This is a genomic window from Mycobacterium sp. 4D054 (assembly GCF_052245755.1).
In the GTDB taxonomy this organism is placed as follows: domain Bacteria; phylum Actinomycetota; class Actinomycetes; order Mycobacteriales; family Mycobacteriaceae; genus Mycobacterium.
This window is the reverse complement of record NZ_JBQQCF010000020.1, coordinates 1-54,304: the sequence shown is the minus strand read 5'-3', so window position 1 is coordinate 54,304 and position 54,304 is coordinate 1. Positions and strand designations below refer to the sequence as shown.

General features: G+C 69.0%; 59 protein-coding genes and 1 pseudogene (1 of these 60 cut by a window edge). 31 read left to right on the top strand and 29 right to left on the bottom strand.

The genetic code is table 11. The annotated features are described in order from the left end of the window. On the top strand, positions 1-438 hold the 3' end of the coding sequence (locus ACTWP6_RS16195; RefSeq protein ID WP_443188225.1) for a Rieske 2Fe-2S domain-containing protein. The gene continues 1,125 nt to the left of window position 1, outside the view; 438 of the gene's 1,563 nt are visible here — the last part of the coding sequence; its start codon lies off the left edge, out of view; its stop codon occupies positions 436-438. Further along, positions 435-782, top strand: coding sequence for a hypothetical protein (locus ACTWP6_RS16190; protein ID WP_260755824.1), 348 nt, complete (start codon positions 435-437; stop codon positions 780-782). The genes ACTWP6_RS16195 and ACTWP6_RS16190 overlap by 4 nt, the downstream gene beginning before the upstream one ends. Here the strand turns inward: ACTWP6_RS16190 and serS are convergent. Next, entirely contained in the window at positions 779-2,038 is a 1,260-nt protein-coding gene (gene serS / locus ACTWP6_RS16185; protein ID WP_443188224.1) for a serine--tRNA ligase, read from the bottom strand. The two genes, ACTWP6_RS16190 and serS, sit on opposite strands and share 4 nt — an antisense overlap. Before the next feature lie 124 nt (positions 2,039-2,162). Here serS and ACTWP6_RS16180 point away from each other — a divergent pair, with 124 nt between their 5' ends. The 3 genes from ACTWP6_RS16180 to ACTWP6_RS16170 all read left to right on the top strand — a co-directional run bounded on the left by ACTWP6_RS16180 (position 2,163) and on the right by ACTWP6_RS16170 (position 4,177). Then, entirely contained in the window at positions 2,163-3,542 is a 1,380-nt protein-coding gene (locus tag ACTWP6_RS16180) for a septum formation family protein (protein ID WP_260755826.1), read from the top strand. Between the two features lie 4 nt (positions 3,543-3,546). Next, the gene (locus ACTWP6_RS16175; protein WP_260755827.1) at positions 3,547-3,900 is read left to right on the top strand and encodes a metallopeptidase family protein; all 354 of its coding nucleotides are present in this window, start codon (positions 3,547-3,549) and stop codon (positions 3,898-3,900) included. A gap of 76 nt (positions 3,901-3,976) precedes the next feature. After that, positions 3,977-4,177: a hypothetical protein gene (locus tag ACTWP6_RS16170; protein ID WP_260755828.1), complete on the top strand. Its 201-nt coding sequence runs from the start codon at positions 3,977-3,979 to the stop codon at positions 4,175-4,177. Here the strand turns inward: ACTWP6_RS16170 and ACTWP6_RS16165 are convergent. After that, positions 4,157-4,852, bottom strand: a complete 696-nt coding sequence (locus ACTWP6_RS16165) for a histidine phosphatase family protein (RefSeq protein ID WP_443188223.1) — start codon at positions 4,850-4,852, stop codon at positions 4,157-4,159. The two genes, ACTWP6_RS16170 and ACTWP6_RS16165, sit on opposite strands and share 21 nt — an antisense overlap. Beyond that, on the bottom strand, positions 4,849-5,784 hold the full coding sequence (gene pheA, locus ACTWP6_RS16160; RefSeq protein WP_260755830.1) for a prephenate dehydratase: 936 nt from the start codon (positions 5,782-5,784) through the stop codon (positions 4,849-4,851). Before pheA ends, ACTWP6_RS16165 begins: the two co-directional genes overlap by 4 nt. Before the next feature lie 111 nt (positions 5,785-5,895). Here pheA and ACTWP6_RS16155 point away from each other — a divergent pair, with 111 nt between their 5' ends. The 4 genes from ACTWP6_RS16155 to ACTWP6_RS16140 all read left to right on the top strand — a co-directional run bounded on the left by ACTWP6_RS16155 (position 5,896) and on the right by ACTWP6_RS16140 (position 9,549). Then, positions 5,896-6,708: a DUF2470 domain-containing protein gene (locus ACTWP6_RS16155; protein ID WP_260755831.1), complete on the top strand. Its 813-nt coding sequence runs from the start codon at positions 5,896-5,898 to the stop codon at positions 6,706-6,708. 37 nt (positions 6,709-6,745) lie between these two features. Then, a complete protein-coding gene (locus tag ACTWP6_RS16150; RefSeq protein WP_443188222.1) occupies positions 6,746-7,513 on the top strand; it encodes a CPBP family intramembrane glutamic endopeptidase in 768 nt (255 codons plus the stop codon). A 48-nt stretch (positions 7,514-7,561) separates the two neighbouring features. Continuing rightward, entirely contained in the window at positions 7,562-8,857 is a 1,296-nt protein-coding gene (locus tag ACTWP6_RS16145) for an LCP family protein (RefSeq protein WP_443188221.1), read from the top strand. A gap of 137 nt (positions 8,858-8,994) precedes the next feature. Further along, positions 8,995-9,549, top strand: a complete 555-nt coding sequence (locus ACTWP6_RS16140) for a ferritin (RefSeq protein WP_443188220.1) — start codon at positions 8,995-8,997, stop codon at positions 9,547-9,549. Here ACTWP6_RS16140 and ACTWP6_RS16135 read toward each other — a convergent pair. The 3 genes from ACTWP6_RS16135 to ACTWP6_RS16125 are packed head-to-tail and all read right to left on the bottom strand — an operon-like array spanning position 9,546 to position 11,801. Continuing rightward, positions 9,546-10,367 (bottom strand): glycerophosphodiester phosphodiesterase, encoded by an 822-nt coding sequence (locus ACTWP6_RS16135; RefSeq protein WP_260755834.1) that lies wholly within the window; start codon positions 10,365-10,367, stop codon positions 9,546-9,548. The two genes, ACTWP6_RS16140 and ACTWP6_RS16135, sit on opposite strands and share 4 nt — an antisense overlap. 4 nt (positions 10,368-10,371) lie before the next feature. Beyond that, positions 10,372-11,445 carry a DUF4328 domain-containing protein gene (locus ACTWP6_RS16130; RefSeq protein ID WP_260755835.1) on the bottom strand — a complete coding sequence of 358 codons (1,074 nt, stop codon included), beginning with the start codon at positions 11,443-11,445 and terminating at the stop codon, positions 10,372-10,374. A 14-nt stretch (positions 11,446-11,459) separates the two neighbouring features. Beyond that, positions 11,460-11,801 (bottom strand): rhodanese-like domain-containing protein, encoded by a 342-nt coding sequence (locus tag ACTWP6_RS16125; RefSeq protein ID WP_260755836.1) that lies wholly within the window; start codon positions 11,799-11,801, stop codon positions 11,460-11,462. 365 nt (positions 11,802-12,166) lie between these two features. Here ACTWP6_RS16125 and ACTWP6_RS16120 point away from each other — a divergent pair, with 365 nt between their 5' ends. Then, a complete protein-coding gene (locus ACTWP6_RS16120; protein WP_260755837.1) occupies positions 12,167-12,325 on the top strand; it encodes a hypothetical protein in 159 nt (52 codons plus the stop codon). Positions 12,326-12,338: 13 nt separating this feature from the next. Here the strand turns inward: ACTWP6_RS16120 and ACTWP6_RS16115 are convergent, their stop codons facing one another. Then, positions 12,339-12,680 carry a S26 family signal peptidase gene (locus ACTWP6_RS16115; protein ID WP_313901351.1) on the bottom strand — a complete coding sequence of 114 codons (342 nt, stop codon included), beginning with the start codon at positions 12,678-12,680 and terminating at the stop codon, positions 12,339-12,341. A 22-nt stretch (positions 12,681-12,702) separates the two neighbouring features. Between ACTWP6_RS16115 and sodN the strand changes: the two genes are divergently transcribed. The 3 genes from sodN to ACTWP6_RS16100 all read left to right on the top strand — a co-directional run bounded on the left by sodN (position 12,703) and on the right by ACTWP6_RS16100 (position 14,750). Continuing rightward, entirely contained in the window at positions 12,703-13,125 is a 423-nt protein-coding gene (sodN, locus tag ACTWP6_RS16110; protein ID WP_260755838.1) for a superoxide dismutase, Ni, read from the top strand. Between the two features lie 161 nt (positions 13,126-13,286). After that, entirely contained in the window at positions 13,287-13,820 is a 534-nt protein-coding gene (locus ACTWP6_RS16105; protein WP_443188219.1) for a peptidase, read from the top strand. Positions 13,821-14,351: 531 nt separating this feature from the next. Continuing rightward, positions 14,352-14,750, top strand: coding sequence for a helix-turn-helix domain-containing protein (locus ACTWP6_RS16100; RefSeq protein WP_260755840.1), 399 nt, complete (start codon positions 14,352-14,354; stop codon positions 14,748-14,750). A gap of 20 nt (positions 14,751-14,770) precedes the next feature. On the opposite strand, the gene ACTWP6_RS16095 is transcribed toward ACTWP6_RS16100, so the two are convergent. The 3 genes from ACTWP6_RS16095 to ACTWP6_RS16085 are packed head-to-tail and all read right to left on the bottom strand — an operon-like array spanning position 14,771 to position 17,475. Continuing rightward, positions 14,771-15,958, bottom strand: coding sequence for a hypothetical protein (locus ACTWP6_RS16095; RefSeq protein WP_260755841.1), 1,188 nt, complete (start codon positions 15,956-15,958; stop codon positions 14,771-14,773). After that, positions 15,955-16,446, bottom strand: a complete 492-nt coding sequence (locus ACTWP6_RS16090; RefSeq protein ID WP_443188218.1) for an ImmA/IrrE family metallo-endopeptidase — start codon at positions 16,444-16,446, stop codon at positions 15,955-15,957. Before ACTWP6_RS16090 ends, ACTWP6_RS16095 begins: the two co-directional genes overlap by 4 nt. Positions 16,447-16,506: 60 nt before the next feature. Continuing rightward, complete coding sequence (locus ACTWP6_RS16085; protein ID WP_443188217.1) at positions 16,507-17,475, bottom strand: hypothetical protein; 969 nt, start codon at positions 17,473-17,475, stop codon at positions 16,507-16,509. Positions 17,476-17,688: 213 nt separating this feature from the next. Here ACTWP6_RS16085 and ACTWP6_RS16080 point away from each other — a divergent pair, with 213 nt between their 5' ends. The 7 genes from ACTWP6_RS16080 (at position 17,689) to rraA (ending at position 22,188) form a co-directional block, all read left to right on the top strand. Then, positions 17,689-18,345 (top strand): DUF6474 family protein, encoded by a 657-nt coding sequence (locus ACTWP6_RS16080; RefSeq protein WP_443188216.1) that lies wholly within the window; start codon positions 17,689-17,691, stop codon positions 18,343-18,345. A gap of 5 nt (positions 18,346-18,350) precedes the next feature. Continuing rightward, positions 18,351-18,863: a hypothetical protein gene (locus ACTWP6_RS16075; protein WP_443188215.1), complete on the top strand. Its 513-nt coding sequence runs from the start codon at positions 18,351-18,353 to the stop codon at positions 18,861-18,863. 37 nt (positions 18,864-18,900) lie between these two features. Then, entirely contained in the window at positions 18,901-19,458 is a 558-nt protein-coding gene (locus tag ACTWP6_RS16070; protein WP_443188214.1) for a copper resistance CopC family protein, read from the top strand. 14 nt (positions 19,459-19,472) lie between these two features. Continuing rightward, positions 19,473-20,378 carry a copper resistance D family protein gene (locus ACTWP6_RS16065; RefSeq protein WP_443188213.1) on the top strand — a complete coding sequence of 302 codons (906 nt, stop codon included), beginning with the start codon at positions 19,473-19,475 and terminating at the stop codon, positions 20,376-20,378. 76 nt (positions 20,379-20,454) lie between these two features. After that, on the top strand, positions 20,455-20,883 hold the full coding sequence (locus tag ACTWP6_RS16060) for a hypothetical protein (protein ID WP_443188212.1): 429 nt from the start codon (positions 20,455-20,457) through the stop codon (positions 20,881-20,883). 48 nt (positions 20,884-20,931) lie between these two features. After that, complete coding sequence (locus tag ACTWP6_RS16055) at positions 20,932-21,693, top strand: MerR family transcriptional regulator (RefSeq protein ID WP_260755849.1); 762 nt, start codon at positions 20,932-20,934, stop codon at positions 21,691-21,693. A 12-nt stretch (positions 21,694-21,705) separates the two neighbouring features. After that, positions 21,706-22,188, top strand: coding sequence for a ribonuclease E activity regulator RraA (gene rraA, locus ACTWP6_RS16050; protein ID WP_260755850.1), 483 nt, complete (start codon positions 21,706-21,708; stop codon positions 22,186-22,188). A 9-nt stretch (positions 22,189-22,197) separates the two neighbouring features. On the opposite strand, the gene ACTWP6_RS16045 is transcribed toward rraA, so the two are convergent. After that, entirely contained in the window at positions 22,198-23,673 is a 1,476-nt protein-coding gene (locus ACTWP6_RS16045) for a flavin-containing monooxygenase (protein ID WP_260755851.1), read from the bottom strand. Positions 23,674-23,749: 76 nt separating this feature from the next. On the opposite strand from ACTWP6_RS16045, the gene ACTWP6_RS16040 reads away from it, so the two are divergent. Continuing rightward, a complete protein-coding gene (locus ACTWP6_RS16040) occupies positions 23,750-24,391 on the top strand; it encodes a TetR/AcrR family transcriptional regulator (protein WP_260755852.1) in 642 nt (213 codons plus the stop codon). Positions 24,392-24,415: 24 nt separating this feature from the next. Next, complete coding sequence (gene dinB, locus ACTWP6_RS16035; RefSeq protein WP_260755853.1) at positions 24,416-25,627, top strand: DNA polymerase IV; 1,212 nt, start codon at positions 24,416-24,418, stop codon at positions 25,625-25,627. 86 nt (positions 25,628-25,713) lie between these two features. On the opposite strand, the gene ACTWP6_RS16030 is transcribed toward dinB, so the two are convergent. Further along, positions 25,714-26,721, bottom strand: coding sequence for a PHP domain-containing protein (locus tag ACTWP6_RS16030; RefSeq protein WP_260755854.1), 1,008 nt, complete (start codon positions 26,719-26,721; stop codon positions 25,714-25,716). Between the two features lie 156 nt (positions 26,722-26,877). Between ACTWP6_RS16030 and ACTWP6_RS16025 the strand changes: the two genes are divergently transcribed. Further along, the gene (locus ACTWP6_RS16025) at positions 26,878-27,258 is read left to right on the top strand and encodes an ArsR/SmtB family transcription factor (RefSeq protein ID WP_260755855.1); all 381 of its coding nucleotides are present in this window, start codon (positions 26,878-26,880) and stop codon (positions 27,256-27,258) included. Continuing rightward, positions 27,255-28,901, top strand: a complete 1,647-nt coding sequence (locus tag ACTWP6_RS16020; protein WP_260755857.1) for a SulP family inorganic anion transporter — start codon at positions 27,255-27,257, stop codon at positions 28,899-28,901. The genes ACTWP6_RS16025 and ACTWP6_RS16020 overlap by 4 nt, the downstream gene beginning before the upstream one ends. 1 nt (position 28,902) lies before the next feature. On the opposite strand, the gene ACTWP6_RS16015 is transcribed toward ACTWP6_RS16020, so the two are convergent. Further along, positions 28,903-29,472 (bottom strand): TIGR03086 family metal-binding protein, encoded by a 570-nt coding sequence (locus ACTWP6_RS16015; protein WP_443188211.1) that lies wholly within the window; start codon positions 29,470-29,472, stop codon positions 28,903-28,905. Between the two features lie 52 nt (positions 29,473-29,524). Between ACTWP6_RS16015 and ACTWP6_RS16010 the strand changes: the two genes are divergently transcribed. Continuing rightward, positions 29,525-30,385: an LLM class F420-dependent oxidoreductase gene (locus tag ACTWP6_RS16010; RefSeq protein ID WP_443188210.1), complete on the top strand. Its 861-nt coding sequence runs from the start codon at positions 29,525-29,527 to the stop codon at positions 30,383-30,385. A gap of 479 nt (positions 30,386-30,864) precedes the next feature. Here the strand turns inward: ACTWP6_RS16010 and ACTWP6_RS16005 are convergent, their stop codons facing one another. Both ACTWP6_RS16005 and gltB read right to left on the bottom strand, forming a co-directional pair. Further along, positions 30,865-32,331 (bottom strand): glutamate synthase subunit beta, encoded by a 1,467-nt coding sequence (locus ACTWP6_RS16005; RefSeq protein WP_443188209.1) that lies wholly within the window; start codon positions 32,329-32,331, stop codon positions 30,865-30,867. Further along, the gene (gene gltB, locus ACTWP6_RS16000) at positions 32,324-36,931 is read right to left on the bottom strand and encodes a glutamate synthase large subunit (protein WP_443188208.1); all 4,608 of its coding nucleotides are present in this window, start codon (positions 36,929-36,931) and stop codon (positions 32,324-32,326) included. Before gltB ends, ACTWP6_RS16005 begins: the two co-directional genes overlap by 8 nt. A gap of 630 nt (positions 36,932-37,561) precedes the next feature. On the opposite strand from gltB, the gene ACTWP6_RS15995 reads away from it, so the two are divergent. Beyond that, on the top strand, positions 37,562-38,362 hold the full coding sequence (locus tag ACTWP6_RS15995) for a PaaI family thioesterase (RefSeq protein ID WP_443188207.1): 801 nt from the start codon (positions 37,562-37,564) through the stop codon (positions 38,360-38,362). Positions 38,363-38,428: 66 nt separating this feature from the next. Here the strand turns inward: ACTWP6_RS15995 and ACTWP6_RS15990 are convergent, their stop codons facing one another. The 8 genes and pseudogenes from ACTWP6_RS15990 to ACTWP6_RS15955 all read right to left on the bottom strand — a co-directional run bounded on the left by ACTWP6_RS15990 (position 38,429) and on the right by ACTWP6_RS15955 (position 44,633). Next, on the bottom strand, positions 38,429-38,977 hold the full coding sequence (locus ACTWP6_RS15990; protein WP_260755863.1) for a Dps family protein: 549 nt from the start codon (positions 38,975-38,977) through the stop codon (positions 38,429-38,431). Positions 38,978-39,055: 78 nt separating this feature from the next. Further along, complete coding sequence (locus ACTWP6_RS15985; RefSeq protein WP_443188206.1) at positions 39,056-39,967, bottom strand: DNA-3-methyladenine glycosylase family protein; 912 nt, start codon at positions 39,965-39,967, stop codon at positions 39,056-39,058. A gap of 9 nt (positions 39,968-39,976) precedes the next feature. Continuing rightward, on the bottom strand, positions 39,977-40,351 hold the full coding sequence (locus tag ACTWP6_RS15980; protein ID WP_260755865.1) for a DUF427 domain-containing protein: 375 nt from the start codon (positions 40,349-40,351) through the stop codon (positions 39,977-39,979). 15 nt (positions 40,352-40,366) lie between these two features. Next, positions 40,367-41,749, bottom strand: coding sequence for an NAD(P)/FAD-dependent oxidoreductase (locus ACTWP6_RS15975; RefSeq protein ID WP_260755866.1), 1,383 nt, complete (start codon positions 41,747-41,749; stop codon positions 40,367-40,369). 31 nt (positions 41,750-41,780) lie between these two features. Next, positions 41,781-42,552, bottom strand: a pseudogene (locus tag ACTWP6_RS15970) (class I SAM-dependent methyltransferase). Positions 42,553-42,593: 41 nt separating this feature from the next. Next, a complete protein-coding gene (locus tag ACTWP6_RS15965) occupies positions 42,594-43,649 on the bottom strand; it encodes an NAD-dependent epimerase/dehydratase family protein (RefSeq protein WP_260755867.1) in 1,056 nt (351 codons plus the stop codon). Continuing rightward, the gene (locus ACTWP6_RS15960) at positions 43,646-44,152 is read right to left on the bottom strand and encodes a nuclear transport factor 2 family protein (RefSeq protein ID WP_260755868.1); all 507 of its coding nucleotides are present in this window, start codon (positions 44,150-44,152) and stop codon (positions 43,646-43,648) included. The genes ACTWP6_RS15965 and ACTWP6_RS15960 overlap by 4 nt, the downstream gene beginning before the upstream one ends. A gap of 67 nt (positions 44,153-44,219) precedes the next feature. Further along, positions 44,220-44,633, bottom strand: a complete 414-nt coding sequence (locus ACTWP6_RS15955; RefSeq protein ID WP_260755869.1) for a hypothetical protein — start codon at positions 44,631-44,633, stop codon at positions 44,220-44,222. Between the two features lie 110 nt (positions 44,634-44,743). On the opposite strand from ACTWP6_RS15955, the gene msrA reads away from it, so the two are divergent. Continuing rightward, a complete protein-coding gene (gene msrA, locus ACTWP6_RS15950; protein ID WP_260755870.1) occupies positions 44,744-45,253 on the top strand; it encodes a peptide-methionine (S)-S-oxide reductase MsrA in 510 nt (169 codons plus the stop codon). 77 nt (positions 45,254-45,330) lie between these two features. Here msrA and ACTWP6_RS15945 read toward each other — a convergent pair whose 3' ends face one another. Next, a complete protein-coding gene (locus tag ACTWP6_RS15945) occupies positions 45,331-46,686 on the bottom strand; it encodes a cytochrome P450 (protein WP_260755871.1) in 1,356 nt (451 codons plus the stop codon). Between the two features lie 84 nt (positions 46,687-46,770). Between ACTWP6_RS15945 and ACTWP6_RS15940 the strand changes: the two genes are divergently transcribed. Beyond that, positions 46,771-47,376 (top strand): TetR/AcrR family transcriptional regulator, encoded by a 606-nt coding sequence (locus ACTWP6_RS15940; RefSeq protein WP_260755873.1) that lies wholly within the window; start codon positions 46,771-46,773, stop codon positions 47,374-47,376. Positions 47,377-47,379: 3 nt separating this feature from the next. On the opposite strand, the gene ACTWP6_RS15935 is transcribed toward ACTWP6_RS15940, so the two are convergent. Further along, entirely contained in the window at positions 47,380-47,949 is a 570-nt protein-coding gene (locus tag ACTWP6_RS15935) for a TetR/AcrR family transcriptional regulator (protein WP_260755874.1), read from the bottom strand. Between the two features lie 64 nt (positions 47,950-48,013). On the opposite strand from ACTWP6_RS15935, the gene ACTWP6_RS15930 reads away from it, so the two are divergent. Continuing rightward, positions 48,014-48,715, top strand: a complete 702-nt coding sequence (locus ACTWP6_RS15930) for a class I SAM-dependent methyltransferase (protein WP_260755875.1) — start codon at positions 48,014-48,016, stop codon at positions 48,713-48,715. On the opposite strand, the gene ACTWP6_RS15925 is transcribed toward ACTWP6_RS15930, so the two are convergent. The 4 genes from ACTWP6_RS15925 to ACTWP6_RS15910 all read right to left on the bottom strand — a co-directional run bounded on the left by ACTWP6_RS15925 (position 48,712) and on the right by ACTWP6_RS15910 (position 52,366). Then, positions 48,712-49,776 (bottom strand): prenyltransferase, encoded by a 1,065-nt coding sequence (locus ACTWP6_RS15925; RefSeq protein WP_260755876.1) that lies wholly within the window; start codon positions 49,774-49,776, stop codon positions 48,712-48,714. The genes ACTWP6_RS15930 and ACTWP6_RS15925 overlap by 4 nt on opposite strands. Beyond that, positions 49,769-50,494, bottom strand: coding sequence for a class I SAM-dependent methyltransferase (locus ACTWP6_RS15920; RefSeq protein WP_260755877.1), 726 nt, complete (start codon positions 50,492-50,494; stop codon positions 49,769-49,771). The genes ACTWP6_RS15925 and ACTWP6_RS15920 overlap by 8 nt, the downstream gene beginning before the upstream one ends. Continuing rightward, a complete protein-coding gene (locus ACTWP6_RS15915) occupies positions 50,488-51,723 on the bottom strand; it encodes a glycosyltransferase family 4 protein (RefSeq protein WP_260755878.1) in 1,236 nt (411 codons plus the stop codon). Before ACTWP6_RS15915 ends, ACTWP6_RS15920 begins: the two co-directional genes overlap by 7 nt. Before the next feature lie 187 nt (positions 51,724-51,910). After that, positions 51,911-52,366 (bottom strand): PPOX class F420-dependent oxidoreductase, encoded by a 456-nt coding sequence (locus ACTWP6_RS15910; RefSeq protein WP_443188205.1) that lies wholly within the window; start codon positions 52,364-52,366, stop codon positions 51,911-51,913. Between the two features lie 49 nt (positions 52,367-52,415). Here ACTWP6_RS15910 and ACTWP6_RS15905 point away from each other — a divergent pair, with 49 nt between their 5' ends. Continuing rightward, positions 52,416-52,718, top strand: coding sequence for a DUF222 domain-containing protein (locus tag ACTWP6_RS15905; protein ID WP_260755880.1), 303 nt, complete (start codon positions 52,416-52,418; stop codon positions 52,716-52,718). Positions 52,719-52,805: 87 nt separating this feature from the next. Continuing rightward, positions 52,806-54,143 carry an MFS transporter gene (locus ACTWP6_RS15900; protein ID WP_260755881.1) on the top strand — a complete coding sequence of 446 codons (1,338 nt, stop codon included), beginning with the start codon at positions 52,806-52,808 and terminating at the stop codon, positions 54,141-54,143. Positions 54,144-54,304 lie beyond the last annotated feature (161 nt).

Sequence of the window (54,304 nt, the reverse complement as noted above, 5' to 3'; positions counted from 1 at the left end):
CCAAAACGCGCTGTGCGCGAAGCTGTTCCGGATGAGAAGTTCCGGTACGGCTTCGCAATCGCGCCGGAGTTGGTGCGCACCGTGCTGCGTGACCGCGAGCCCGACTGGGTGAACACGATCTTTCTGTCCACCCGCTTCTCGGCGTGGCGGGTCGGCGGCTATAACGAATACCTCTACACGTTCTTCAAATGCCTGACCGACGAGCGGATCGCGTACGCCGACGGCTGGTTTGCCGAGGCTCACGACGACAGCGCCTCGATCACGTTGGACGGCTGGGAGATTCAGCGGCGCTGTCCGCACCTCAAGGCCGACCTATCGAAGTTCGGTGTGGTGGAAGGCGAGACGCTGACCTGCAATCTGCACGGCTGGCAGTGGAACCTGGCCAGCGGCCGCTGCCTGACCACCAAGGGCCACGAGCTGCGGTCGGAGAAGCTGTGACCCAGCCCCGCGGGTCCACCCGCTTCTACGACGACGGCCGTATCCAGCTCGACCGCGAGGCGGTCACGTTGCGGCGCTACCACTTTCCGTCGGGCACGTCGAAGATCATCCCGCTGCGCGAGATCCGCGGATACCGTGCCGAGCCGCTCGGCGCGTTCACCCATCGCTTCCGACTGTGGGGCACCTCGGATTTCCGTCGCTGGCTACCGCTGGACGTGAACCGGATGCGGCGCTCCACGCTGGTGACGTTCGACGTCGACGGGACCCGGCTGGACCCGGCGTGCACGCCGGAGCGACCCGAGGAGTTCATCGAGGTGCTCGACGAACTCCTGGACGCCCGTTAGCTTTTCGGCTTCAGCACATCGGTGCCGACATACGGCACCAGCGCTTCGGGGACGCGCACGCTGCCGTCCGGCTGCTGGTGGTTCTCCAGGATGGCGACCAGCCACCGGGTGGTGGCCAAAGTGCCGTTGAGCGTGGCGGCGGTCTGCGGCTTGCCGTTCTCGTCGCGGTACCTCACCGACAGCCGGCGCGCCTGGAACGTCGTGCAGTTCGACGTCGACGTCAGCTCGCGGTAGGCCTGCTGGCTCGGCAACCACGCCTCGCAGTCGAACTTGCGCGCCGCCGACGAGCCGAGATCGCCTGCGGCGACGTCGATCACCCGGTAGGGCACCTCGATCAGTCCGAGCATGTGCCGCTGCCAGCCGAGCAGCCGGGTGTGCTCTGCCTCGGCGTCCTCGGGTCTGGAGTAGACGAAGCCCTCCACCTTGTCGAACTGGTGCACCCGGATGATGCCGCGGGTGTCCTTGCCGTAGCTGCCGGCCTCACGGCGGAAGCACGACGACCACCCGGCGTAGCGCAACGGCCCGGCCGACAGGTCGAGGATCTCGCCCGAGTGGTAGCCGGCCAGCGGCACTTCAGAGGTCCCGACCAGGTACAGGTCGTCGGCCTCCACGCGGTACACCTCGTCGGCGTGGGCGCCGAGGAAGCCGGTGCCTGCCATGATCTCGGGCCGCACCAGCACAGGCGGCACCATCAGCGTGAAGCCGTTCTCGGTGGCGGTGCGCACCGCAAGCTGGAAGAGGCCGAGCTGCAGCAGCGCGCCGAATCCGGTGAGGAAGTAGAACCTCGACCCCGACACCTTGGCACCGCGCTCCATGTCGATCAGCCCGAGCGACTCGCCGAGCTCGAGATGGTCCTTCGGGTTGTCGATGGCCCTCGGCTCGCCGACGGTGTCGAGCACCACGAAGTCGTCCTCGCCGCCGGCCGGGACACCGTCGATGATGAGATTCGAGATGGCCATGTGGGCGGCGCTGTAGACCCGTTCGGCCTCGGCCTGGGCGGACTCGGCGGCCTTGACCTTCTCGGCGAGGTCCTTGGCCGCGGCGAGCAACGCCGGCCGTTCGTCCGGGGTGGCCTTGCCGACCAGCCTGCTGGCGGCCTTCTGCGCGGCGCGCAGGTTGTCGGCGGCCGAGATCGCGGCCCGCCTCGCGGTGTCGGCGTCGGCGAGCGCGTCGACGAGACCGGGGTCCTCGCCCCTGGCCAGCTGTGAAGCGCGTACGGCGTCGGGGTTCTCTCGCAGCACCTTCAGGTCGATCACGGGCGCAACCCTACGGGGTCGGCCGGGGTCCTGGCATAACCGCGCAACGTCGCCGCCGAGCCGGCTCCAGCCGCATAACTTTACAATTGCATCACTTGTCACAGCACCTGACACGCCTGTCACAATGGAGCGGATGTCAGAGATACCTGGCCCGACACCGAGCCCGTGGTGGCGGAGTCTGCAGGCCGCGTCGACCCGGCGCGCGCTGTTGTTGACGGCCCTCGGCGGCCTTCTGATCGCCGGGGTGATCACCGCCCTCCCGACGACCGACCCGAACGGCGGGCTCACCGCCAACTCGATCTCACTCGGCCCCCGCGGCAACGACACGTTCGACCATGCCAAGAGCGGCGACTGCCTGAACTGGCCGGACCGCACACCGGACGCCGCGGAGATCGTGGACTGCGCCGGTGAGCACCGGTTTGAGGTGGCGCAGTCGGTGGACATGCGGACGTTCCCGGGCAGTGAGTACGGCCCGGACGCCGCGCCGCCGTCGGCGGCACGCATCCAGCAGATCAGCCAGGAGCAGTGCTCGGCCGCGGTCAAGCGCTACCTCGGGGTGCGCTTCGATCCCAACTCCCGCTTCACCATCAGCATGCTGTGGTCCGGTGACAAAGCCTGGCGGCAGTCGGGTGAGCGGCGCATGCTGTGCGGCCTGCAGCTGCCCGGCCCGAACAACCAGCAGCTGCCGTTTAAGGGCAGGGTCGCCGAGATCGACCAGTCGAAGGTGTGGCCTGCGGGCACCTGCCTGGGTATCGACTCCGCGACCAATCAGCCCACCGACATTCCCATCGACTGCGCCGCACCGCACGCGATGGAGGTCACCGGTGCGGTCAACCTGGCCGCGAAATTCCCGGACGCGGTCCCGCCCGAGCCGGAGCAGGACACGTTCATCAAGGACGAGTGCACCAAGCTGACCGACGCCTACCTGGCCCCGATCAAACTGCGTGACACCACGCTGACGCTGGTCTACAGCACGGTGTCGCTACCGAGCTGGTCAGCGGGCAGCCGCCAGGTGTCGTGCAGCATCGGCGCCACCCTCGGCAACGGCGGCTGGTCGACTCTGCTCAACAGCGCCAAGGGCCCGTTGATGATCAACGGGCAGCCACCCGTCCCCCCGCCGGACATCCCGGAGGAGCGCCTGAACCTGCCGCCGATCCCGATGCCGGAGTCGTCCGGCAGCTCGTCGGACTCGTCGAGTTCAAGCTCGTCGTCTTCGAGCTCGTCGTCTTCGAGCTCGTCGGGTTCGAGCTCCGATGACAGCCAGCAGTCGACCGTGCACGGGCCGCAGACCCCGGCACAGCCCGAGCAGCCGGCCGGTCAGGTTCCGGAGTCGGGTAACACGTTCCTCAACGGAGCGCCGCCGGCTCCGCCCGCGCCCCCTGCCGACCAGTTGCCTCCGCCTCCGCCTCCGCCTGTAGATCAGCTGCCACCGCCTCCCGCACCGGCGCCACCGGTGCCCGGTCCGCCGCTCGCACCGCCACCGCCGCCGCCACCCGGGGTGTAGCCCGATGGCCGTGCGGATGAGCCCGCAACGGTTCGACGAGCTGGTCGGCGACGCGCTGGATCTGATCCCGCCGCAGCTGGCCAAGGCGATCGACAACGTGGTCGTCCTCGTCGCCGACCGCAACGAGGAAGAACCCGAACTGCTCGGTCTCTACGAGGGCGTCGCACTGACCGAACGGGACTCCTGGTATGCCGCCGGCTCGTTGCCGGACGCCATCACGATCTACCGCGGGGCCCTGCTGGACATCTGCGACAGCGAAGCGGAGGTGGTCGACGAGGTGGCCATCACCGTGATCCACGAGATCGCCCACCATTTCGGTATCGACGACGACCGCCTCCACGAACTCGGCTGGGGCTGACCCGTCCGCCCGGCCCGTTCGTGAAATGGCCGCGCGGCAACCGGGACCCGTCACCGGCGGGTGCTATGAACGGGGCATGACCAATCAGTGCCGCGCCTGCCGTTCAGGGCTGGAGCACTGCCACGGCGCGCTCATCCACCACGCCTACCGTCGTGCCGAATGCACCGAGGACGGCTGCATCGCCACCGACAGCGTCCATGAGATCCACCTCGACTGCAGCGCGGTCGGATGCGTGTGCGACGAGCACGTGACGGTCTCAGCCCATCGGGTCGGCTGAGGCCGCCGGGTCCACGCCGGTCGTCACCGGGGTGTCCGGGTCGAACGGCGGGGTGAACTTGCCCCACTGCACACAGCTCCACCGGCCCTCGGTGACCGGGGCCAGCACCACGGATTCGGTGTTGGCCAGGTGGTGGTCGACCGCGAACCGGCTGTCCACCCCGGCCAGTACCGCCGACACCAGACGGATGGCGGCGCCGTGGCTGACGACGATGATGTCGTCGTGCCAGCCCGGATCGTCCAGGTAGCGCATCCGCAGCTGCTCGAGCACGGGCACGTATCGGTCGATCACCTGCCGCGCCGACTCGCCGCCGGGCAGGGCGAGATCGAGTTCTCCTTCGTGCCAGCGCCGGTAGATGCTGTTGAACTGGTCGTGGGCGGCCTCGTCGTCGCGGTTCTCCAGCTCACCGACCTGCACCTCGTGCAGACCTTCGAGTTCGTGGCGGCCGTGCGCCGGCGCGGTGAGCTCGGCCGTGATGTGGTGCGCGGTCTGGACGGCGCGGATCGCGATCGAGTGCGCGACCAGCGCCGGCGGACGGGCCAGCGTCCGGGCGAACGAGCGGGCCTGGTCGCGCCCGAGATCGGTGAGCTCAGCCCCCGGCGGCAGCGTGTCGAGCCGGCGTGCCACGTTGCTGTGGGTCTGGCCGTGCCGCACCAGCACCAGGCGCCCGCTCACGGTCGCCCCTCCCGGAGCCGGTCCAACCACGCCGTCGCGCCGTCCGTCGGCGGCGGCACCGCGCCGACGACCTCGCCGGTCGGCCAGGACCCCAGGTAGCGCACGTCCGCGCAGCGGCGGTACAGCGCCCGCAGGGCCTCGGCGACCAGCACGTCGTCGATGTGCCCGACGAAGTCGAGGAAGAACTTGTAGGTGCCCAGTTCGGTGCGGGTAGGCCGCGATTCGATGTTGGTCAGGTCGATGTCGCGGACGGCCAGCTCGGTCAGCGCCGACACCAGCGCGCCGGGCACGTTGGCCAACTGCAGCACCACCGAGGTGCGGTCGGCACCGGTGCGCTTCGGGGGCTGACCGGGGCGGCCCGCGAGCACGAACCGGGTTCGTGCATTCGGCTCGTCGACGACGTCGCGGGCCAGCGCCTCCAGGCCGTACCGCTCGGTGGCGAGCGCAGTGCTGACGGCGGCGTCCGCGCGTTCGGCCGCCACGTCCTGTGCGGCCGCGGCGTTCGAATTGGCGGGCACCAGTTCGGCGTGCGGCAGCCGCTGGGCGAGCCAGCGCCTGACTTGCGCGGCCGCCACCGGATAGGCGGCCACGGTGCGGATGTCCGCCGCGGCGACGCCGGGACGCACCGCGATCGTGAACGCCACATCCAGGGTCAATTCCGCGAAGATCTGCAGTGGGGTGCCGACGGCCAGGCTGTCCAGGGTCGGGATCACCGACCCGTCGATCGAGTTCTCGATCGGCACGCAGGCGTAGTGCGCGTCGCCGGACCGCACGGCCGCCAGCGCGGCCGAGGTGGATTCGGCGGGGATCCGGGTCACGGGCTCCGGCCCGGCGTCCGGGGTCGGCGGCGGGATCAGCCCGCTGGCCTCGATGGCGCGCAGCGCCGCCTCGGTGAACGTCCCCTCCGGGCCGAGGTATGCGATGCCGGGCACCGCACCACCCTAACGGTTGCCCCGGTAATCCCGTTCCGCTGCGGAAGCCCTTGCGCGGCGGTGGCGAGGGTAGTTAAGTTAGCCTCACCTTACCAACTTGAGGAGGCGGCGATGACCCCATCGACAGCGACTTCAGCCCCCACTACCGCGGAGCGGATCCGCAGCGCCTGCGCACGGGCCGGGGGCGCGATGCTCGCCGTGGAAGGCATCGACCCGACGGCCACGCCGGTGCACCACCTGCTCGACGACGGGTCGTTCGCGATCACCGTGCCCGGGGACGGCCCGCTGGCCGCCGAGGTGACCTCGAAGGGCAACGCGGGCATCCAGGCCGTCCTGGAGATGACCGACTACGCGCCGCTGCCGTTGCGGGAACCGGTGCGCTCGCTGGTCTGGATTCAGGGCAGGCTGCGCGACGTGCCGCTCCCCGAGGTGCCGGCGCTGCTGGATCTGATCGCCGCAGCGGAACCGAACCCGGCTCTGCTGCAGGTCGAGGCGGGGCATCGCGGTCCCGGAAGCGGACACCGCGACGAGACCCGCTACGCGCTGATGCGGCTGGAGATCGAGTCGGTGGTGGTCGCGGACTCGACCGGCGCCGAGTCCGTCGCGCTCAGCGCCCTGCTGGGGGCACGACCGGACCCGTTCTACGCCATGGAGTCGTGTTGGTTGCAGCACATGGAGTCGGCACACCGCGACGTGGTCGACCGGCTGGCAGCCCGGCTGCCCACCTCGCTGCGGCAGGGTCGGGTACGACCTCTCGGGCTGGACCGCTACGGGGTGCAGCTACGGGTGGAGAGCGAGGACGGCGACCACGACGTCCGACTGCCGTTCACCCGTCCGGTCGACGACGTGACCGGCCTGAGCCAGGCCATCCGGGTACTGATGGGCTGCCCGTTCCTCAACGGCCTGCGCGCCCGCGGCGCCTGAGCCGTCCCCAGCCGACGCGGCCACTACCGTGTCTGCGGTGGGCGTGACCGCAGAAGGACCGACCGACGAGCAGCGGCGCGCACTGCGCGTCGAGATCGGTGTCGTGCTGGCGGTGACGTTCGCCCTCAGCGGCTACACCGCGCTGCTGCGCCTCATCGAGAGCGTCCTGCTCGGTTTGTCCGATCAGATCGTGGCGCTCAACCCGATCCGCTCACCGTTCGACCTGATCGACCTCGGCTTGAACCTGGCCGTGCTGTTCCAGCTGCTGGCCTGGGGCGCACTGGCGGTGTACCTGCTGTGGCGCGGCGGAGACGGTCCGGCCCGCATCGGTCTGGCCCCGATCCGTTGGCGCGCAGATGTTCTCGGCGGCGTCGGGCTGGCGCTGCTGATCGGGGTGCCCGGGCTGGCGCTGTACCAGATCGCCCGGCTGCTCGGACTCAACGCGTCCGTCGAGCCTGCCGAACTCAACGACACCTGGTGGCGGATTCCACTGCTGGTGCTGCTGTCCTTCGGCAACGGCTGGGCCGAGGAGGTGGTCGTGGTCGGATTCTTGCTGACCCGGCTGCGCCAACTGCAGGTCAACCCGTGGACGGCGCTGGTCGCCTCGAGCGTGCTGCGCGGGATCTACCACCTCTATCAGGGCTTCGGAGCCGGTCTGGGCAATATCGCGATGGGCCTGGTGTTCGGTTACGTGTACCAGCGCACCGGTCGACTGTGGCCGCTGATCATCGCGCACACCCTGATCGACGCGGTTGCGTTCGTCGGGTATTCGCTGCTCTATGACCAGATCAGCTGGCTACTCTGACCGTGCGGCGACACCGCTGCCGACAGCGCCGGCGCGTACATTCTTGTCGTGACCGACAAGCGGCCGCCGCTCCCGGGGCCGGTTCCGCCTCCTCCTCCGCGCCCAGGCCAGGGCCGTCGTGAGCCGTCACAGGTGATCCGGCGCGACCCGAACTACCGTCCCGTGTGGCCGCCCAACCCGCCGACGCCGCCGCGCAGGCCGGCGCCGCCGGTCGCGCCGCCACCGTCTCCGCCGACGCGTCACCCACCGTCGCCCAACCCGCCGCCCGCCCGGCCGCGACCGACCTCACCACCGCCGCCGCCTCCGCCGCCTCCGCCGCCGCGGCAACGAAAGACCGCTCCCGCACCACCCCCGCCCCCGGCAGCTGCCCGCAGAAAACCCCGGCGGCTGCGCCATCTGCTCCGCATCGCGGCGGTGCTCGTGCTGGTGGCCGCCGTCGGCACGGTCGCCGCCGGCGTGTGGATCGATTCGTCGCTGACCCGGGTGCCCGCGCTGACCGGTCTGGCCGATCGCCCCGCACAGGGCAAGGGCACCACCTGGCTGCTGGTCGGTTCCGATGCCCGCGAGGGCCTGACTCCCGAGCAGCAGGCCGCGCTGGCCACCGGCGGTGAACTCGGCGGTGGCCGCACCGACACGATCCTGCTGGTGCATCTGCCCGGCCTGGGCGGCAGCACTCCGGCCACGATGGTGTCGATCCCCCGGGATTCCTACGTCTCGATCCCTGGCTACGGCAGCGACAAGATCAACGCCGCATTCTCCGCCGGTGGTCCGCAGTTGCTCGCGCAGACCGTCGAGGCGTCGACCGGTCTGCGTATCGACCACTACGCCGAGATCGGCTTCGGCGGGTTCGCGGGGCTGGTCGACGCCGTCGGCGGGGTGACGATGTGTCCGGCGGAGCCGATCAGCGACCCGCTGGCCGGCATCGACCTGCCCGCCGGATGCCAGCGCCTCGACGGGCGGTCGGCGCTGGGCTTCGTGCGGTCCCGCGCCACCCCACGCGCGGATCTGGACCGGATGGCCAACCAGCGCCAGTTCATGGCCGCGCTGGTGGAACGCGCGTCCAGCCCGACCGTGCTGCTCAACCCGCTGCGCTGGTATCCGATGCTGCGGGCCGCGGCGGACACCGTGGCCGTCGACGACGGCGACCACGTGTGGGACCTCGCCCGGCTGGCGTGGGGGTTGCGCGGCGACGTCGTGAACGTGACGGTGCCGATCGGAGAGTTCACCTCCAACGGATCGGGATCCATCGTGGTCTGGGACACCGACGCCGCGCAGCGGCTGTTCTCCGCATTGGCGTCGGACTCACCCATCCCTCAGGACGTCATCGACGCCGGCCGCCGGTAGACGTCTGTAGACATCTTGGCGCCAGCCAGCAAATTGTGTAGGCCACGTCACCATGCCCATCCTTACTAAGGCGAAACTTGCCTCGGTAAGGATGACCTTTGCTGAAAAGCAGGTATGACCTGGTCTATTCTCGGGCCATGACTTCCGCCGCCGCCATCGACGCCCTCGACACCAAGTTCCACCGGCTCCTCAACGACCAGGTGCGCAGCGAACTCGGTGCGTCCCAGCAGTATCTCGCGATCGCGGTGTATTTCGACAGCTCCGACCTACCGCAACTGGCCAAGTTCTTCTATCGCCAGTCGGTCGAGGAGCGCAATCACGCGATGATGCTGGTGCAGTACCTGATCGACCGCGGCGTCGAGGCCGAGATCCCCGCAGTCGATCCGGTGCGCAACGCGTTCGACACACCCCGCGACGCCATCGCCTTGGCGCTCGATCTCGAGCGTGCCGTGACCGAGCAGATCAGCAGTCTGGCCGCCACCGCCCGCGACGAGGGCGACTACCTCGGCGAGCAGTTCGTGCAGTGGTTCCTGAAGGAGCAGGTGGAAGAGGTCTCGCTGATGACCACGCTGGTCCGCATCGCCGAACGGGCGGGCTCGGACCTGTTCCACCTGGAGGACTACGTCGCGCGTGAGATCGCCGCGCCGTCGGCGGACTCGACGGCACCGAAGGCCGCCGGCGGCGCGCTCTAGTCGCGTTCGACGCCGGTCGCCCCGGTCTGGAGCCACGACTTGGTGCGGCCCGGGTGGTTGGTCGCGATCCAGGCCACTCCGAGGTCACGGCAGTACTGCACGTCCTCGTAGTGGTCGACGGTCCAGCAGTAAAGCGCGCGGCCCTGGGCGGCCGCCCGGTCGACGAGCTCCGGGTATTCGCGCAGGGTCGCGATGCTAGGCCCCACCGCGGTGGCGCCGACTGTGGTGGCCGCACCGCCACCGAGGAAACGCGAGGTCTCCCCGAGCAGCACCGTGGGCAGCATCGGGGCCGCCCGCCGCACTCGCCACACCGCGGCCGCGGAGAAGGACATCACCACCGCGCGCGCCAGATCGGCGGATGCCGGTGCCGCGATACCGAACCGGTGCAACAGCGCGAGCACCTTGCTCTCCACCAGTGCGCCGTACCGGACGGGGTGCTTCGTCTCGATGAACATCTTCACCGGCCGGTTCCAGTCCAGGACCAACGTGACGAGTTCTTCGAGCGTCAGCAGCCCGGTGCCCCCGATGCTGCCGTCCGCCTTCGAACCGGGGTGCCAGGAACCGAAGTCGAGATCGCGCAGCTGCGCCAGCGTCATCTCGGAGACCAGGCCGGTTCCGTTCGACGTGCGGTCCAGCCTGCGGTCGTGCAGGCACACCAGATGCCCGTCGCGGGTCAGTCGCACGTCGCATTCGACCGCGTCGGCGCCCTCCTCCAACGCAAGCTCGTAGGCCGCCCTGGTGTGCTCCGGGCGATCCGCCGACGCACCTCGGTGAGCGACCACGAATGGATGACCGCCGAACGTCCCGCCGGAGCTCATGGGGCTATGCTGCCGGGTTCGCCCCGGAACGCTCAACCGCACGCGCGGGTTCGGCGTCCACGGAGTCCTCGGATCGGCCCGGGGCGTCGGGGTTTCCTTCGTCCTCGGCGACGGCTCGGTGGGCCGGTTTGCCGGGCATGGCCTCGACCATGACCCAGCGCCGGGACGGCCGCTCCACCGGCTGCCGCTCGAAACCGAGGAACACGCGTAACGCGGCGAGCACCGCGGCGGCGGCGACCAGATACGCGACGACCGTGGCGACCGTGTTGTCCGCGATGCCCTGCGGGTCGGCGGTGAAACTGGTCGCGAACGCGAACACCGACACCGCGGTGCTCGCGACCCAGAGCAGCCACCACAGCAGGATCGGTCTCTGCAGCCGGCGCTGTCGCTCTTCGGCGCCGGCGAGTTCGGTCACGAAGACCGGGGCCCACAGCAGGTTGACGAACGGGATCAGGCAGCCCAGGCGCAGCATCCACCTGGATCTGGGTTCCGGCTGGCCGAGATGACCGAACGCCGCCGCCCGCCGTGCGATCAGCCAGTTCATCAGCACGACGATGCCGGCGACCGTCATGAACGCCGCCACCACACTGACCGCGACGCCACCCCAGGTGGCCGCTCCGGCGATCCACGGGTGCAGCAGCACCGAGCGGTTGATGATCAGCAGCACGTAGCGCACGAGATGGACGAACGCGGCGGCACCCAGCGCGGCGGCCGCCATCACCAGCGTCATCCGCACCGCGGTCGCCGACGGCCCGGTGCGCGGGGCGGTCTGCTCGACCGGGGTGTCGAACTGCTCGACCAGGCCCCAGCGCGGGATGGTCTGGTATCGGGGGGTGGGACCGAGGTCACGGCGCCCACGGCGCGGACGCGGCGGCGCGCCGGGCCGGACGGCCACCCAGCGGTAACCGGACGGGAGCCGCTGACCCTGCGGCGCGGCGTCCCGGGCCGGGCTGCGCCATTCGGATCCGGAAGCGTGGCCAGACGGTGCGAGCAGGGTGCCACGACAGCGCGGGCACCACACCCGCTGCCGGTCGCGCACGTTCCACCGCGTCCCGCACTGGGAACACACTTGGATCATCGGACCAGAGTAAGTCAGACCGTGCCGGCATCTCCGGCGTCGGTGACCACAGGGCGTCCCGCCCCCGCCCAGGCCAGCATGCCGCCGGTGACGTTGACCGGTTCGTAGCCGTTGCGGACCAGGTATTGCGCGACCCGCTGCGAGCGGCCGCCGGCATGGCAGACCACGAACAACTGCGCCTTGTTGTCGATCTCGGCCATCCGCGCGGGCACCTCCCCCATCGGGATGTGCTGGGCGCCCGGCGCATGGCCTCGCTGCCACTCGTCGTCCTCGCGCACGTCCAGCAGAACCACGTTCTTGTCGAACTCGACCGGAACGTCGCCGATCGCCACCTGCCGCACGTCGGTGTCATCCATGACTTCATGCTGGCACGCGCTCCGCCCGGGTGGCCAGGACGGGAGAGCAGCAATAATCGCCCGGACGACACTATCCACAGTTTCCACAGCTTCATCCACAGAGCCCGCCCCAGTCCGCCGGGGTTTCTGTGGATAACCTGCCCGCCCACCGCCTACGCGATCAACAGGCCACGATCGCCCCGAGCGAAATACGTTGCCGTGCTAACTAATTTGGCGTCACACGGTGTTAAGTGACAGCATTTGCCAGTCGATTTCTCAGCGCGATCACAAGGGGTTATGATCGCCGTCACACGAGTGGGCTTGTGACTGATCTCACTGAGCGCAGGGTCCGGGGAGGTAAACAGCGTGCACAGGAGGAGCGTCTGATGGCGTCGTCTTCGATGGATTCGGGGTCGGCCTTCCAGCCGTCGGAGTGGCCGTCCTCCGCGCGTGTCTACACCCGCAGTCAGTTGATGGCCTGCCTGCGGGCCGGGCTCATCGCCCTGGTCCTGCTCGGCATCCTTGCGCTGATCGTCCTGTACTGACCGTCCCCCACGTTCACCCGCGCGCGCTTCCCGGCAGCCGCCACAGCACGCGGTAACTGCCCGAGGCCGCCACTGGTCCGAAATCGTGAGAATCGCTCGCCCCTGCCGCACGCGGATTGTCCGACCGGGCCTCGAACACCGACCCGTAGACGTCGCCTACGCGTTTGACCAGCCAGCGGGTCGACGTGTTCGGATGCCGGAAGATCCTCAACTGCCCTTCGCGGGGCCGCCCGTCACGCCACGCCAGCAACATGTCCCCGGGCTTCAGCGTGGGCAACATGGAGTCCTCCACCACCACGAAACGGCGCACCGGCCAGTCGAACCCGGAGTCCTGTGGCCCATGGCTTCGCCGCATCGCCTAAGGGTAAGTTAGGGCCATGCTGCATCGACTGTTCGCCAACGCAACCCCTGCCCACGCCCACTGCGATCTGTACTGCGGCGTCTACGACCCCGCGCAGGCCAAGATCGAGGCGCTGTCCTGCCTCAAGACGATCCAGAAGTACCACGACTCCGACGATGAGCACTTCAAGACCCGCGCCATCATCATCAAGGAACGTCAGGCCGAAGAGGTCAAACACCACCTGATGGTGCTGTGGGCCGACTTCTTCACCAAGGACCACTTCGAGCAGTTCCCGAACCTGCACCAGCTCTTCTGGGACGGCGTGCACGGTGCCGGCGACGTCAAGAAGTCGCTCGACGTGGCCGTCGCCGAGAAGCTGCTGAAGACGATCGACGAGATCGCCGACATCTTCTGGCAGACCGACAAGGGCAAGCAGATGGGCGTCTACCCGCCTGCCTGACCCACCCCACCAACGCCTGCCCGGCTCGGTCGTCGACCGAGCCGGGTTTTGTTTGTCCAGCTAGCAGTCGTGTCCTCTTGTCTGCCAACAGGTTTGTGCCGCATTCTGTGCCAATCGACCCAGAGGCGTGTCGGGCGTTGGTCTGGGTGCCAGGAGGCGAAATGGAGTTCGGGTCCGGACGGGCGATCGAGATCGCCCCGTTTCATTCGCGCGGATCTCTCAAAGGGTTCGTCGTCTCGGGCCGCTGGCCCGACTCCACCAAGGAGTGGGCACAGCTGCTCATGGTGGCGGTCCGCGTCGCGTCGATGCCGGGGCTGCTGTCCACCACCACGATCTTCAGGGTGCGCGAGGAACTGCCCGAGGAGCCCGAGCCCTGCACGGTCGGGCTGGTGCTCGCCGAGGGCACCGTGGTCGGGGACTCGGCGGTGCCCCCCGGCCACTTCGCCGATCGTCAGCCCCCGGCGCTGATGATGCTGCATCCCCCCTCGGAGACCACGCCGTCACTTCCCGAGTGCACCGGCGCGGCGTCGGGCTGCGTGCTGCTGCCCGGGCTGCCGCACCTGGGTCTCGAACACCGCGCCGCATGGGTCGAGGCCGAATCCGACGGCACGGTGACCTCGATGGTCAGCCGCGTCGGGGTGGATCCGATCAGCCATCCCGACACCGCGATCCTCGCGATGCTGCTGGCCGCCTGACGGCCCTTCCGGTACCAGACCGCTGCGGGCGTGTCGGTCCTCAGGCGAACCGGCCGCGCCGCACAGGCCGGTGGCGGATCATCCCTGCCGGCCTGCCACTGGCTACTGACACCGTGACGAGAGGTGCGTCACACCGCGGACGCGGACGTTTGCCGTATCACATGCCGAGAAGCGACGTGCCGGCGCTGGGCAGAACCCAGGGACACCCAGCCTCCAGCAAACCAAACGTGGTCTGCGCCACCCCTTCTGCGATCGTTGCCGACGGTACATGAGGCAACTTATGTGACTGCAGCTGTCAAAGAGACGTGCGTATGCTGGCTACGGAGCCGTTAGTATTTGCTTAACCGCACCGTACTATGGCGGTGCGAGGTGCGAATACCGACGCCGTTCACGCCAGCAGCGGCACGTCACAGCGCCGACCGGGACGACTTTTACCCGGTTTGCACTTGGTTGTGGCCACAACTGTCGCTACGATAATCAGCAAATACGCCGCCCTATGAACCCGCTCGCCTGTATGTGGAGGTCATCCCAATGAGCAATACGTTTGCCGCTCGCCTCAACCGCTTGTTTGACACGGTCTACCCGCCCGGACGCGGGCCGCACACCTCGGCCGAGGTGATCGCAGCGCTCAAGGCCGAGGGGGTGACCATGTCCGCCCCGTACCTGTCGCAGCTGCGTTCCGGCAACCGCACCAACCCGTCGGTGGCTACCATGGCCGCGCTTGCCAACTTCTTCCGCATCAAGCCCGCGTACTTCACCGACGACGAGTACTACGAGAAGCTCGACAAGGAGCTGACGCTGCTCGCCGGGATGCGGGACGAAGGCGTCCGCAAGATTGCGGCCAGGACGGTCGGACTGTCGGCCGAGGCCAAGCAGGACATCGTGCAGAAGGTCGACGAACTGCGTCGCCGCGAAAACCTCGACGTTTAACCCTGTCGCGGGCGCGACATTCAGTCGGCAACCGCACCCCGGCCAGCGTGTTCCGGGACGGCGTCATCGGCATCCGCGGTCAGCCGCCGGTACTGGCGGGCGATCTCCAGGATCCACTCTCGATCCGAGTACGTTGCGGGCTGACGAAGCCATGCCAAACCGGGGAATCTCTCCCGCCCCGCCCCTGCGGCTCCGTGCCGCCCCTCGTAGATCCATGCCGCAATCGCGGCCGCCTGCTCGGTCGGTGAGGCGTCCGGTGCCTCCAGCCGCGCCCGCTCCACGAGCTCGTCAAGGTCGGTGACGTCGGCGCCGTTGCTTTCTACCGTGCGCAGCGCGCCGTCTGCGGCGGTGGCCTCCAGGAACAGCGCGTCGGAGATCAGAGACATGCGTTCGGCGACGCGAAAGACGAGCGGGCCCCGTGGACGGACCCCGATCCCGACATCGGGATGGCGGCGGCCGAGCTCATCGAGCAGGGGCTGGATCGTGCGCAGCTCCCGGCGCGCGCCGAACCAGTCCTCCAAGCTGGGCAGCAGGGAGCCGGCCGCGACGATCAGCATCGCGCAGCCCAGCAGCGTCGCCGCCGCACCGACCCCGACCGGTCCGGAGGTGCCGACCGCCCGCAGCAGGAAGAACGCCAGCGCCAGCACGATCAGCACGATGCCGACGGTGAAAACGAACAGCGCCCGGCCCCGGCGGGTCCGATTGGAATGGCGCAGTCCGGCCCACACCACCAGGCTGAGCGCCAGCAGCACATAGAGCAGCGGAAGCAGCCACGGCAGCGCATTGCCGCCGATCCCGAGGTTGCGCCGCAGATATTCGTCGGGCGCCATCTCGGGCTGTTGCCCCGCCGCCAGGAACATCCCGAAACTGAAGGCGGCGATCACCGCGGCGACGCCGTACTGGAACATCGCGATCCGTCTGACGGTGGCGGGGGCGCGGTTGGACGACACCGTCGTGATCATCACGCAGCTGCCGGCCGCGCAGGCCACCAGCGCCACTTGGCTGAGCCCCATCGAGATGTTCGGCCAACGCAGCAGGGTGTCGATCAACAGGGTCAGCGGCTGCCAGTTCAGTGCGGCGACCAGGGCGAGGCTGCCCAGCGCCAAGATCATCGCCGTGCTCACCAGGGACTGCTTGTTGACCAGTGCCCAGCCGATACGCAGGCCGGTGGCCAGCCCCAGGAGACCGGCGATCACCCAGACGATCAACCAAACGCCTCTCCGAGACGGACCTGGACGATCGAGGATCGGTCCGAAGGCAGCCGTCCGAGCCGGTAGATCAGCAGTGCGGCGAAGTCCTCTGCCTCCTGCTCGGCGTCCTCCCCGCTGGGTCCCATGCAACCGGTGCGCTGATTGAGCATGTAGCCGATGAGTTCCGAGCTGGCCAGCTCGGTGCTCTGCCTCGCCGCCTGCACCACCGGGATCCCCTCGTGACCCAGCACGAGATGCCCGAGTTCGTGGGCCAGCGTTCGATCCCAGGCGGGCAGCCCCTGCTGGATCAGGAAAACGTCATGGTCGGCGTACTGCCGCCACTGTCCGCACACACCCGGCGGCAGTTCGGCCGTGGCGTGTTCGATGGGCCTGCCCCGGTTTTCACTGACGGCTTCGACCAGACGCGGTAGTGACACCTCGCCATGGCGCGGGGCCAGGGCGAGCACCTCACTGACCGCTCTGGTGACGCTGCGGCTCGCGGGCATGAATCCTCCTCTCGGTGGAGTCCACTATGCGCGCCCGTCCCGGCGGGATGGGCGCCACTGTCAGTTCATGAAGCGCGCGGTGGCGGCGGTGCGCACTCCTTGTCCGGCTCTGGCCTGTCGGTAACCGACCAGCCCCCCGGCCCCGGTGAGGACCAGTAACCCGGCCAGTCCGGGCAATGCCAGCGCCGCAATCTGGGATATCCCGGCTCCGCGCAGATAATCGCCGTATCCGACCCGGTTGGCCGACGCGGGGACAGTGAGGTCGGCCCCGACCGTGGTCGTCGTGGTCTGCTGCCGTGGCGGCGGTTTCTCGGCGAACCGGCGAGGACCGGCGGACGTCGCGGGACCCGAGCCGGCAGCGGCAGGTCCCGGCGCACCGCCGACGGCGGGGACGGTGACCAGGATCGGCACGCTGACCGGCGCCTCGGGCAGGTCACCGGCGGCGACGCCGACATCGGGCACCACGTCCAGCACGTCGGGATGCTCGGGTTCACCGACCGGCGGTTCGACTCCGGGCCGCATGACCCCGCCCGGCACCGGCCGGATCGAGGGCACCCCCTGCGGCGGCCCTTCGCCGTAGTCGTTGTCGGAGCCGGGCCGGTCGTCGGGGATGTCGGACCAGGGCCACGGCGGCCACGGCCAGGGCCAGCCCGGTTCGCAGTCCTTGTCTGCGCCCTCGCAGCAGGGCGGACGCGGGCTCAGCGCACCGTCGTCCTCGGCGCCGGGCTCGTCGGATGCGGGTGGGGACTCGGTGCTGTCGCCGCCGTCGTCCTTCCCCTCCGCATCGGGAGAGGAGTCGGGATCCAGGTCCGGTTCGCCTTCCTGGCCGTCCCCGGCATCGTCGCCGGGCTTGGCCCCGTCGGGATCGCGCCCGTCGGCGGCACCGCCGAGGGTCTCGGGGCGGGCGGGGCTGTCGGCGACGTCCTCGGCCGGCGTGCGGGTGTCGGCCGACGCGGTGGCGGCACCACCGACCAACAGCCCCGAAATCACCAGGCAGGCTGCTGCAGCGACACGCGCACCCCCACCCACGTTGTCACCACCCTTCGGCGAACCGCGCCGCCGTCTGACCCCGATGTGGGTCGATTCTCGCACAACCGGCCTGTTCCGTTTGCTGCGTGGCGCAAACCGGCCCATCATCCAGGGCGCGGGGACATCCGGTCCGGCCGTGAACGCTAGTGTTGGTCACCATCACCGCCGAATCGGCGGCGGACGTGCCGATGAGTCGACTGGGAGGCCGCAGGGATGAGTCTGTTCAAACGACGGAAATCCCGCGCCACCCGGAAGGCGGAGGCCCGCGCCATCAAGGCCAAGGCCAAGCTGGAAGCGAAGCTGTCGGCCAAGAACGAGGTCCGCCGGTTCAAAGCCGAGCAGAAGGCGCAGGCCCGCGCGCTGCGATCCCAACTGAAGGCGCAGCGCGACAGTGACCGCGCCGCGCTCAAGGTTGCTGAGACGCAATTGAAGGCCGCCCGTGAGGGCAAACTGTTCTCGCCCAGCCGGATCCGCCGGGCGCTCACCGTGTCGCGTCTGCTGGCTCCGGTGGTGGTGCCGCTGGTGTACCGCGCGTCGATCTCGGCCCGCGGACTGATCGACGAACGCCGCGCCGACCGGCTCGGTGTCCCGCTGAGTCAGCTCGGCCAGTTCTCCGGGCACGGCGCGCAGCTGTCGGCCCGGATCGCCGGCGCCGAGCAATCGCTGCGCATGATCGCCGAGAAGAAGCCCAAGGACGCCGAGACCAAGCAGTTCGTCAATGCGATCACCGAGCGGCTGACCGATCTGGGGGCCGCCGTGGCCGCCGCCGAGAACATGCCGTCCGCCCGCCGGTGCGCCGCCCACGCGGCGATCGCCGAGCAACTCGACGGCATCGACGCCGACCTGATGGCCCGCCTGGGCGTGGTCTGACCCTCTTGTCCACAGGCCCGGCGCGACTGCGCGGCGCGGCTGCAGGGCTGCTCACGGCAGCCCTGACCCTGGCGGCGCACAGTGCCGGCGGCGGGCTGCTCCCCGTCGGGGCGTCGGCTGTCCAGCTGGTCCTGGTCGCCGCGGTCGTCGCGGCCGTGACCTCGGCAGTCCCGCGCACCGACCGGCTGCCGGTGCTGGTGGGCGTGCTGGGCGCCGGCCAGGTCATCGGGCATGCGGTGCTCTCGGTGCACGGTCACCCGCACAGCGTGCCCCCTGCCTCCGCGATGGCGGCGGCACACATCCTCGCGGTGGTGGTCGGTGCGGTGCTGATCGAGATGGCGGCGCGACTGTGCCTGGCGCTGTCGACTGTCCTGCGGACCTTCCGGTCTCGCGGCGTCGCGGCCCCCGCCGCTGCGACGACCACGGCGGTGCGGACTGTCGATCACCCGCTGCGTTCCACCCTGCTGCTCGCCTTCTCCATGTCGCACCGAGGGCCGCCGGTCACTGCGCACCGCTGACCGCAACCTTCCGCTCGACTCCAGAAAGCACAATCGAATGACTGTTGTACAGCGTGCGATGCACGCGTTGCTCATCACCGCCGTGACGTTCGGGCTGGCCGCCGGCGCGCTCGGCTCCGCGTCAACGGCGTGGGCGCACGCCGCCCGCATCGCCAGCGACCCCGGCGAGAACGCCGAGTTGGAGCTGCCGCCCTCCTCGGTGAACGCGACGTTCAACGAACCGATGCAGAGCCAGTTCGCCGCGATGACGGTGGTCGGCCCTGACGGCGCGCTGTGGTCGGACGGCGATCCGACCGTCAACGGCGCCGTCATCGGCGTGGCGGTCCGGCCCGGCGGGCCGGCGGGTGAGTACACGGTGAACTACCGCGCCACCTCCGCCGACGGCCACGTGGTGACCGGGTCCTGGTCCTACCGTGTCCGCACGGCGGCGCCCGCCGCTGCGTCCCCGACCGCCGAAGTCCCCGACACCAGCCCGGCGGCGGCACCCGCCGAGAACGACCGTGCCGGCGGGAGTGTCCCGGTCTGGCCGTTCGTGGTCGCGGCGGTGGCACTCGTCGCGGCCGGCGCGCTGTGGGCGGTTCGGCGCCGGTCGTGATCCGCGGGAGGGCGGTGACGGGCGGACTGCTCGTCACCGCGGCGGGTTGCGTCGCGGCGTGGGCGCTGGCCTACCCGTCGGCTCCGCTCGCCGGGGCGGCGGTCAGGACGCTCGCCGATGCCGCCGCCGTGGTCGCACTCGGGCTCACCGCCGTGCCCGTGCTCGACGGCGCCCGGCACCGCGACGAGCTGGCCCGCCGCGCAGGGGCTCCTCTGGTGGTCGCCGCGGCGGTGTGGGTGGTGGCCGAACTGGTCCGGCTCGTGGTCGCGGCGTCCGAGGCAACGGGCACCTCGGTGGTGCGCCTGGCAGCGGAACAGACGTGGCAGTTCGCTGCCCACACCGCCGTGGGCCGGGCCGGCCTGCTCACGGTGATCACCGCGGTGGCGGTGGGCGTCCTGGCGGTGGCGGCGCCGCGGTCCGGACCGGCGGGCACCGTCGCGGCAGGGCTGGCCGGCATCGGCATCGTGGGCCACCCGCTGACCGGCCACCTGTCGGACAGCCCGGTCGGCGGGGCGGCGGTCGCGGTGCACGCGCTGGCAGCGGCACTGTGGTGCGGGGCGCTGGCCGCACTGGTGCTGACGGTCGATCACCGCGGGCAATGGGCGCGGGTGCTGCCCCGGTTCTCCCAGTTCTCTCTGGTCTGCGTGGCCGCGCTGCTTCTCGGCGGCATCGTCGCCGGGATGACGGTGCTGGAAAGCCCCCGGGACCTCTATGCCACGGGTTACGGCCGGGTGTTCTCGGCCAAGATCGCGCTGACGCTGCTGCTCATCGGGCTGGCGTGGCGCAACCGCGGGTGGTGGCTGCCCGCCGCCCGGACGCACCGCAGCACCGCCGCGGTGTCCCGCAGCCGGGCGTACACCGAACTGGCATTGATGGCGGTGACGTTGGGCGCGGCGGCGACGCTGTCGGTGACCGGCTGACACCGAGATGAGCCCGGGTAGCCAGCTGGCATGATGGGAACACTGCCGGTTGCACACATTTTTCAAAGGAGCAGAGATGGCAGACCAGCCGGATCGGCCAGACGAAAGTCCCGATGCCGCAACCCCGGCGGTGCCTCCCCCGGCCCCGCCGGTGAAGAAGGCCGCCGCCAGGAAAGCCACGCCCGGAAAGAAGGCCGCACCGGCCAAGAAGACTCCGGCCAAGAAGGCTCCGGCGAAGAAGGCGGCGCTGAGAAAGGCCGCGCCTGCGAAAGCACCCGCCAAGAAGACGCCGCCCGCCAAGGTCGACCTGGCCGCGGCCGCCGAAGAGACTGCAGCGCAAGCGAAGTCGACCGTCGCAACGGCCAGTACCGCGATCACGGCACCAGTCCCCGTGCCACCGGACAGTCGCGACTCGTCACGCCTGCCCATCGCGGCGGCGCTGGTCACCGGCATCCTGGCCCTCCTGGTCGTTGTGCTGGCCGCAAGGCGCAACAGCGGGCACTGACCCGAAAACCCTTGACCCTCACGTGGCGTGAGGGTCGATAGTGATGCCATGAGCACCACTCGTTCCGTCGGCGCCGTCGCCGAACTCACGGGGGTGTCGGTGCGCACGCTGCATCATTACGACCACCTCGGTCTTGTGGTGCCCAGCGTGCGATCAAGTGCGGGCTACCGCGGGTACACCGACGCCGACGTCGAGCGGCTGCACCTGGTGCTCGTGTACCGCGGTGCGGGTCTACCTCTGGAGGAGATCCGCACGCTGCTCGACGACGCGACCGTCGATGTGGTCGAGCACCTGCAACGCCAGCACAAGCTGCTGCTGGAGCAGGCCGACCGTCTCCAGCACATGATCACAGCAGTGGAGGAACTGATGGACGCACATCGCAGCGGGGTCCAGCTGACCGCCGAGGAACAGATCGAGATCTTCGGAACCGCCGTCGCCTCTGGCGAATACGCCAAGGAGGCCGAACAGCGCTGGGGCGGCACGGAGGTGTGGCGGCAGTCCCAACAGCGCAGCGCCGAACTCACCAAGCAGGACTGGATCGAGGTGAAGGCCGAAGGCGATGCCCTACTGGCCGCGTTGGCCGAGGCCAAGCGGGCCGGTGTGGCGCCGGGGTCGCCTGCCGCCGAGGAACTCCGTGTCCGGCACCGGGACTCGATCGAACGGTTCTACGACTGCGACGACGACATGCACCGCTGCCTGGCCCAGATGTACCTCGCCGATGAGCGCTTCACCCGCTACTACGACGACGCCGAGCCCGGGCTGGCACAGTTCGTGCACGACGTCATCGTGGCCGGGTACGACGGCGACTGAGATAATCGCCGCGTGACAGTGACTCCGCGTCCCACCGCTGACCTGGTCGACGAGATCGGCCCCGATGTCCGCAGCTGTGACCTGCAGCTCCGCCAGTACGGAGGCCGTACGGAGTTCGCCGGTCCGATCACCACGGTGCGGTGCTTCGAGGACAACGCGCTGCTCAAGTCGGTGCTCTCGGAACCCGGCGGCGGCGGGGTGCTGGTGATCGACGGGGACGGATCGGTGCACACGGCGCTGGTCGGCGACGTCATCGCCGAACTGGGCCGGTCCAACGGGTGGTCCGGTTTGATCGTCAACGGCGCGGTCCGGGACGCGGCCACGCTGCGCACACTCGACATCGGCATCAAGGCGCTCGGCACCAACCCGCGCAAGAGCACCAAGACCGGTGAGGGCGTGCGCGACGAGGCCGTCGAGTTCGGCGGGGTGGTGTTCACGCCCGGCGACATCGCCTACAGCGATGACGACGGGATCGTCGTCATCGCCGCAGACTGATCACGCCGATCACGCAGAGGCGGTCACCGGCGCCTGGTGCCGCGAGAACGCCAGCGCCTCGTCGTCGACCTTGCCCCGCCGGATCAACTGCAGGTCCAGCAGATAGTTCTGCTTGAGCCGCCACGGTGCCCGCGACCCCTGCTTCGGCAGGTAGTCGAGCGCCCGCAGCACATAGCCGGGGGTGAAGTCCATCAGCGGCCGCTCGTCGACAGCCGTACCGGGATGGCGCGGCTCAACCGTGTCATAACCCTTGCTGTCCATGTGATTGATGACACGGCAGAAGAATTCGGAGACCAGGTCGGCCTTCAGCGTCCACGACGCGTTGGTGTAGCCGATCGTGAACGACATGTTGGGCATGTTGGTCAGCATCATGCCCTTGTAGGCCATCGAGTCGTTGAGTTCCAGCGGCTCCCCGTTGCGGGAGATCGCCGCACCGCCGAACAGCTGAAGGTTCAAACCCGTTGCCGTGACGATGATGTCGGCATCGATGTGCTGGCCGGAGGCGAGCTGGATGCCGGTCTTGGTGAACCGCTCGATGGTGTCGGTGACAACGTCGGCCTTGCCGGACCGGATGGTTTTGAACAGATCGCCGTTGGGGGCCAGACACAACCGCTCGTCCCACGGGTTGTAGCTCGGCCCGAAATGCTTGGCGACATCGTAGCCTGCGGGCAGTCGGCGCTCAGCCATCGTCATCAACGTCTTACGCATGAAATTCGGGAACTTGCGCGCGATCTGATACTGCACGGACTGGAAGATGATGCTCTTCCACCGGTTCACCACGTAGGCCGCCTTGGTGGGCAGGGTCTTGTTCATGCGGACCGTGAACGGGTCCACGTCCGGCAGTGAGCCGATGTACGTCGGCGAGCGCTGCAGCATCGTCACGTGGCCGGCACCCGAATTCGCCAGCGCCGGAATCAATGTCACCGCGGTCGCCCCACTGCCGATGACGACGATCTTCTTGCCCGTGTAGTCCAGCTCCTCCGGCCAGTGCTGCGGATGGATGATCGTGCCCTCGAAATCGTCCGAGCCGGCGAACTCCGGCGAATACCCCTCGTCGTAGTTGTAGTAGCCGCTGCAGGCCATCAGGTACTTCGCGGAGATCTCGATCTGCTCACCGTCGCGCTCGACCCGCACGGTCCACCGGTTGTCGGCGTCGGACCAGTCGGCGGACTTCACGTCCTGCCCGTAGCGGATGTGCTTGTCGATGCCATACTCGGCGACCGTCTCCTTGAGGTAGGCCATGATCGACGGCCCATCGGCGATGGCCTTCTCCGATGTCCACGGCTTGAACCGGAAGCCCAGAGTGAACATGTCGGAATCGGAACGGATGCCGGGGTACTTGAACAGATCCCAGGTACCCCCGAGATTGTCCCGCCGCTCCAGGATTACGTAGCTCTTGGTCGGGCAGCGATCCTGCAGATGCCAGGCGGCACTGATACCGGAGATTCCGGCGCCCACGATGACAACGTCGACAAATTCGGTCATGGTGTCAAGCTATCAACGCCATGTCGAAGCAGTCAACAGTCTGTTGAGAAACTCGACACAGTGTAAAGTCGCTGTTGTGACTGCCGCCCGACAAGCCCGCCCCGCCCGGGGTCGGCGCGCCGCCCGACCCTCTGGTGACGATCGGGAACTGGCGATTCTGGAGACCGCCGAACGCCTCCTCGAGGACCGTTCCCTGGCCGAGATCTCCGTCGACGACCTGGCCAAAGGAGCGGGCATCTCGCGGCCCACGTTCTACTTCTACTTCCCGTCCAAGGACGCGGTGCTGCTCACGCTGCTGGAGCGCGTGATCGCCGAAGCCGATGCCGCGCTGGCACAGTTGATCGCCGACCGGCCCGCCGACCGCCGCGCGATCTGGCGTCGCGGTATCAACGTCTTCGTCGAGACCTTCGGCGCCCACCGCGCGGTCTGCGCCGCGACCGTCGGGGTGAAGAACTCCAACTCCGAGGCCCGAGCGCTGTGGGCGACCTCGATGCAGCGGTGGATCGACCACATCGCTGCGGTGATCGAGGCCGAGCGCGCCGACGGGACCGCGCCGGTGACCGTGCCGGCCCGCGAGTTGTCGACCGCGTTGAACCTGATGAACGAGTCGGTGATGACCGCCGCCTTCGCCGGCCATCAGCCGTCCATTCCCGATCACCGCGTGCTCGACAACCTGGTGCACATCTGGACCACCAGCATCTACGGCACGGCGGACTGACCTGTCGGTGCGTGATGCGAACATATGTTCGTGTCCACCGCGGCCGTCCTGCACGCTGATCTCGACTCGTTCTACGCCTCGGTCGAGCAGCGCGACGATCCGTCGCTGCGCGGACGGCCGGTGATCGTCGGCGGGGGTGTGGTGCTGGCCGCCAGCTACGAAGCCAAGGCCTACGGGGTGCGTACCGCGATGGGCGGCCGGCAGGCGCGGGCCCTGTGTCCGCAGGCCATCGTGGTGCCGCCTCGTATGGCGGCCTATTCGCAGGCCAGCGCGGCCGTGTTCGAGGTCTTCCACGACACCACTCCCGTCGTGGAACCGCTGTCCGTCGACGAGGCGTTTCTCGATGTCTCGGGCCTGCGGCGGGTGTCGGGCACCCCGGTGCAGATCGGTGCCCGCCTGCGCGAACGGGTGCGTGACGAGGTCGGGCTGCCGATCACGGTCGGGATCGCGCGCACCAAGTTCCTCGCCAAGGTGGCCAGCCAGGAGGCCAAACCGGACGGCCTGCTGCTGGTGCCGCCCGACCGGGAACTGGCGTTCCTGCATCCGCTCCCGGTGCGCCGGCTGTGGGGTGTCGGCGCCAAGACCGCCGACAAGCTGCGCGCGCACGGGATCGAGACCGTGGCCGATGTGGCCGAGCTGAGCGAGACCACACTGGGGTCACTGGTCGGCGGCGCCATGGGCCGTCAGCTGTTCGCGCTGTCGCACAACGTCGATCGGCGCCGCGTGGTGACCGGGCATCGGCGGCGGTCGGTCGGCGCGCAGCGCGCGCTGGGCCGGGCGGGCAGCGCGATGTCCGCCGACGAGGTGGACGCGGTGGTGGTGAATCTGGTCGACCGGATCACCCGGCGGATGCGCAAGGCCGGCCGTTCCGGACGCACCGTGGTGCTGCGGTTGCGGTTCGCCGACTTCGGCCGCGCGACCCGGTCGCACACCATGCCGAGGGCCACGGCGTCGACGGACGCGATCCTCGGCGCCGCACGCGGCCTGGTGGCGGCCGCAAGGCCGCTGATCTCCGAGCGCGGACTGACGCTGATCGGCTTCGCGGTGTGCAACATCGACCGCGACGGCGCGCAACAGCTCGAGCTGCCGTTCGGTCCGGCCCTCGACGCCGAGGACTCACTGGCCATCGACCTGACCATCGACAAGGTGCGCGGACGTTACGGCAACGCGGCCTTGACCCGCGGGGTGCTGGTCGGCCGTGACCCGGGCGTGGAGATGCCCACGCTTCCCGACTGATCCGACCGTTCACCGGTACAACGGTTCGGGTGATCCGGTTCCGTTCGGGACGTGTACACACCGTCAGTCGCTGGAGCGCAGCCCGGCTAACCGGAGCGGGTCCACTCCAGCAGATCGTCCGCGGACCAGGTGTTGACGATGCGTCCCGGTTCCAGACCGACGTCGAGGGCGCGTTGTGCGCCGTAACCGAGGAACTCCAACTGGCCGGGTGCGTGGGAATCGGTGTCGATGGCGAACACGCAGCCGATGTCCATCGCCAACGTGAGCAGACGGGTCGGCGGGTCGCGCCGCTCGGGACGAGAGTTGATCTCGACGGCGGTGCCGGCGTCGCGACAGGCGGTGAACACCTTCTCGGCGTCGAACTTCGATTCGGCCCGGATGCCGCGTCCGCCGGTGACGAGTCGCCCGGTGCAGTGACCGAGCACGTCGGTGTGCGGGTTGGTGACGGCTTTGAGCATGCGCCGGGTCATCGCGGGGGCGTCCATCGCGAGCTTGGAGTGCACGCTGGCGACGACGACGTCGAGACGCTCGAGGAGTTCGGGTTCCTGGTCGAGTGAGCCGTCTTCGAGGATGTCGACCTCGATGCCCGTGAGAATCCGCATGGGAGCGACCTTTTCGCGGATCTCGTCGATGACCTCGAGTTGTTCGCGCAGCCGCTCCGGGGACAGCCCGTTGGCCACCCGCAGCCGCGGCGAGTGGTCGGTGAGCGCACAGTACTCGTGGCCGAGGTCGCGTGCGGCCAGCATCATCTCCTCGATCGGCGCGGACCCGTCCGACCAGTTGGAGTGCACGTGCAGGTCACCGCGCAGCGCGGCGCGGATGTCGCCGCCCCCGAGATCCGGGGCGGCCTCCCGCAGTTCCACCAGGACGTCGGGTTCGTGACCGGCCCAGGCCTGGGCGATGACCTTGGCGGTCTTCGGCCCGATCTTCGGGAGCGACTGCCAACTGTCGGCGGCGCCGTGCTTCTCGCGCTGGGCGTCGGTGAGCGCCTCGACCACATCGGCTGCGTTGCGGTAGGCCATCACCCGACGCGGATCCTCCCGCGCTCGGTCCTTGTAGTACGCGATCTGGCGCAACGCTGTGACCGGGTCCATGGCTCCAGTGTGCCCCGGTCGGCGACAGGAAACTCCTGCACCGACCCCGGTGAAGTGCGGCGGCACAGTGAGTCCCGGCACAGTCGATCGCCTGCGGGGCCGGGGCGGGTTACCCTGATTGAAGATTCGTTCAATCCATCAATTCCTAAGGCCACGGTGACGCCCGACCGCTTCCCCGCCGACCAGCAGCGGCCGCTCTACGAGATCAAGGCCAACCTGTTCAAGGCGCTTGCTCACCCGGCGCGCATCCGCGTGCTGGAGATCCTCTCCGCCGCCGGCGGCCCGACTTCGGTGAGCGACATCCTTGCCGCCACCGGACTCGAGCCGACCCTGCTGTCGCAGCACCTCGCTGTCCTCAAGCGTCATCATGTGGTGACCGCGCGCCGTACCGGCAACGCCGTGTTCTACGAACTCGCCCACCCCCTGATCTCCGAACTCCTGATCATCGCCCGCACCTTTCTGGCCGACACCCTGGCCGGGCAACGCGACCAGTTGAAGACACTCAAGGCGCTGCCGCCTCTGGAGAAGCGGCCATGATCGCCACGGCCGCACGCAATCTGGGCCGCCTGCTTCCGCACCGGCGGGACTACGCCGACCTGCCCCGGTCCTGGCGTCGTGACATCCTGGCCGGCGTCACGGTCGGCGTGGTGGCCCTTCCGCTGGCCCTGGCGTTCGGCATCAGCTCAGGCGTCGGTGCCGCGGCCGGATTGATCACCGCGGTGGTCGCCGGCCTGGTCGCCGCCGTGTTCGGCGGCTCCTCGGTCCAGGTCTCCGGGCCCACCGGCGCGATGGCCGTCGTCCTGGCACCGATCGTCGCCGCGCACGGCCTCGGCAGCATCGCCCTGGTGACCGTGCTCGCCGGCGTCATCGTGCTCCTCGCCGGCGTGACCGGACTGGGCCGGGCCGTCACCTTCATCCCGTGGCCGGTCATCGAGGGATTCACCCTGGGCATCGCCACGATCATCTTCCTGCAGCAGGTCCCGGCGGCGTTCTCCGCGGCCGGCCCGTCCGGCCAGCGCACCCTGCCCGCCGCCTGGCACGTGGTCAGCCACGCCGACTGGTCTCAGGCCGGCAAGACCCTGGGTGTGATCGCGTTCGTCGCGGTCCTCATGCTCGTGCTGCCGCGGGTCCACCGGGCCATCCCGGAGTCCCTCGCCGCCGTCGTCGCGGCGACTGTCGCCGTGGCGGTGCTGGGCCTGTCGGTCGCCACCATCGGCGAGTTGCCGTCGCATCTTCCCGCGCCGGTGCTGCCCCACGCCGACGTCGACGCGCTGCGCGACCTGCTCGGAGCAGCACTGGCCATCGCCGCGCTGGCCGCCATCGAATCGCTGCTGTCGGCGCGGGTCGCGGCCACGATGGCGCCGACGGGGCCGTACGACCCGGACCGGGAGCTCGTCGGGCAGGGCCTGGCCTCGGTTGCCTCCGGAGTTTTCGGCGGTATGCCGGCCACCGGGGCGATCGCGCGCACGGCCGTCAACGTGCGGTCGGGTGCCCGCACCCGGCTCTCGGCGATCGTGCACTCGCTCGTATTGCTCGGCGTCGTCTATCTGGCCACCGGGCCGGTGGCGGCGATCCCGCTGGCGGCGCTGGCCGGTGTGTTGATGGTGACGTCCTTCCGGATGATCTCGCGCTCCACCATCCGCAAGATCCTGACCTCGACCCGATCCGACGCGCTGACGTTCGTGCTCACCGCTGCGGTCACGGTGTGCTTCGACCTGATCGAGGCCGTCGAGATCGGGGTGCTGGTGGCGGCGTTCTTCGCGCTGCGCAGTGTGGCCAGGCGCAGCAGCGTGGTCCGGGAGGAGCTACCCGCACCCTATGTTCCGGGCGACGAGGAGATCGCCCTGCTGCGGCTGGACGGTGCGATGTTCTTCGGTGTGGCCGAACGGATCTCGAATGCCATCGTCGACCCCGACCATCCGCGGACATCGGTCGTGATCATCCGCATGTCCCAGCTGGGCATGCTCGACGCCACCGGCGCCAACACCCTGGCGCAGATCTGCACCGAGTTGGAGTCCCGCGGCATCACGGTGATCATCAAAGGAGTTCGGCCGGAACACACCGCGCTGCTGGCCAATGTCGGTGTCTTCGAATCGCTGCGCCACGAGAATCATCTGGTGGACACCCTCGACGACGCGATCGAGCACGCCAGGACGCACGCGCGCAGACAGCCTCACTGATTCACGGCGCGGTCCACGACGGATCGCGGCCGGTCAGCCCGAGGACCCGGTCCAGCAGCGGCGCTTCTTCGGACACCGGCACCGGCGCGGCGAACAACCCTTCGACCGGCTCCTCGGCGAACGCGGCGACATGGGGCAGCAGGACTTCCAGCACCCGGTCCTCGACGGCGTAGGGCAACCCGGCCGAGGCCGCCACATCCCACCCGTGCACCACCACCTCGCCGAGCGCGATCATGCCGCCGACCTCTGCGGGGAAGTCGACGCCGCCGGCCCGGGACGTCCCCTGCCAGGCGGCCGGATCCCGCCACGCCTCGGCCAGCGCGGCCAACCGGGCCGGGTAGAGCTCCCGCCAGTCGTCGTCGGGCCGTTCCTCCAACCGTGGCGGCGTGTCGGTCAGCACGCCGAAGTCCTTGCGCGCGGCGGCCTCGAACGCCAGCGACAGGCCCCCGATGTGCGCGATCAGCGCACCGAGATCCATGTCGCGGCACGGCGTCACCGCGCTCAACTGGTGGTCGGCCAGCTGCCCCAGCAGCGTGGCGGTGCGGGCACAGGCCCCGGACATGTCGATCATGTCGGTACTGACCGCCGGGCGGCGGGGAAGTCATCGGCCTAGAGTCGATGCGGTGAGATTTGCCTTCAAGACCTCCCCGCAGAACACTTCCTGGTCCGACATGCTCACGGTCTGGACGGCCGCCGATGAGATCGACGTCTTCGAGTCGGGCTGGACCTTCGACCACTTCTACCCGATCTTCTCCGATCCGACCGGCCCCTGCCTGGAGGGCTGGGTCACGCTGACCGCGCTGGCCCAGGCCACCCGCCGGTTGCGGGTCGGCGTGCTCGTCACCGGGATTCACTACCGCCATCCGGCGGTGCTGGCCAACATGGCCTCCACACTCGACATCGTCTCCGACGGCCGACTCGAACTCGGTATCGGCGCGGGCTGGAACGAGGAGGAATCCGGCGCCTACGGCATCGAACTGGGCACGGTCAAAGAGAGATTCGACCGGTTCGAGGAGGCCTGCCAGGTGTTGCGCGGCCTTCTCTCGCAGGAGACCACCAGCTTCGACGGCCAGTTCTACCAACTCAAGGACGCGCGCAACGAACCGAAAGGCCCGCAACAGCCGCACCCGCCGATCTGCATCGGCGGCAGCGGCGAGAAGCGCACCTTGCGTATCACGGCGCAGTACGCCGACCACTGGAACTTCGTCGGCGGGACGCCTGAGGAGTTCGCGCGCAAGCGGGATGTGCTCGCCGGGCACTGCGCCGACATCGGCCGCGACCCGCACGAGATCAGACTGTCGGCCCACATCCGGCTGAGCCCCGATCACGATTACGACAGGGCGATCTCCGAGGCCGCCGCGCTGGGCGAGGAAGGCCTGGACCTGGCCATCATCTACCTGCCGCCGCCGTACGACCCCGCCGTGCTGGAACCGCTGGCCGACAAAATCAGAGGATCAGGATTGCTTGACAGCAAACAAGCCTGAGGTCACAGATCGATAACGGTCAAGCAAACAAACCGTCACGGCCGCCCACGCGCCGCGGCCCGGCCGTCGCGGAGTTCGCTAGACGCCGTAGCGCAAGAGCTCGTCGGCGGTGATCAGTCGCTCTGCCTTCGCGGGGAATTCACGGCTCTTGACCGGGTGACGGAACAATGTCCAAGCGATTCGACCCACCCGTGTCCGGGTAATCGGGTTGAGATACATGGCGATTACTCCTGCGGTGTGCAATAGCTGAACCGGGGAGCCACGTTACTCCAGCCCCCTCGTCAAGTCATTAGATACCTGCCCATTGGCAAACTGACGCAGGCACGCCGAACGAAAGGTCAGATGTTTCTGCTGTGACTACTGTGACTAGAGAGGTGAGCTGACACCATTTCGTGACAGTTCACCTCTTGCCACCGTCGCAAAATCCGCCCCAGGGGCCGTCATAGGCACCGCAAGACGTTACGAAATTGCGATCTCCCCTACCGCTGCGGAGCAGCCGTCGGCTTGATCGGCGCCGGCAGCGCGGAGTTGCCCATGAGGTAGCGGTCCACCGCGGCGGCCGCCGCGCGGCCCTCGGCGATGGCCCACACGATCAGCGACTGACCGCGGCCCATGTCACCGGCGACGTACACGCCGGGCACCGACGTCGCGAACACGTCGTTACGGGTGACGTTGCCGCGCTCGTTGATCTCCACCCCGAGGTCGGTCAGCAGCCCTTCGCGCTCCGGGCCGGTGAAGCCCATCGCCAGCAACACCAGATCGGCGTCCATCCGGAAGTCCGTGCCGTCGACCTTCTCGAACTTCCCGGCGTTCATCACGACCTCGTGGCCGCGCAGGCCGGTCACCCGGCCGTTCTCGCCGACGAACTCCTCGGTGTTGACCGAGTAGACGCGCTCGCCGCCCTCTTCGTGCGCCGAGGTCACTCGGTACATCAGCGGGTAGGTGGGCCACGGCGTGGAGTCGGCACGGGTCTCCGGCGGCCTGGGCATGATCTCGAACTGGTGCACGCTCACCGCACCCTGCCGGTGCGACGTGCCGAGGCAGTCGGCACCGGTGTCACCACCACCGATGATGATCACCTTCTTGCCCTTCGCGGTGATCGGAGGCTGACCGTCGGCATCGACCACCGGGTCGCCGAGCTGCACCCGGTTGGCCCACGGCAGGTACTCCATCGCCTGGTGGATGCCGTCGAGTTCCCGCCCCGGGATCGGCAGATCGCGGCGCGCGGTCGCGCCACCGGCGAGCACCACCGCGTCGAACTCCGAACGCAGTTGCGCCGCGGTGATATCCACCCCGACGTTGACGCCGGTGCGGAACTCGGTGCCCTCGGCGCGCATTTGGTCGAGGCGCCGGTCGATGTGGCGTTTCTCCATCTTGAACTCGGGGATGCCGTAGCGCAGCAGGCCGCCGATGCGGTCGTCGCGCTCGAACACCGTCACCTGGTGGCCGGCCCGGGTCAACTGCTGCGCGGCGGCCAGTCCCGCAGGACCGGACCCGATCACGGCGACCGTCTTGCCGGTCAGCTTGGTGGGCGGCAATGGGACCACCCAGCCCTCGCCGAAGGCGTTGTCGATGATCTCGACTTCGACCTGCTTGATGGTGACGGGGTCCTGGTTGATGCCCAGGACGCACGAGCCCTCGCACGGGGCCGGGCACAGCCTTCCGGTGAACTCCGGGAAATTGTTGGTGGCGTGCAGCCGCTCGATCGCGTCGCGCCAGCGGCCGGTGCGCACCAGGTCGTTCCACTCCGGGATGAGGTTACCCAGTGGACATCCGTTGTGACAGAACGGAATACCGCAGTCCATACAGCGGCCGGCCTGCGCCTTGAGCGTGTCGTGGGAGAAGTCCTCGTAGACCTCTTTCCAGTCCTTCAGACGCAGGTCCACCGGACGCCGCTTCGGCGTCTCGCGCTCGGTGATCTTCAGAAAGCCGCGGGGGTCAGCCATTTGCGGCCGCCATGATCGCCTCGGCGACACCGTTCTCGTCAGCGCCCTGCGCTTCGGCGTCGGCGATCGCAGCCAGCACACGCTTGTAGTCGCGCGGCATGACCTTTTTGAAGTTGCGCACTTCTGATTCCGATCCGTTCCATCCCGCCAGGATCCGTTGCCCCACCGTGGAATCGGTGGCGTCGACGTGTGCCTGGATCATGTCTCGGACGAAGACGGCGTCTTCGGAATCGACACCGCCCATGTCCTCGAGTTCCACCATCTCGGCGTTGAGATTCTCGGCCAGCGTGTCGTCGGGGTCGTACACGTAGGCGATACCGCCCGACATGCCCGCCGCGAAGTTGCGACCCGTGGGGCCGAGGATGACCACGCGGCCACCGGTCATGTACTCGCAGCCGTGGTCTCCGACTCCCTCGACCACCGCGTGGGCGCCCGAGTTGCGGACCGCGAAGCGCTCGCCGACCTGGCCGCGCAGGAACATCTGCCCGCTGGTGGCACCGAACAACAGCACGTTGCCGGCGATGATGTTGTCTTCTGCCGCATAGTCGCCCGGCGCGTTGTCGGACGGCCGCACCACCACCCGGCCGCCGGACAGGCCCTTGCCCACATAGTCGTTGGCATCGCCGTAGACGCGCAGAGTGATTCCTCTGGGCAGGAACGCGCCGAAGCTGTTGCCCGCCGACCCCTCGAAGGTGATGTCGATGGTGCCGTCCGGAAGCCCTTGCCCGCCATAGGCCTTGGTGACCTCGTGGCCGAGCATGGTGCCGACGGTGCGGTTGACGTTGGCGATCGTAGTAGAAAAGCGAACAGGGGAACCGGCATCCAGAGCCTCGCGGCACTGCACGATCAACTGCTGATCGAGCGCCTTGTCCAGACCATGGTCCTGGCGCGAGCTGCAGTACAGGTCCTGGTTCATGAACGCCGACTCCGGCTCGTGCAGCACCGGCGACAGGTCCAGCTTGTGGGCCTTCCAGTGCTCGGCGGCCTGCGTGGTGTCCAGCGCCCCGACCTGACCGACCATTTCGTTGACGGTGCGGAAACCCAACTGCGCCATAAGTTCCCGCACCTCTTCGGCGATGAAGAGGAAGAAGTTCTCGACGAACTCCGGCTTGCCGTTGAACCGCTGGCGCAGCAGCGGGTTCTGCGTGGCCACCCCCACCGGGCAGGTGTCGAGGTGGCAGACGCGCATCATGATGCATCCGGCCACCACCAGCGGCGCTGTCGCGAAACCGAACTCCTCGGCACCCAGCAGCGCGGCGATGACCACGTCACGGCCGGTCTTGAGCTGACCGTCTACCTGCACGACGATGCGGTCGCGAAGACCATTGAGCAGCAACGTCTGTTGCGTTTCGGCCAGACCGAGCTCCCAGGGTGCACCGGCGTGCTTCATCGACGTCAGCGGGGTCGCGCCGGTGCCGCCGTCGTGTCCGGAGATCAACACCACGTCGGCGTGCGCCTTGGAGACGCCGGCGGCGACGGTGCCGACCCCGTTCTCCGACACCAGCTTCACGTGCACCCGGGCCTGCGGGTTGGCGTTCTTCAGATCGTGGATCAGCTGTGCGAGATCCTCGATGGAATAGATGTCGTGATGCGGCGGCGGCGAGATCAGGCCGACACCCGGCGTGGAGTGCCGCACCTCGGCCACCCACGGGTACACCTTGTGTCCGGGCAACTGCCCGCCCTCACCGGGCTTGGCGCCCTGGGCCATCTTGATCTGGATGTCGGTGCAGTTGGTCAGGTAGTGACTCGTCACGCCGAACCGGCCCGACGCCACCTGCTTGATCGCACTGCGGCGCCAGTCACCGTTCTCGTCGCGGTCGAACCGTGCCACGGACTCGCCGCCCTCACCCGAGTTCGACCGCCCGCCGAGCCGGTTCATCGCGATCGCGAGGGTTTCGTGGGCTTCCGCCGAGATCGAGCCGTAGCTCATCGCGCCGGTCGAGAAGCGCTTGACGATCTCGGTGGCCGGCTCGACCTCCTCCAGCGGCACCGGCGGCCGCTGGCCGTCGCGGAACTTCAGCAGGCCGCGCAGCGAGGCCATCCGCTCGCTCTGGTCGTCGACGAGCTCGGTGTACTCCTTGAAGATCGAGTACTGCCCCGTGCGGGTGGAGTGCTGCAGCTTGAACACGGTGTCCGGGTTGAAGAGGTGGTACTCGCCCTCGCGGCGCCACTGGTATTCGCCGCCGACCTCGAGTTCGCGGTGCGCCCGCGCGTCGGGGCGGTCCAGGTAGGCGATCGCGTGCCGGGCAGCGACGTCGTCGGCGATGTCGTCGAGATCGATGCCGCCGACCGGGCAGGTCAGGCCGGTGAAGTACTCGTCGAGCACCTTCTGGCTGATTCCGATGGCCTGGAACAGCTGGGCACCGGTGTACGACGCGAGCGTGGAGATGCCCATCTTGGACATCACCTTCAGCACACCCTTGCCTGCGGCTTTGACGTAGTTGGCCTTGGCCTCGTCGCTGCTGATATCCGAGATCACGCCGCGGTCGACCATGTCCTCGATGGACTCGAAGGCCATGTAGGGGTTGATGGCCGCGGCGCCGAAGCCGACCAGGCAGGCCATGTGGTGCACCTCGCGCGCGTCGCCGGCCTCGACGACGAGACCGACCTGGGTGCGGGTGCGCTCACGCACCAGGTGGTGGTGCACCGCGGACACGCTGAGCAGCGACGGGATCGGCGCCAACTGTTCGTTGGACTCGCGGTCGGACAGCACGATGATGCGGGCGCCCTCGCGGATCGCGGCCGAGACCTTGGCCCGCACGTTGTCGAGGGCCTCCTTGAGGCCCTGACCGCCCCGGTTCACCGGGTACAGACAGCGGATGACGGCCGCGCGCATCCCGTGCTTGTGGCCGCGGACCTCGTGGTCGGGGTCGACGCAGATGAGCTTCGACAGCTCGGCGTTACGCAGGATCGGCTGCTGCAGCACGATCTGGCGGCACGATTCCGGACCGGGGTTGAGCAGGTCGCCCTCCGGACCCACCGCACCTTGCAGGCTGGTGACGACCTCCTCGCGGATGGCGTCCAGAGGGGGGTTGGTGACCTGGGCGAACAACTGCTGGAAGTAGTCGTAGAGCATCCGCGGGCGCGCCGACAGCACCGCGATGGGGGTGTCGGTGCCCATCGAGCCCAGTGCCTCGGCGCCGGAACGCGCCATCGGGGCGATGAGCAGGTTCAGTTCCTCGTAGGTGTAACCGAACGCCTGCTGGCGCAGCACCACGCGATGGTGCGGCATCCGGACGTAGTCGCCCGGCGGCAGTTCGTCGAGCTTGAACAGCCCGGCGTCGAGCCACTCCTGGTACGGGTGCTCGGCGGCCAGCTGGGCCTTGATCTCCTCGTCGGAGACGATCCGGCCCTGCGCGGTGTCGACGAGGAACATCCGGCCGGGCTGCAGACGCATCTTCTTGACCACGGTGCTGGGGTCGATGTCGAGCACGCCGGCCTCCGAGGCCATCACGACCAGGCCGTCGGCCGTGACCCAGATCCGCGACGGGCGCAGACCGTTGCGGTCCAGCACCGCGCCGATCACGGTGCCGTCGGTGAAGCACACCGAGGCGGGGCCGTCCCACGGCTCCATCAGCGAGTCGTGGAACTCGTAAAACGCCCGGCGGGCCGGGTCCATGCTCTCGTGCCGTTCCCAGGCCTCCGGGATCATCATCAGCATCGCGTGCGGCAGGCTGCGGCCGCCGAGGTGCAACAGTTCGAGCACCTCGTCGAAACGTGCGGTGTCCGACGCCCCGGGAGTGCAGATCGGGGTGACCTTCTCCAGGTCGTGGCCCCCGAAGATGTCGGTCTTGATCAACGCCTCGCGGGCCCGCATCCAGTTCTCGTTGCCGGTGACGGTGTTGATCTCGCCGTTGTGCGCCACCCGGCGGAAGGGGTGGGCCAGCGGCCACGACGGGAAGGTGTTGGTGGAGAACCGCGAGTGCACGATGCCCAGCGCACTGGTGAGCCGCTCATCCTGCAGGTCCAGGTAGAACGCCTTGAGCTGCGGCGTGGTGAGCATGCCCTTGTAGACGAACGTCTGACCGGACAGGCTTGGGAAGTAGACCGTTTCCCGGCCGGGTCCGTCCTGACCGGGGCCCTTGGTGCCGAGCTCGTGCTCGGCCCGCTTGCGCACCACATACGCCCGGCGCTCCAGGTCCATTCCGGTCGCGCCGCCGAGGAACAATTGCCGGAACGTCGGCATCGCGTCGCGGGCCAACGCCCCGAGCGACGAATCGTCGGTGGGCACGTCGCGCCAGCCGAGCACAGCCAGCCCCTCGGCCTCGGCGATCTTCTCGACCGCGGCGCAGGCGGTGGCGGCGTCCTTGGACGACTGCGGCAGGAATGCGATGCCGGTCGCGTAGCTGCCCGGCTCGGGCAGGTCGAAGTCGCAGACCGCTCGGAAGAACTCGTCGGGGACCTGCAGCAGGATGCCGGCGCCGTCGCCGGTGTTGGGTTCGGCGCCCTGCGCACCACGGTGTTCGAGGTTCAGCAGCGCCGTAATCGCCTTCTCCACGATGTCGCGGCTGCGGCGGCCGTGCATATCGGCCACCATCGCCACGCCGCAGGCGTCGTGCTCGAATGCCGGGTCGTAAAGCCCTTGACGACTGGGAGCCATTCCCACCTACCTCTATATGCACGCGTCTCGGCGGAGAGTTACGGACGGCAACCGTGGACGAGAGCGTTAGCCGGTTCTGCGATGGGGGCGCCTTCGTGCAGCACTGAACGACGGCCCTTTTTCCCATGCGCCACAAGTGCTCAAAACGATATGACAAAGGGCCCCTGACATGCCAACTTAGCCCTACCTAACAACGTTCGCCGGGTGCTCCCCGGTCACGGACAGCGAATTCTCAGGTCACAACTGAATAACGTTGCTGCGCCGCTATTTTCGGCTGCAATCACCGCGGGGGCGGCCAGTGCGAACTGGATCACATCTGGGGCGCCACTGCGATGTAACTTTGCTGAGCTACCCAGCAAGGTGCCTCTGCGCTGCATCGATGAGTGTAGATATCTTTGCGCAAAGCCTTTCCGGATTCTTAGGAAACTCGATCCGCCGGCCGGACGGCCCTGTCCGCCGCCGGCAAACTCACCCGCCGGCGGGCCACATCTGCACGCCGACCCCCTCGGCACTGAAAGGCCCTGGGCGCCAACATCTTCGGCAATCCCAGAATGGACGTCAGTTCCGGGCCGACGTTCTCATATACCCCGCAGGGGTATGAGTGCGCGCCCCGGCGGTCAAGCTGCAAGTGTGCCGTATCCGCTGAACACGCCACTGGGTCGCTTCGGGATCGAGACGGCCGAGGAGCACAGCGACCGCTGCGTCGCGTCCATCCCGGCCGCCGGTCTGGTCAACCCGCTGACCGGTGCCGCCACCACCGCTCCGGTGGCGATGCTGGTCGACCACGCCGGCGGGCTGATCAACCACGCGCGCCGCAGTCCCCGGGAGTGGACGGTGTCCAGCGAACTGTCCCTCGAACTGGTGCCCGAGGCCGCCGACATCATCGCGGCGGCGCCCGGGCGCGACGTGGTCGCGGTGGCCACGCCGCTGGGCCGCAAGGGGCTGGTCGCGCTGAGCGTGTGCGAACTGAGCGTGGGCGCCGAGGTGATCGCCACCGCGACGGTCCGGTCGTTCTACATCACCGTGCCGGACACCTTGGCCCCGTGGCCGGACGGGCCGGGCGGAACGCTGCCGGGTCCCAGCCTGGATCAGCTGATGGCGGTCAGTGTCGGCGAATCCGGTGGCACGACAGCGGTTTTGGTCCAGGGTGATGACCCGGTGCTGAACAACAGTGTCGGAGCGGTGCACGGCGGTGTGGCGTCGATGGGACTGGAGTTGGTCGGCAACGCCGCGGTGAACCATGGCACGCTGCACGAGTACCGCACCGCGTCACTGCGGGTGAACTTCCTGCGGCCCTTCCACGGCGGCGAACAGTCGCACTACCGGGCCGAGGCCAGCCACACCGGGCGCAGCAGCGCCGTGGCCGACGCCCGTGCGGTGGGGCGCGACGGCCGGACCGCCATCGCGGCCCGCCTGACCGCCTACCGGTGAGCGCCGCCGGGGAACCCGTCGCCCACCCGGTGCGAGGCGACGTGCTCCCCGGCGGCAGTCGCGGCGTTACGAGTTCTTCTTGGCCTTCGACGCCGCGGACTTCTCCGTCTCGGCGCCTTCGTTGACCAACTGCCCCCCGGAGTTCTCCAGGTGCGCCCGGACGAACCACTGGAACTTCTCCAGCTCGGCGGCATGGCCGATCAGCATGTCCTCGGACACCGGGTCGAGTTCCCCGAGTCGCTCGATGCTCTTGCGGGTGTCCTCGATGACGCCCACGTAGACCAGATCGAGTGCGGCCAGGTGCGCCTGCACGGTGTCGCGGTTGACCGAGTAGTCATCCCAGGTGCGGTCGTTGATGATCGCGCCGGGGGTACCCAGCGGCGACTGCCCCAGCGCGGCGATACGCTCGGCAGCCTCGTCGGCGTAGCCGCGCACCAGCTCGACCTGCGGGTCGATCATCTCGTGGACGCCGATGAAGTTGGGCCCCACCACATTCCAGTGGACGTGTTTGAGGGTCAGGTGAAGGTCGTTATACCTGCTGAGCGCTTTCTGCAGCAGCTCGGCGACTTCGGCCCCCTGCTTGTCGGTCAGGCCGGGAACGGTGAACGCAGTCATTACTTGCTCCTTCGCACGATCGACTGTCCCGCCCCGTGTACCCGGTGTGTGGGTAGGTAACCACAAGTGACGCGAAGGTCACAGATCGGCCAGGCGCGGAATCGACAGGCGCGGGCCGAAGCGCGGTTTGAACGCCAGACCGCTGACTTCGAGCAGCCGCACGGCGCGGTGCCGGTGCGGTCGCATGGGTTCGAGCAGGTCGATCATCTGCGGGTCGTCGATCGGGCGGCCCAGCAGAGTCCAGCCGACCACCTTGGCCAGGTGGTAGTCGCCGACGGAGAGCGCGTCGGCGTCTCCGAATGCCCGTTGAGCGGTCTCGGCGGCGGTCCAGATGCCGACCCCGGGCAGCGACATCATCGCGGTGCGGGCCGCCTCGGCGGGCCGGCCGACCAGCCGCTCCAGGGCGTCGGCGCGTTGCGCACAGCGGACGACGGTGCGCGCCCGGCCGGGGTCGACGTTGGCGAGGTGGAATTCCCACGACGGGACGCGCCGCCAGACGTCCGCGGACGGCGGCACCCGCATGTGTTCGGGCGCGGGGCCGGGGGCGGGCGAGCCGTAGCGGGTCACCAACCGGCGCCACGACCCGAATGCGTCCTTGCCGACGACCCGCTGTTCCAGGACGGCCGGGATGAGCGCCTCCAGCACCCGGCCGGTGCGGCCCAGCCGCAGGTGCGGCGCCTTGCGCAGGGCGGCGGCGACCGTGGGTTCCTGCGGATCGAATCCCGAGGTGTCGTCGTCGGCGCCCAGCAGGGCGGACAGCGTGTCGGCGAACTCCGCACCGCCGGGACCCCACGCTTCGCAGTCGACGACGCCGGGCGCGCCGCGACTGAGCCGCGCGGTGACCGCGCCGCTGCGCATCAGGCTGGTCCGCCAGATCGCTCCGTCGGGCGCGTCGTGGTAGCACGGGTCGCCCCGGCCGCGGCGCAGCGGAGACAGTGTCCAGCCGAGATTGACGGGGCCGGCGAACGCGACGCTGGCCGAAATCCGCATCACGTCAGCCTAGGGGTCGACGGTGACATCGGCCTTGTCCGCGTAGAAGGCGACGTGACCGGCGATCTGCGCGACGGCGGGGTACGGCTCGCGGTAGGTCCACACCGCGTCCGGCACGGTCTGGCCGCCGGCGACGATGTCGTAGTAGCCGGCGTCGCCCTTGTACGGACAGTAGGTCGCGGTGCCGCTGGGACGCAGCCGGTCGGCCGCCACATCGGCCAACGGTATGTACTGCACCGCAGGGTAGGACGCCTCCTGCAACGTGAAGGCGGCATCGGTTTCGGCGATGACCTCACCGTTGACCCGGACCACGACGTGGCGGCCGGTAGGTACGACGGTGATGGGATGGGCCGGCGAGGGTTCGCGGACGGGTCGGTCGGTCATGTCACCATTGAACGCTCAGTGCGGGCGGCCGGCGATCCTGTCCGCCACCACCGCGATGGGCGAGGTGCGCCTGGTGCCGCGAGCCTCGTGCCAGTCGGCGGCCCGGTAGGTCAGGTACATGCCGCGCACGCCCAGCCAGCGCAGCGGCTCCGGTTCCCAGTTCTTCGCGCGGTGACCGACCCAGGGCAGCGCGGTCAGTTCCGACTCGCGGCCGCACACCAGGTCGGTCAGCGTGCGCGCGGCGAGGTTGGTCGCGGTGACGCCGTGCCCGACGTAGCCGCCGGCCCAGCCCAGCCCGGTCGAGCTGTCGAAGTCGACGGCCGCCTCCCAGTCGCGGGGGACGGCCAGCACACCGCACCAGCCGTGCGCGATCGGCACGTGGGACACCTGTGGCAGCACGGCCCTCAGGGTCGCGGCGAGGCGCGCGATGGTGCGTTCGGGCACCCGCCCGTCCCGGTCGGTGCGGGATCCGAACCGGTAGGGCACGCTGCGCCCGCCGATCGCGATGCGGTCGTCGACGGTGCGCTGGGCGTAGAAGAACCCGTGCGCGAGGTCGCCGAGGGTCTCCCGGCCGTGCCACCCGATGGTGTCCCAGAGCTCTGCGGGAATCGGGTCCGTCGCGATCATCGAACTGTTCATGGGCAGCCACCGCCGCTTCAGACCCGGCAAGCCGGCGGTGAAGCCCTCGGTGGCCCGCAGCACCACCCCGGCGTTCACCGCGCCCCACGGCGTGGCGGCGCGGCCCGGTCGGATCTCGGTGACCGGGGACCGCTCGTGGATGACCACGCCGAGCCGTTCGGCGGCGTCGGCCAGGCCGCGCACCAGGTGCGCCGGCTGGATCCGGGCGCAGTGCGGGTTGTGGTAGGCGGCGACCACGCCGTCGAGCCGGATCCGTCGGGCTGCTTCGGGTGCGGTCAGCGCTTCGACACCGTCGACCTGCCAGCGACGTTCGGCGTCCAGCGCCGCGGCCAGTCGGGTGGCCTGCGCGGCGTTGCGGGCCACCTCCAAGGTGCCGCCCTTGACGATGCCGGCGTCGATGCCTTCCCGGTCGGCGACGCCGATCACCTCGTCGACGGCGTCGTTGAGCGCGCGCTGCCACGCGATCACCCCGTCGCGGCCATACCGGTGCGCCATGCGCTCACGGTCGCCGGGAACCAGACCCGACAGCCATCCGCCGTTGCGCCCTGACGCCCCGTACCCGGCGAAGCGCGCCTCCAGCACGACCACGCGCAGCGACGGGTCCGCGCGCTTGAGGTAGTACGCGGTCCACAGGCCGGTGTAGCCGGCGCCGACGATGCAGACATCGGCGTCCCGGGTCCCCGGCAGCGGCGCGCGGCTGATCGGCAGTCCGTCGAACCAGTGGGACACGTGGCCGTTCACCGGCAAGCGAGTGAGCACCGACAGATTGTCGCAGCAGTGCGCTGCGCGCTCAGAACGCGTAGCGGTGAAACTGCGCCATCGTCCGCACGCCGGGAATCCGGTTCATCGCCGCGCCCAGCACCCGGTAGAAGGCCGGGACACGTGCGAACGCGTCCGATTCGAACACCGGAACCCATTGCAACAGACGCGTCCCGGTACGGACTCGAGGATGTCGGCCGGCCCGTTGATCGCCCAGTACAGCGTGGAGCCGGAGCGGCGGACCACCGCATTGGACCACTGGAGCTTGATCCCCAGCCAGTTGAACGCGTCGAATTGCAGTTCGCCGGACGGGAACCGGTCGACCACCCGCCTCAGCAACGCGATGCCGTCGGTGTCGCGAAGGTACATGGTCAGCCCCTCGCCGAGCACCAGCGTCGGCCTGTCATCGGCGATGCCGGCAAGCCACGCCGGGTCGGTGACCGACGCTGCCACGACGTGGTACCGGGAGGTGGTCGGGTAGAAGCGCTTCCGCGGCGCCGCCACCTGCGGGTAGTCGATGTCGTACCAATCGACGCCGTCGCCCGGCGCGATACGAAAGTAGCGGCTGTCCAGACCGCACCCGAGGTGAAGCACCACCGCGTCAGGGCGCTCGGAGAGGAATTGCCTTGCCCAACAGTCGAAGTGCGCCGAACGCAGGGTGACCGACGGGGCGTTGCGGGTGGTGATCGTCGTCGTCTTCCAGTCGTAGTCGATCTGGCCGACGATGCTGCGGCCCAGGTGTCGTTGAGCACCGAGCCGGGACTGTCAGCATCGAGCGCCTTGGCGTACAGCGTCGCCAGCATCGTCTGGGGCGCACCGCGCAGGTCGACGCGCAGCTTGTCGGTCACCCGGTGACTCGGGCCTGCTTGGCTCGCCGCAGGCCGACCCAGAACTTCGCCGCCTCCCGGATCGACTCTTCTACCGGTCCGGGCCGCCAACCGAGTTCGTCTCGCGCCTTGCTGCAGTCGACCGGCGCCTCGGCGCGCATCAGGCGCAGCGAGCCCAGCGAGAGCCGTTCGTCGGTGCCCTGCAGCCGGGCCTTCACGCTGCCCAGCGCCGCCATCGCGTACGACAGCGGCAGCGGAATCGACCTCGTCGGCGCCGGCACCCCGGCCGCCTCGGCGGCGATCCGCACCACCTCGGCGTTGGAGATCATCTTCTCCGAGATCAGGTAGCGCTCCCCGACACGGCCCTTCTCGGCGGCCAGCACCAGCGCTGCGGCCGCGTCGTCGACGCCCACGGCTTCCAGCTCGATGCCACTCATCACGAAGGGCAGCTTCCCGTAGGCCGCACCGGCGATGATCGCCCCGTGCGGGGTGCGGCCCCAGTCGCCGGCGCCGTAGGTGGTGGATACGCACATCGCCACCGCCGGCAGTCCCTGTTCCCGCGCGTACGCCATGACCAGGTTCTCGGCCTGCACCCGCGAGCGGACGTACGGGGTCAGGCGGGTGAGTTCACGGTCGCCGAGCACGTCGGCCTCGGTGGCCACCGTCCCGCGGCGGCGCCCGACGGTCACGTAGCTGCTGGTGAACACGAACTTCTTCAGCCCCGCCGCGACGGCCGGTTCGACGGCGATGTCGAGCACGTTGCGGGTGCCGTCGACGTTGGTGCGGAACAACGGCGCCGGGTCCCGCAGCCAGCCGCGGGTGTCCACGACGCAGTAGTACACCACCTCACACCCGGTCATCGCGCTGCGCACCACCTCGTCGTCCCAGATGTCCCCGACGAAGCGGGTCACGTCCAGATCGTCGATGCCGACGGTGTTGGCGCCGTCGCGCACCATCACCCGCACCCGGTGACCGTCGGCGACGAGCCGGCGGGTGACGTGGCTGCCGAGGTAGCCGTTGGCGCCGATGACGAGCACCGGGGCCGGCGGTGCGACAGCAGACGGTCCGGTCATCGGGCGCCGCCGTACTTGGCCATCCACTCCGCCGCGACGTCGGGCAACGTGCCGAGTTCCTCTGCCTTCCGGCACCATTTCACCGTCGCCGCCACGAACCGCAGCGGGTTGTACACGTCTTCCTGCCGTTGCCACCTGCCGTCGCCGGCGTAGGTCAGGATCGAGATGTTGGTGGCGCTGATGACGGTGCCGTCACCGGGATCGCGCATCGGGTTGTCGAGCTCGCAGATGATCCTGCCCGTGCCTTCGTCGATGACGCTCCACCGCGACGGGAACGACGTCATGTAGCTGCCGGGAAACGACTCCATGGTGCGCCATATCCACGGCCGCACCTCCTCGCGGCCGCGCATCGTCCCGGCCGCGTGCTCGATGTAGAGGACGTCGTCGGTGTACTGGTCAACCCACGGATCCCAGTCCCTGGTCCGCGCCGCCCGGTCGACCGTCTTCTCGAATTCGGTGAACGCCGCGACGAGTTCGTCCCGGGTGAAAGTGTTGGCCGCCACACCCCGAAATAGAACACGTTCTAGCGGCCGTTGTCGAGGGCCTGTCGAGGGCTTGTCCAGGGCCGCGTCAGGTCACGCTGAGCACGCGCCGCGCGCCGAGCGGTTGCTCCAGGGGCACGTCGAGCGCGCCGAACAGCGCGATCGCGATGCAGGCCCGGTCGACGGCCTGAGGCAGGGTGCCGGTGCGCAGGTCGACGAGCACCTCGTCGGTGTTCTCCTGCACCGTCGCGGTGACGCCGTAGCACTGCGGGGTGCCGCTGGTGAAGTGCAGCCGCACCGCCCGTTCGTCGGGGAGCCGGCTCCAGGACTGCGGCCGCGTGGGGTAGGCGTGCACGATCGCCGGGTCGTCGGCGAACATCGCCGCAGGGGTGCCGGGCGGTGTCTCGGGGACCGCGACCGGCGCAGCCGGCTCAGCGGAGGCCGGCCCGGCAAGCGTCAGCAGAATCGCCCACAGGACCGTCACCGCCGCGAGGACACGCATCCTGCAGAGGATAGCCACCGGCGGCTGCGGCCGGACTAAACGCGGTGCGCGCCCCGTTTTACCCGCGCGCAGTACCGTGGATTATCCGAAGCGACCGAAGAGGAGCAGGCGTGAGCGACTACAAGCGAGCCGTACTGGCGGGCGGGTGCTTCTGGGGCATGCAGGACCTGATCCGCAAGCAGCCCGGCGTCGTGTCCACGAGAGTGGGCTACACGGGCGGGCAGAACGACCATCCGACCTACCGCAATCATCCCGGGCACGCCGAGGCGATCGAGATCGTCTACGACCCCACCCAGACCGACTACCGCGCGCTGCTGGAGTTCTTCTTCCAGATCCACGACCCGACCACGAAGAACCGGCAGGGCAACGACGTCGGCACGAGCTACCGGTCGGAGATCTTCTACGTCGACGAGGAGCAGCGCCAGATCGCGCTGGACACCATCGCCGACGTCGACGCGTCAGGTCTGTGGCCCGGCAAGGTCGTCACCGAAGTCAGTCCGGCGCCGGACTTCTGGGAGGCCGAGCCCGAGCACCAGGACTATCTGGAGCGCTACCCGAACGGCTACACCTGCCACTTCCCGCGGCCCGGCTGGAAGCTGCCCCGGCGCGCTCAGGTTTAATTCACGGCACGCCGTGGCGGTTTAATTCACGGCACGCCGTGGCGGTTTAATTCACGGCACGCCGTGGCGGTCTGATTTCACGCCGGGCCCGTCCGACGGCGGCGCATGACCACTCGCCCGCCGTCGGCGGGCGTGTACGCCACTCCCCGCGAGTGCATCTTCTCCCCCGGCGCGGCGGTCGTCTCGATCTCGAAGTGCTGCAACACCGTTCGCAGCACCACATCCATCTCGACGTTGGCGAACACCGCCCCCACGCAGCGCCGGGTGCCGCCGCCGAAGGGCAGGTGCGCGAAAGTGGGAGGGCGCTGGCCCAGGAACCGCCGCGGGTCGAAGCGCTCGGGATCCGGGAAGTCGTCCGAGCGGTGATGTACCTGACCGATGGCGACGACGATCGAATAGCCGCGCGGGATCACCCACTCGCCGAGCTCGAAGGTCGGCGAGTAGACGTGGCGGCCGGCGAAGTCGATCACGGTGCGCGCACGCTGGATCTCCAGAATGGTCGCCTGCCGGTACTCGTTGCCGCCGCTGTCCACCTCGGCCATGAGTTCGGCCAGCACCTCGGGGTGACGGCTGATGCGCTCGAACGCCCAGCCCAGGGTCGCCGCGGTGGTCTCGTGCCCGGCGGCCAGCAGGGTCAGCAGCTCGTCACCGATGTCCTGCCGCGACATCGTCGAGCCGTCCTCGTAGGTGCTGCGCAGCAACAGCGCCAGGATGTCATCGCGGGTGCCGAAATTCGGGTCGGCCTGCACGGCGTCGATCAGCCGGCCGATGACCTCGTCGTAGCGGCGCCGGTAGGCGGCCAGCCGGCCCCACGGGCTGAAACGTCCGTACGTGCGTTGCGGGGTCGGCAGGACCGCCAGGCGCGAACCGAGCGTGACCCATGGCGGGATGATCCGGCGCAACTCGTCGAGGTGCGCGCCGTCGGCGCCGAACACCGCCCGCAGGATCGCGTTCAGGGTGATCCGCATCATCGGCTCGAGCGTCTCGAACGGTTGGCCCTCCGGCCAGTCGGCGGCCTCCCGCAGCGTCTCCTCTTCGAAGATCCGCTCGTAGTTCTTGATGCTCTTGCCGTGGAACGGCGGGGTGAGCAACTTGCGCCGCCTGCGGTGGTCGGCGCCGTCGAGGGCGAACACCGAACCCGAACCCAGCACGCGGGACAGATTGGGTTGGATGTTGCCGACGTCGTCGGTGTTGGCCATGAACAGCTGCTTGGCCAACGCCGGATCGGTCACCATCACCGTCCGGCCGAACACCGGCAAGGTCATGGTGAATACGTCACCGTAGCGGCGCACGATCTGCGCCACCGTCCACTGCCGGGACAGCGAAAATCCAACCGCCTGAAGAACTTTCGGTATCCGCGGGGTGGGTGGCAGCCGCACCGGCCGGCCGGCCGCCGCGGTCGAGTGGTCTGCGGTGATGGTCGCTTCGCTCATCGGACTCCCCGGTGACGGCGCTGGTACTTCTGTGTACCACGGTGTAATACGGTACGGTACCGGTTGGTACCACAGGCTGCAAGGGTGAAGACGAAAGTGACGATTCCGGTTCCGGTCAGCCGCGACGCGTCGGTGACCGACCGACTGCTCGATGGATTGACGTCGTCCATCGTCGAACGCGGATACCGCGACAGCACGGTCGCCGATGTCGTGCGGCATGCCCGCACCTCCAAGCGCACGTTCTACGAACAGTTCGCGAGCAAGGAAGAGTGCCTCATCGAGTTGTTGCGCCGCAACAACGCCGACCTGATCGCCCACATCCGGGCGACCGTCCAACCGGATGTGGACTGGCAGCAGCAGATTCGGCAAGCCGTGGACGCCTACGTCGAACACATCAGTGCGCGCCCGGCGATCACACTGTGCTGGATCCGGGAAGCCCCCGCGCTCGGCGCGGCCGCGCGTCCCCTGCATCGTCAGGTGATGCGTGACCTGACCGGGCTGCTGGTGTCGCTGACGAGCAACCCTGGGTTCCAGCGGGCCGGGATCGTGCCGATCGCCTCGCCGATGGCGGTCCTGCTGCTCGGCGGACTGCGGGAGCTCACCGCCCTTTTCGTCGAGGACGGACGCGACGTGCACGGCATCGCCGACACCGCGGTCGCCGCGGCCACCGCACTGGTCGGCACGCGCTGACTGTCAGGCCAGCATCAATCGCGCCGACTTCTCCAGCTTCGCCACGATCTCGGAGTACGACGCGTACCCCATGCCGGCGCGCACCAGTGCGCCCGAATAGAGCATCTCCAGCGCATCGATGACGTCGGGATCGGTGCCGGCTCCCAGCGCCGCCGACAAGCGGTCCCGGATGTCGCGGCCGATGCGCAACCGCAGCACCTCGACGTCCGGATCCTTGCCGAGCAGCGCGGTGGTCACCGCCCCGGCGAAGTCCGGGTCGTCGGCGACGAGCGACGAGATGTGCCCGAGTACCGCGGTAACCCGGGCGGCGGGGTCATCCGACCCGTGCTCGACCTCTGGCGAAGCGGCCAGCCGGCGCCAGAACACCTCGGCGACAAGATGTTCCTTGGACGAGAAGTAGGTGTAGGCCGTGGCGGACCCGACACCGGCCTCGGCGGCCACCCGGCGCACGGTCAGGGCCGCATATCCGTGCCGTGTGAGCAGTTCGACCGCGGCACGCCCCAAGCGGTCCACCGTGTCGGCCTGCCGGGCCGTCAGGCGACGCCGAGTCGACTCCAGAGCCGGATCGGACACATGTCCGGACGCTACTACAACCAGGGGTCAACCACTAGGGGCCGGTGGCGGTAAGTTGGGCACGATGAGTGACACGACGGCGAGCCGTCCAGCCGGCACCGACTCCGCGCTTCCGCCTGCCGCGGCAGCCCTTTTCGAGCTCGCGGAACAGGTCACCGGGTTCATGCCCGCCGACGAGGGGCGCGCCCTCTATGACACCGCCCTGCAGTACCTCGCCGACAGCGTCGGGGTCGAAATCGGCACGTACTGCGGCAAGTCCACGGTCATGCTGGGCGCCGCGGCACAGCAGACCGGAGGCCTGATCTACACCGTCGACCACCATCACGGATCCGAGGAACATCAGGCCGGGTGGGAGTACCACGACGCGACCCTGGTCGATCCGGTCACCGGACTGTTCGACACGCTGCCGACACTGCGCCACACGCTCGACGCCGCGGGGCTCGACGAGCACGTCGTGGCCGTCGTCGGACGCTCCCCGGTGGTGGCCCGCGGCTGGGGAACACCGCTGCGGTTGCTGTTCATCGACGGTGGGCACACCGAGGAGGCCGCCAACCGCGACTTCGACGGGTGGGCCCGCTGGGTGGCCGTGGGCGGCGCACTGGTCATCCATGACGTGTTTCCCGATCCGGCCGACGGCGGTCAGGCCCCGTTCCTCATCTACCGGCGCGCCCTCGACAGCGGCGACTTCCGGGAGGTTCGGGCCACCGGGTCGATGCGGGTACTCGAGCGGATCTGCGGGCAACCCGGAACCCTGGGCGCCGACTAGCGTCCGCTGGTCGCGCACGCACAATCGTATTGACCCTCAAGACCTTTCGGCAGATCGGCGCCTCGGAAGATGCCGGCGGCCGGCGTGGTGGACGACAACGCGTCGGCGGCCAGGATCACCGCCGCCCCCGTCCAGGTGGTGCGCTCGACCGGCCAGCGCTTGCCGTCCTCGTACACCAGACCGGTCCAGTAGGACCCGTCCTCCTCGCGCAGATGATGCATCGCGGCGAACTGCTCGTAGGCGCGCGCCCTGTCCCCCATCGCCTCCAAAGCCAGGACCAACTCACAGGTTTCGGCGCCGGTCACCCATGGCCGGTCGTCGACGCAACGAATGCCCAGACCGGGCACCACGAAGTCGTCCCACCGCCCGTTGATGCGCGCGTGCGCCCTCGGGCCGCGCAGTGCGCCGCCGAGCACCGGGTAGTACCACTCCATCGACCAGCGGTCCTTGGTGACGAACCGGTCCGGGTGCTCGGCGATCGCATGACCGAGACGGCCGACCGCGACCTCCCACTCGGGCTGCGAGTCGTCGACGTAGTCGGCAAGGGCCAACGCGCAGCGGATGCTGTGGTAGATGCTCGCGCACCCGGTCAGCAGCGCCTCGTCAGCGTCACCGGAAGGTCCTCGCGCCCAAGCGATCTCACCGGTGCCGAACTGCAATTCGAGGACGAAGTCGATGGCCCTGGCCACCACCGGCCACATGGTCTCGGCGAACGCGCGGTCGCCGGTGACCAGCACGTGGTGCCACACGCCGGTGGCGATGTACGCGCAGAAGTTGCTGTCGCTGTTGGCGTCCTCGACCACCCCGTTGCGGAGCTGGATCGGCCAGCTGCCATCCGGACGCTGGGCGGTGCGGGACCATTCGAACGCCGCGCGGGCGGGTTCCAGCAGGCCCGCCACGGTGAGCGCCATGGCGTTCTCGATGTGGTCCCACGGATCGGTGTGCCCGCCGACCGACCACGGGATCGCACCACTGGACTCCTGCGTCGCAGCGATCGACTCAGCGGTCTGCCGACATTGGGCCGGCGTGAAGACGCCCGGCACACCGGGGACGTCATGCATCGGCAGCAGGGGGCTTTCTGAAGTAGAGAGCGACACTCTTGCCGATCAGCGGGTTGAGCGCCGCCTCGGCCGCCCGGGTGAGCCACGGCCGGCCCATCATATCCCACACCAGCAGCTTGTGATACGCGGTCACCGCCGGGTGATCGTTCTTCTCGGTTCCCACAGCGCATTTGAGCCACCAGTACGGCGAATGCAGCGCATGGGCGTGATGGGTGAAAGTGAGCTCCAGGCCGTGAGCGAGCACCTTGTCGCGGAGCTCGTCGGCCCGGTAGATGCGGATGTGGCCGCCCTCGTTGGCGTGATACTCGTCCGACAACGCCCAGCAGATCCGCTCGGGCAGCCAACGCGGCACGGTGATCGCCAGTGCGCCTCCCGGTTTGAGCACACGCACCAGCTCGGCGATGGCACGGTCATCCTCGGGGACGTGCTCGAGGATCTCCGAGGCGATGACGCAGTCGAATGTGCCGTCCGGGTAGGGTAGGTCGAGGGCGTCGCCCTTGACGGCCTCCCCCCTGGCGGTGGCCGGCGCCTCGCCCTCGTCCTTCATCGCCTGCAGGATCTGGTCGACGTCGTTGAGGTCCGAGGCGTTCTGGTCGAACCCGATCACGTCGGCTCCGCGCCGGAACGCCTCGAACGTGTGGCGGCCGGCGCCGCAGCCGACGTCGATCACCTTGGTTCCGGCGCCGACGCCGAGCCGGTCGAAGTCCACGGTCAGCATGTCGTGACCCTCTCACAGGCTCGGTCGTACACCGCGACAGTCTGTGCGGCAACGGATTCCCAGCTGAACACCTCGAGCGCACGCCGGCGGCCGTTGTCGCCGAGGCGCCGGAGTTCCAGAGGCGAGTCGAGCAGGTCGCCGAGCACGGAGGTGAGTTCGTCGACGTCGGCGGGTGTCACCAGCCGCGCGCACTCCCCATCGGTGCCCACCACCTCGGGCAGGGCCCCGGCGCGGCTGGCCACGATCGGGGTGCCACTGGCCATCGCCTCCACCGCCGGCAACGAGAACCCTTCGTACAGCGAAGGGATGCAGGCGACTTCGGCGGAGGCCAGCAGACCGGCCAGTTCGGAGTCGCTCAGCCCGCTGGAGATGTGCACGATGTCGGAGATGCCGAGCTCGGCGATCAGCTTCTCGGTGGGGCCGTTGGGCTCGAGCTTGGCGACCAGCTGCAGCTCCAGATCGCGCTCGATGCGCAGTTTGGCCACCGCGTGCAGCAGGTGGCTGACGCCCTTGAGCGGCACGTCGGCACTGGCGATCGCGATCACCCGGTTGCGAACCCGCTGCCGGCCGGGCTGGAACAACTGGGTGTCCACGCCGAGCGGGACCACATGCAGCTGATCCGGATCGACAGCGAAGTCCTCGGCGATGTCGGCGGCCGAGGTCGACGACACGGTCAACAGTTCCGGGATCCGGCGCGCGACCTGCTTCTGCATCTCCGCGAAGCCGTACCAACGGCGCACCAGCGGCTTGCGCCACCACGCGGCCGCCGCGACGTCGACCACCTTGTCGCGGGTGATCGGGTGGTGCACGGTGGCCACCACGGGCAGGCCGGAGGCCGCGATGTCGAGCAGACCGGTGCCCAGACACTGGTTGTCGTGCACAACGTCGAAGTCGTCGCGGCGCTCGGCCAGCAGGCGCGCGACGCGCATGCTGAACGTCTTGGGCTCCGGGAAGCCGGCAGTCCAGGTCGTCAGCAGCTCCTGCAGATCGATGCTGGTCTTGATCTCACTGGGCCGCGGGATGCGGAACGGGTCCGGTTCGCGGTAGAGGTCGAGGCTTGGCACCTTCGTCAGCCGGACGCGCGGGTCCAGCCCCTCGGGGTAGGGCTGACCGGAGAACACCTCGACGTCGTGGCCGAGTTCGACGAGACCGCGGCTCAGATGGCGGACATAGACACCCTGGCCGCCACAGTGGGTCTTGCTCCGATACGACAGCAGTGCGATACGCATGGTCAGCTCACAGATCCCGGAGAGCGGCCCCGACGTGGGCGAATCGTCTGGCGCAAGAAACCCGAACCCTCCTGGACATGTGTCCAGACTATAGTTTGACGTGCTAGCTGACGCAATCCGTCCGCTAGCTCTGACTACCACAGTCACGCTCGGCCGTCCTGTCCGGCCTCCCCGTGGCCCGGCCCTGTCAACGAGGCGGGAATCCCCCGGTCGCCACCGGGCCCCAGCGCTCGGGCGTGACCCGGATGAGGCACTTGCGCTGGTCGAGCATCGCCTGGCGGTACTCGTCCCAGTCCGGATGCTCTCCGGCGATGGCGCGGAAGTACTCGACCAACGGCTCCAGCGCCTCGGGCAGGTCGACGACCTCGGCGGGTCCGTCCACCTGCACATAGGGGCCGTTGAACTCGTCGGAGAGCACCACCACGCTCGCGTGCGCACGCCTTGTGATGTTGGCCGCCTTGGCGCGCTGCGGGTAGCTCGCGATCACGATCCGCCCCTCGGAGTCCACCCCGCCCGAGACCGGAGAGCTCTGCAGGGAGCCGTCGGCGCGGAAGGTGGTCAGGATCATCCGGTGCCGGGGTCCGATGAAATCGAGCAACTCGGGCAACGTGACCACATCGGCGGTGGCGAGCTTTCTCGTCATCTCCCCAGCGTATCGGCGCGTGTCGGACCCCGGATCTAGGCTGTCGAACATGAGTTCGAAGAAGGAATGGATCGCGGCGCTGGACGCCGTCGATCGCGCGCACCGGGCGGTCTCCGCCCTACCGTTCACCGCGTTACGGCCGGTCGATCAGCGGGCCCTGCTGGTCAGGCTGGACGCGCTGGAGAAGACGCTGGCCGTCAAACAGCGGCAACTGCTCGCGCAGATGGTCTCCGGGCCCCCGCCGGTCGAGTTCGCCGGAGCGCCGTGGGCCGAGGTGCTGGCCCGCCGGCTGCGCATCTCGGTCGGCGACGCGCAGCGTCGCATCGCCGAGGCGGGTCCGATCCCGACGTAAGCCGGCAACCGCACCAGCCGTCGCCCTAGAATCCTGAGCACTCGCACAGCGCACAACACGGCAGCGCGTGACTGACAAGGGGCCGGCATGGCTGAGACGGAGCGCCGGGCGCTCACCGAGTGGCGCCGTTACGGCCCGCTGCCGGTGGCGGCCGGCCTGGGCTACTCGATCGGCGTCATCCATGTCTATTCGCTCGGTGCGTTCATGCAGCCGCTGCAGGAGACGTTCGGGTGGAGCCGGGCCGAGGCCTCGGCGGGTCTGACGATCGTGGGGATGGCAGCCGCGGTCGCCGCCATGCCCATCGGTCTGGCCGTCGACCGTCTCGGTCCGCGCCGGGTCGGCCTGGTTGGCGTCGCGCTGATGGGCGGCGCGTTCGCACTGCTGGGCACCGCCACCGGGTCGATGACGAACTGGCTGCTGTTGTGGGCGCTGCTGGCGTTCGCCGCGTTCTGGGTCCAGACCACGGTGTGGACCTCGGCGGTCGCCAGCCGCTTCGAGGCCTCCCGCGGTCTGGCCTTCGCGGTCACGCTGTCCGGCGGATCGCTGGCCGCGGCGGTCTTCCCTCCGCTGGCGACCACCTTCATCGACGAATGGGGCTGGCGCGGAGCGTTTTTCGGCCTCGGTGCGGTGTGGGGCGGTCTCGTGCTGGTCGTCGTCTGGCTTTTCTTCCGTGGCGTGCAGGATGCCAAGGTGGCGCGGGGCGGCGGCGCGCGGGACGACAACCCCGCGCGGGTCCGGACCGCGGTACCCCCTGCCGCCGCGCCCTGCGGCCCGGCCGACCTGCCGGGCCTCACGCTGCGGGAGGGGCTGCGTTCTGCCACCTTCTACAAACTTCTGCTCGCCGCGGGGCTGTTCGCGTTCACCACGCTGGGCATCGTGGTCCACCTCGTTCCGATCCTGCGCGACGCCGGTGCCGAACCGCTTGCTGCAGCGGGCACGGCGGCGCTGGTCGGGGTGTTCTCGATCGCCGGGCGCCTGGGGGTCGGCGTGCTGCTGGACCGCTTCCCCGGACGCGTGGTCGGGGCCTGCGCCTACTTGGTGCCGATCCTGGGTTGCGCGGCGCTGCTGATCGACGGCAGCAGCCCGGTCAGCCAGACGGTGGCCGCGGCGCTGTTCGGCCTGACGCTCGGTGCCGAGGTCGACGTCATCGCCTATCTCGCGTCGCGCTACTTCGGGCTGAAGAACTTCGGCGGGCTGTTCGGCGGGCTGGTGGCCGGGCTGTCGCTGGGCACCGCGTTCGGGCCGTTGGCCGCGGGAGCCACATCGGATCATTTCGGCGGCTACACCAATTTCCTGCTCCTGACCATCGTGTTGATGGCAATCAGCAGCCTGGCGCTGGCCAGTCTGAAGTCCCCACCGTGCTGGCCGGTGCCCGAATCGCTTGGAGTTGCCGACGACGCGTCCATGCGGGAGAGCCCGGACTAGCCGGCAGCACGAACGTCGGATTCGGTGTCACGAAGGTCAAGTCCAGGGGCGTGGTGTACGACGCCTGTCGTGTGATTCTTCGAGTTAATGGTTCAGGCGGTCAGTGCCGCGGGGGTGGCCTCCTGTTCGGTCGGGGTGTCGTTGACGGCGCGTGATTTGCT

What these genes read in the sequence shown, in the direction of transcription:
- ACTWP6_RS16180 (WP_260755826.1), top strand. Translation starts at nt 2,163, where the DNA reads ATGGAGCGGATGTCAGAGATACCTGGCCCGACACCGAGCCCGTGGTGG.
- ACTWP6_RS16175 (WP_260755827.1), top strand. Translation starts at nt 3,547, where the DNA reads ATGGCCGTGCGGATGAGCCCGCAACGGTTCGACGAGCTGGTCGGCGAC.
- ACTWP6_RS16170 (WP_260755828.1), top strand. Translation starts at nt 3,977, where the DNA reads ATGACCAATCAGTGCCGCGCCTGCCGTTCAGGGCTGGAGCACTGCCAC.
- ACTWP6_RS16155 (WP_260755831.1), top strand. Translation starts at nt 5,896, where the DNA reads ATGACCCCATCGACAGCGACTTCAGCCCCCACTACCGCGGAGCGGATC.
- ACTWP6_RS16140 (WP_443188220.1), top strand. Translation starts at nt 8,995, where the DNA reads ATGACTTCCGCCGCCGCCATCGACGCCCTCGACACCAAGTTCCACCGG.
- ACTWP6_RS16135 (WP_260755834.1), bottom strand. Translation starts at nt 10,367, where the DNA reads ATGAGCTCCGGCGGGACGTTCGGCGGTCATCCATTCGTGGTCGCTCAC.
- ACTWP6_RS16130 (WP_260755835.1), bottom strand. Translation starts at nt 11,445, where the DNA reads ATGATCCAAGTGTGTTCCCAGTGCGGGACGCGGTGGAACGTGCGCGAC.
- ACTWP6_RS16125 (WP_260755836.1), bottom strand. Translation starts at nt 11,801, where the DNA reads ATGGATGACACCGACGTGCGGCAGGTGGCGATCGGCGACGTTCCGGTC.
- ACTWP6_RS16120 (WP_260755837.1), top strand. Translation starts at nt 12,167, where the DNA reads ATGGCGTCGTCTTCGATGGATTCGGGGTCGGCCTTCCAGCCGTCGGAG.
- ACTWP6_RS16115 (WP_313901351.1), bottom strand. Translation starts at nt 12,680, where the DNA reads ATGCGGCGAAGCCATGGGCCACAGGACTCCGGGTTCGACTGGCCGGTG.
- sodN (WP_260755838.1), top strand. Translation starts at nt 12,703, where the DNA reads ATGCTGCATCGACTGTTCGCCAACGCAACCCCTGCCCACGCCCACTGC.
- ACTWP6_RS16105 (WP_443188219.1), top strand. Translation starts at nt 13,287, where the DNA reads ATGGAGTTCGGGTCCGGACGGGCGATCGAGATCGCCCCGTTTCATTCG.
- ACTWP6_RS16100 (WP_260755840.1), top strand. Translation starts at nt 14,352, where the DNA reads ATGAGCAATACGTTTGCCGCTCGCCTCAACCGCTTGTTTGACACGGTC.
- ACTWP6_RS16090 (WP_443188218.1), bottom strand. Translation starts at nt 16,446, where the DNA reads ATGCCCGCGAGCCGCAGCGTCACCAGAGCGGTCAGTGAGGTGCTCGCC.
- ACTWP6_RS16080 (WP_443188216.1), top strand. Translation starts at nt 17,689, where the DNA reads ATGAGTCTGTTCAAACGACGGAAATCCCGCGCCACCCGGAAGGCGGAG.
- ACTWP6_RS16070 (WP_443188214.1), top strand. Translation starts at nt 18,901, where the DNA reads ATGACTGTTGTACAGCGTGCGATGCACGCGTTGCTCATCACCGCCGTG.
- ACTWP6_RS16060 (WP_443188212.1), top strand. Translation starts at nt 20,455, where the DNA reads ATGGCAGACCAGCCGGATCGGCCAGACGAAAGTCCCGATGCCGCAACC.
- ACTWP6_RS16055 (WP_260755849.1), top strand. Translation starts at nt 20,932, where the DNA reads ATGAGCACCACTCGTTCCGTCGGCGCCGTCGCCGAACTCACGGGGGTG.
- ACTWP6_RS16045 (WP_260755851.1), bottom strand. Translation starts at nt 23,673, where the DNA reads ATGACCGAATTTGTCGACGTTGTCATCGTGGGCGCCGGAATCTCCGGT.
- dinB (WP_260755853.1), top strand. Translation starts at nt 24,416, where the DNA reads ATGTTCGTGTCCACCGCGGCCGTCCTGCACGCTGATCTCGACTCGTTC.
- ACTWP6_RS16030 (WP_260755854.1), bottom strand. Translation starts at nt 26,721, where the DNA reads ATGGACCCGGTCACAGCGTTGCGCCAGATCGCGTACTACAAGGACCGA.
- ACTWP6_RS16020 (WP_260755857.1), top strand. Translation starts at nt 27,255, where the DNA reads ATGATCGCCACGGCCGCACGCAATCTGGGCCGCCTGCTTCCGCACCGG.
- ACTWP6_RS16015 (WP_443188211.1), bottom strand. Translation starts at nt 29,472, where the DNA reads ATGATCGACATGTCCGGGGCCTGTGCCCGCACCGCCACGCTGCTGGGG.
- ACTWP6_RS16005 (WP_443188209.1), bottom strand. Translation starts at nt 32,331, where the DNA reads ATGGCTGACCCCCGCGGCTTTCTGAAGATCACCGAGCGCGAGACGCCG.
- gltB (WP_443188208.1), bottom strand. Translation starts at nt 36,931, where the DNA reads ATGGCTCCCAGTCGTCAAGGGCTTTACGACCCGGCATTCGAGCACGAC.
- ACTWP6_RS15990 (WP_260755863.1), bottom strand. Translation starts at nt 38,977, where the DNA reads ATGACTGCGTTCACCGTTCCCGGCCTGACCGACAAGCAGGGGGCCGAA.
- ACTWP6_RS15985 (WP_443188206.1), bottom strand. Translation starts at nt 39,967, where the DNA reads ATGCGGATTTCGGCCAGCGTCGCGTTCGCCGGCCCCGTCAATCTCGGC.
- ACTWP6_RS15980 (WP_260755865.1), bottom strand. Translation starts at nt 40,351, where the DNA reads ATGACCGACCGACCCGTCCGCGAACCCTCGCCGGCCCATCCCATCACC.
- ACTWP6_RS15965 (WP_260755867.1), bottom strand. Translation starts at nt 43,649, where the DNA reads ATGACCGGACCGTCTGCTGTCGCACCGCCGGCCCCGGTGCTCGTCATC.
- ACTWP6_RS15955 (WP_260755869.1), bottom strand. Translation starts at nt 44,633, where the DNA reads ATGCGTGTCCTCGCGGCGGTGACGGTCCTGTGGGCGATTCTGCTGACG.
- ACTWP6_RS15945 (WP_260755871.1), bottom strand. Translation starts at nt 46,686, where the DNA reads ATGAGCGAAGCGACCATCACCGCAGACCACTCGACCGCGGCGGCCGGC.
- ACTWP6_RS15930 (WP_260755875.1), top strand. Translation starts at nt 48,014, where the DNA reads ATGAGTGACACGACGGCGAGCCGTCCAGCCGGCACCGACTCCGCGCTT.
- ACTWP6_RS15925 (WP_260755876.1), bottom strand. Translation starts at nt 49,776, where the DNA reads ATGCATGACGTCCCCGGTGTGCCGGGCGTCTTCACGCCGGCCCAATGT.
- ACTWP6_RS15920 (WP_260755877.1), bottom strand. Translation starts at nt 50,494, where the DNA reads ATGCTGACCGTGGACTTCGACCGGCTCGGCGTCGGCGCCGGAACCAAG.
- ACTWP6_RS15915 (WP_260755878.1), bottom strand. Translation starts at nt 51,723, where the DNA reads ATGCGTATCGCACTGCTGTCGTATCGGAGCAAGACCCACTGTGGCGGC.
- ACTWP6_RS15910 (WP_443188205.1), bottom strand. Translation starts at nt 52,366, where the DNA reads ATGACGAGAAAGCTCGCCACCGCCGATGTGGTCACGTTGCCCGAGTTG.
- ACTWP6_RS15905 (WP_260755880.1), top strand. Translation starts at nt 52,416, where the DNA reads ATGAGTTCGAAGAAGGAATGGATCGCGGCGCTGGACGCCGTCGATCGC.
- ACTWP6_RS15900 (WP_260755881.1), top strand. Translation starts at nt 52,806, where the DNA reads ATGGCTGAGACGGAGCGCCGGGCGCTCACCGAGTGGCGCCGTTACGGC.